Source organism: Rhodophyticola sp., assembly GCF_965284195.1.
Classification (GTDB): Bacteria; Pseudomonadota; Alphaproteobacteria; order Rhodobacterales; family Rhodobacteraceae; genus Rhodophyticola.
Window position 1 is genome coordinate 3,319,808 of the sequence record NZ_CBDIRM010000001.1, and the last position, 56,669, is coordinate 3,376,476.

General features: G+C 65.2%; 52 protein-coding genes and 1 riboswitch (2 of these 53 running past the window's edge). Of the genes, 19 read left to right on the forward strand and 33 right to left on the reverse strand.

The genetic code is table 11. The features are described 5' to 3' along the window. The 10 genes from ACQ651_RS16610 to ACQ651_RS16655 all read right to left on the reverse strand — a co-directional run. A protein-coding gene (locus tag ACQ651_RS16610; RefSeq protein ID WP_430449890.1) for an adenosylcobinamide amidohydrolase crosses the window boundary here: on the reverse strand, window positions 1-175 show its beginning. It extends 473 nt beyond the left edge of the window; only the first 175 of its 648 coding nucleotides appear in the window; the start codon lies at window positions 173-175; its stop codon lies beyond the left edge, outside the window. After that, window positions 172-930 carry an ABC transporter ATP-binding protein gene (locus ACQ651_RS16615; protein WP_430449891.1) on the reverse strand — a complete coding sequence of 253 codons (759 nt, stop codon included), beginning with the start codon at window positions 928-930 and terminating at the stop codon, window positions 172-174. The genes ACQ651_RS16610 and ACQ651_RS16615 overlap by 4 nt, the downstream gene beginning before the upstream one ends. Next, entirely contained in the window at window positions 927-1,916 is a 990-nt protein-coding gene (locus ACQ651_RS16620) for a FecCD family ABC transporter permease (protein ID WP_430449892.1), read from the reverse strand. The genes ACQ651_RS16615 and ACQ651_RS16620 overlap by 4 nt, the downstream gene beginning before the upstream one ends. Continuing rightward, on the reverse strand, window positions 1,913-2,686 hold the full coding sequence (locus ACQ651_RS16625; protein ID WP_430449893.1) for an ABC transporter substrate-binding protein: 774 nt from the start codon (window positions 2,684-2,686) through the stop codon (window positions 1,913-1,915). Before ACQ651_RS16625 ends, ACQ651_RS16620 begins: the two co-directional genes overlap by 4 nt. Before the next feature lie 49 nt (window positions 2,687-2,735). Next, complete coding sequence (locus tag ACQ651_RS16630) at window positions 2,736-4,574, reverse strand: TonB-dependent receptor plug domain-containing protein (protein ID WP_430449894.1); 1,839 nt, start codon at window positions 4,572-4,574, stop codon at window positions 2,736-2,738. A 137-nt stretch (window positions 4,575-4,711) separates the two neighbouring features. Further along, window positions 4,712-4,923, reverse strand: a riboswitch (cobalamin riboswitch). 63 nt (window positions 4,924-4,986) lie between these two features. Further along, window positions 4,987-5,904: a metal ABC transporter permease gene (locus ACQ651_RS16635; protein WP_430449895.1), complete on the reverse strand. Its 918-nt coding sequence runs from the start codon at window positions 5,902-5,904 to the stop codon at window positions 4,987-4,989. Further along, complete coding sequence (locus tag ACQ651_RS16640; RefSeq protein WP_430449896.1) at window positions 5,901-7,106, reverse strand: metal ABC transporter permease; 1,206 nt, start codon at window positions 7,104-7,106, stop codon at window positions 5,901-5,903. Before ACQ651_RS16640 ends, ACQ651_RS16635 begins: the two co-directional genes overlap by 4 nt. A 4-nt stretch (window positions 7,107-7,110) precedes the next feature. Then, on the reverse strand, window positions 7,111-7,917 hold the full coding sequence (locus tag ACQ651_RS16645) for a metal ABC transporter ATP-binding protein (protein ID WP_227286456.1): 807 nt from the start codon (window positions 7,915-7,917) through the stop codon (window positions 7,111-7,113). 9 nt (window positions 7,918-7,926) lie between these two features. Then, window positions 7,927-8,877 (reverse strand): metal ABC transporter solute-binding protein, Zn/Mn family, encoded by a 951-nt coding sequence (locus ACQ651_RS16650; protein ID WP_227286454.1) that lies wholly within the window; start codon window positions 8,875-8,877, stop codon window positions 7,927-7,929. Window positions 8,878-9,053: 176 nt separating this feature from the next. Further along, a complete protein-coding gene (locus ACQ651_RS16655; RefSeq protein WP_227286452.1) occupies window positions 9,054-9,488 on the reverse strand; it encodes a MarR family winged helix-turn-helix transcriptional regulator in 435 nt (144 codons plus the stop codon). 287 nt (window positions 9,489-9,775) lie between these two features. On the opposite strand from ACQ651_RS16655, the gene ACQ651_RS16660 reads away from it, so the two are divergent. The 4 genes from ACQ651_RS16660 to ACQ651_RS16675 all read left to right on the forward strand — a co-directional run bounded on the left by ACQ651_RS16660 (window position 9,776) and on the right by ACQ651_RS16675 (window position 14,374). Continuing rightward, window positions 9,776-10,930 (forward strand): phosphoserine transaminase, encoded by a 1,155-nt coding sequence (locus ACQ651_RS16660; protein ID WP_430449897.1) that lies wholly within the window; start codon window positions 9,776-9,778, stop codon window positions 10,928-10,930. Between the two features lie 42 nt (window positions 10,931-10,972). Then, entirely contained in the window at window positions 10,973-12,568 is a 1,596-nt protein-coding gene (serA, locus tag ACQ651_RS16665) for a phosphoglycerate dehydrogenase (protein ID WP_227286449.1), read from the forward strand. A gap of 102 nt (window positions 12,569-12,670) precedes the next feature. Next, a complete protein-coding gene (locus tag ACQ651_RS16670; protein WP_227286447.1) occupies window positions 12,671-13,105 on the forward strand; it encodes a MarR family winged helix-turn-helix transcriptional regulator in 435 nt (144 codons plus the stop codon). Window positions 13,106-13,198: 93 nt separating this feature from the next. Beyond that, window positions 13,199-14,374 carry an acetyl-CoA C-acyltransferase family protein gene (locus ACQ651_RS16675; protein WP_430449898.1) on the forward strand — a complete coding sequence of 392 codons (1,176 nt, stop codon included), beginning with the start codon at window positions 13,199-13,201 and terminating at the stop codon, window positions 14,372-14,374. A gap of 148 nt (window positions 14,375-14,522) precedes the next feature. On the opposite strand, the gene ACQ651_RS16680 is transcribed toward ACQ651_RS16675, so the two are convergent. The 3 genes from ACQ651_RS16680 to ACQ651_RS16690 all read right to left on the reverse strand — a co-directional run bounded on the left by ACQ651_RS16680 (window position 14,523) and on the right by ACQ651_RS16690 (window position 22,776). Further along, a complete protein-coding gene (locus ACQ651_RS16680) occupies window positions 14,523-14,972 on the reverse strand; it encodes a hypothetical protein (protein WP_430448011.1) in 450 nt (149 codons plus the stop codon). Window positions 14,973-15,303: 331 nt separating this feature from the next. Beyond that, window positions 15,304-17,352 carry a penicillin-binding protein 1C gene (gene pbpC, locus ACQ651_RS16685; RefSeq protein ID WP_430449899.1) on the reverse strand — a complete coding sequence of 683 codons (2,049 nt, stop codon included), beginning with the start codon at window positions 17,350-17,352 and terminating at the stop codon, window positions 15,304-15,306. Then, window positions 17,353-22,776 carry an alpha-2-macroglobulin family protein gene (locus ACQ651_RS16690; protein ID WP_430449900.1) on the reverse strand — a complete coding sequence of 1,808 codons (5,424 nt, stop codon included), beginning with the start codon at window positions 22,774-22,776 and terminating at the stop codon, window positions 17,353-17,355. Between the two features lie 148 nt (window positions 22,777-22,924). Between ACQ651_RS16690 and ACQ651_RS16695 the strand changes: the two genes are divergently transcribed. Beyond that, window positions 22,925-25,126: an ATP-binding protein gene (locus ACQ651_RS16695; protein WP_430449901.1), complete on the forward strand. Its 2,202-nt coding sequence runs from the start codon at window positions 22,925-22,927 to the stop codon at window positions 25,124-25,126. On the opposite strand, the gene ACQ651_RS16700 is transcribed toward ACQ651_RS16695, so the two are convergent. After that, window positions 25,123-26,130 carry an asparaginase gene (locus tag ACQ651_RS16700; protein ID WP_430449902.1) on the reverse strand — a complete coding sequence of 336 codons (1,008 nt, stop codon included), beginning with the start codon at window positions 26,128-26,130 and terminating at the stop codon, window positions 25,123-25,125. The genes ACQ651_RS16695 and ACQ651_RS16700 overlap by 4 nt on opposite strands. Window positions 26,131-26,301: 171 nt before the next feature. On the opposite strand from ACQ651_RS16700, the gene ACQ651_RS16705 reads away from it, so the two are divergent. Together ACQ651_RS16705 and rlmN are read left to right on the forward strand one after the other, a co-directional pair. Beyond that, window positions 26,302-26,832 carry an invasion associated locus B family protein gene (locus ACQ651_RS16705; RefSeq protein WP_430449903.1) on the forward strand — a complete coding sequence of 177 codons (531 nt, stop codon included), beginning with the start codon at window positions 26,302-26,304 and terminating at the stop codon, window positions 26,830-26,832. Window positions 26,833-26,910: 78 nt separating this feature from the next. After that, window positions 26,911-28,095 (forward strand): 23S rRNA (adenine(2503)-C(2))-methyltransferase RlmN, encoded by a 1,185-nt coding sequence (gene rlmN / locus ACQ651_RS16710; protein WP_430449904.1) that lies wholly within the window; start codon window positions 26,911-26,913, stop codon window positions 28,093-28,095. 79 nt (window positions 28,096-28,174) lie between these two features. On the opposite strand, the gene ACQ651_RS16715 is transcribed toward rlmN, so the two are convergent. Continuing rightward, entirely contained in the window at window positions 28,175-28,357 is a 183-nt protein-coding gene (locus ACQ651_RS16715; protein WP_121895975.1) for a hypothetical protein, read from the reverse strand. Between the two features lie 147 nt (window positions 28,358-28,504). Beyond that, window positions 28,505-29,092, reverse strand: coding sequence for a L,D-transpeptidase (locus ACQ651_RS16720; RefSeq protein ID WP_227286432.1), 588 nt, complete (start codon window positions 29,090-29,092; stop codon window positions 28,505-28,507). 180 nt (window positions 29,093-29,272) lie between these two features. Here ACQ651_RS16720 and ACQ651_RS16725 point away from each other — a divergent pair, with 180 nt between their 5' ends. Further along, the gene (locus ACQ651_RS16725) at window positions 29,273-29,821 is read left to right on the forward strand and encodes a CAP domain-containing protein (protein ID WP_121895977.1); all 549 of its coding nucleotides are present in this window, start codon (window positions 29,273-29,275) and stop codon (window positions 29,819-29,821) included. On the opposite strand, the gene ACQ651_RS16730 is transcribed toward ACQ651_RS16725, so the two are convergent. The 8 genes from ACQ651_RS16730 to paaI all read right to left on the reverse strand — a co-directional run bounded on the left by ACQ651_RS16730 (window position 29,818) and on the right by paaI (window position 36,235). Then, on the reverse strand, window positions 29,818-30,306 hold the full coding sequence (locus tag ACQ651_RS16730) for a L,D-transpeptidase family protein (RefSeq protein ID WP_227286431.1): 489 nt from the start codon (window positions 30,304-30,306) through the stop codon (window positions 29,818-29,820). The two genes, ACQ651_RS16725 and ACQ651_RS16730, sit on opposite strands and share 4 nt — an antisense overlap. Window positions 30,307-30,377: 71 nt before the next feature. After that, a complete protein-coding gene (locus tag ACQ651_RS16735; protein WP_430449905.1) occupies window positions 30,378-31,238 on the reverse strand; it encodes an SDR family oxidoreductase in 861 nt (286 codons plus the stop codon). Beyond that, complete coding sequence (queG, locus tag ACQ651_RS16740) at window positions 31,235-32,266, reverse strand: tRNA epoxyqueuosine(34) reductase QueG (RefSeq protein ID WP_430449906.1); 1,032 nt, start codon at window positions 32,264-32,266, stop codon at window positions 31,235-31,237. Before queG ends, ACQ651_RS16735 begins: the two co-directional genes overlap by 4 nt. Then, complete coding sequence (locus ACQ651_RS16745) at window positions 32,263-32,928, reverse strand: glutathione S-transferase family protein (RefSeq protein WP_227286425.1); 666 nt, start codon at window positions 32,926-32,928, stop codon at window positions 32,263-32,265. Before ACQ651_RS16745 ends, queG begins: the two co-directional genes overlap by 4 nt. 54 nt (window positions 32,929-32,982) lie before the next feature. Further along, complete coding sequence (gene mtgA, locus ACQ651_RS16750) at window positions 32,983-33,735, reverse strand: monofunctional biosynthetic peptidoglycan transglycosylase (RefSeq protein WP_430449907.1); 753 nt, start codon at window positions 33,733-33,735, stop codon at window positions 32,983-32,985. Window positions 33,736-33,913: 178 nt separating this feature from the next. Continuing rightward, a complete protein-coding gene (locus ACQ651_RS16755) occupies window positions 33,914-34,489 on the reverse strand; it encodes a TetR/AcrR family transcriptional regulator (RefSeq protein WP_430449908.1) in 576 nt (191 codons plus the stop codon). 4 nt (window positions 34,490-34,493) lie between these two features. Further along, complete coding sequence (gene paaK / locus ACQ651_RS16760; protein ID WP_430449909.1) at window positions 34,494-35,804, reverse strand: phenylacetate--CoA ligase PaaK; 1,311 nt, start codon at window positions 35,802-35,804, stop codon at window positions 34,494-34,496. Next, complete coding sequence (paaI, locus tag ACQ651_RS16765) at window positions 35,804-36,235, reverse strand: hydroxyphenylacetyl-CoA thioesterase PaaI (RefSeq protein WP_227286417.1); 432 nt, start codon at window positions 36,233-36,235, stop codon at window positions 35,804-35,806. Before paaI ends, paaK begins: the two co-directional genes overlap by 1 nt. A 78-nt stretch (window positions 36,236-36,313) precedes the next feature. On the opposite strand from paaI, the gene paaZ reads away from it, so the two are divergent. From paaZ to ACQ651_RS16805, 8 genes are all read left to right on the forward strand, one after another. Beyond that, window positions 36,314-38,341 (forward strand): phenylacetic acid degradation bifunctional protein PaaZ, encoded by a 2,028-nt coding sequence (gene paaZ / locus ACQ651_RS16770; RefSeq protein WP_430449910.1) that lies wholly within the window; start codon window positions 36,314-36,316, stop codon window positions 38,339-38,341. Between the two features lie 18 nt (window positions 38,342-38,359). After that, window positions 38,360-39,157 carry a PaaX family transcriptional regulator C-terminal domain-containing protein gene (locus tag ACQ651_RS16775; protein ID WP_430449911.1) on the forward strand — a complete coding sequence of 266 codons (798 nt, stop codon included), beginning with the start codon at window positions 38,360-38,362 and terminating at the stop codon, window positions 39,155-39,157. A 76-nt stretch (window positions 39,158-39,233) separates the two neighbouring features. After that, window positions 39,234-40,217, forward strand: coding sequence for a 1,2-phenylacetyl-CoA epoxidase subunit PaaA (gene paaA / locus ACQ651_RS16780; RefSeq protein ID WP_430449912.1), 984 nt, complete (start codon window positions 39,234-39,236; stop codon window positions 40,215-40,217). 75 nt (window positions 40,218-40,292) lie between these two features. After that, window positions 40,293-40,577, forward strand: a complete 285-nt coding sequence (gene paaB, locus ACQ651_RS16785) for a 1,2-phenylacetyl-CoA epoxidase subunit PaaB (protein ID WP_121896756.1) — start codon at window positions 40,293-40,295, stop codon at window positions 40,575-40,577. Then, a complete protein-coding gene (paaC, locus tag ACQ651_RS16790; RefSeq protein ID WP_430449913.1) occupies window positions 40,577-41,323 on the forward strand; it encodes a 1,2-phenylacetyl-CoA epoxidase subunit PaaC in 747 nt (248 codons plus the stop codon). Before paaB ends, paaC begins: the two co-directional genes overlap by 1 nt. Beyond that, a complete protein-coding gene (paaD, locus tag ACQ651_RS16795) occupies window positions 41,317-41,805 on the forward strand; it encodes a 1,2-phenylacetyl-CoA epoxidase subunit PaaD (RefSeq protein WP_227286409.1) in 489 nt (162 codons plus the stop codon). The genes paaC and paaD overlap by 7 nt, the downstream gene beginning before the upstream one ends. A 10-nt stretch (window positions 41,806-41,815) precedes the next feature. Then, a complete protein-coding gene (locus tag ACQ651_RS16800) occupies window positions 41,816-42,865 on the forward strand; it encodes a 2Fe-2S iron-sulfur cluster-binding protein (RefSeq protein WP_430449914.1) in 1,050 nt (349 codons plus the stop codon). Window positions 42,866-42,906: 41 nt separating this feature from the next. Then, window positions 42,907-43,716: a class I SAM-dependent DNA methyltransferase gene (locus ACQ651_RS16805; RefSeq protein WP_430449915.1), complete on the forward strand. Its 810-nt coding sequence runs from the start codon at window positions 42,907-42,909 to the stop codon at window positions 43,714-43,716. Here ACQ651_RS16805 and ACQ651_RS16810 read toward each other — a convergent pair. Continuing rightward, window positions 43,713-44,684, reverse strand: coding sequence for a DNA topoisomerase IB (locus tag ACQ651_RS16810; protein WP_430449916.1), 972 nt, complete (start codon window positions 44,682-44,684; stop codon window positions 43,713-43,715). The genes ACQ651_RS16805 and ACQ651_RS16810 overlap by 4 nt on opposite strands. Window positions 44,685-44,725: 41 nt before the next feature. Next, on the reverse strand, window positions 44,726-45,451 hold the full coding sequence (locus tag ACQ651_RS16815; protein ID WP_227286402.1) for a class II aldolase/adducin family protein: 726 nt from the start codon (window positions 45,449-45,451) through the stop codon (window positions 44,726-44,728). Window positions 45,452-45,702: 251 nt separating this feature from the next. Here ACQ651_RS16815 and ACQ651_RS16820 point away from each other — a divergent pair, with 251 nt between their 5' ends. Then, window positions 45,703-46,608, forward strand: a complete 906-nt coding sequence (locus tag ACQ651_RS16820; protein WP_121895995.1) for a LysR family transcriptional regulator — start codon at window positions 45,703-45,705, stop codon at window positions 46,606-46,608. Window positions 46,609-46,710: 102 nt separating this feature from the next. Here ACQ651_RS16820 and ACQ651_RS16825 read toward each other — a convergent pair whose 3' ends face one another. Genes ACQ651_RS16825 through ACQ651_RS16840 form a run of 4 tightly spaced genes read right to left on the reverse strand, consistent with a single transcriptional unit; the run spans window position 46,711 to window position 49,679 of the window. Beyond that, a complete protein-coding gene (locus ACQ651_RS16825; protein ID WP_375551077.1) occupies window positions 46,711-47,652 on the reverse strand; it encodes an OmpA family protein in 942 nt (313 codons plus the stop codon). Then, complete coding sequence (locus tag ACQ651_RS16830) at window positions 47,649-48,224, reverse strand: peroxidase-related enzyme (protein ID WP_430449917.1); 576 nt, start codon at window positions 48,222-48,224, stop codon at window positions 47,649-47,651. The genes ACQ651_RS16825 and ACQ651_RS16830 overlap by 4 nt, the downstream gene beginning before the upstream one ends. Next, on the reverse strand, window positions 48,211-48,954 hold the full coding sequence (locus ACQ651_RS16835) for a GNAT family N-acetyltransferase (protein ID WP_430449918.1): 744 nt from the start codon (window positions 48,952-48,954) through the stop codon (window positions 48,211-48,213). Before ACQ651_RS16835 ends, ACQ651_RS16830 begins: the two co-directional genes overlap by 14 nt. Then, the gene (locus ACQ651_RS16840) at window positions 48,951-49,679 is read right to left on the reverse strand and encodes a competence/damage-inducible protein A (RefSeq protein WP_430449919.1); all 729 of its coding nucleotides are present in this window, start codon (window positions 49,677-49,679) and stop codon (window positions 48,951-48,953) included. The genes ACQ651_RS16835 and ACQ651_RS16840 overlap by 4 nt, the downstream gene beginning before the upstream one ends. A 47-nt stretch (window positions 49,680-49,726) precedes the next feature. Between ACQ651_RS16840 and sfsA the strand changes: the two genes are divergently transcribed. Beyond that, complete coding sequence (gene sfsA / locus ACQ651_RS16845; RefSeq protein WP_430449920.1) at window positions 49,727-50,443, forward strand: DNA/RNA nuclease SfsA; 717 nt, start codon at window positions 49,727-49,729, stop codon at window positions 50,441-50,443. Window positions 50,444-50,512: 69 nt separating this feature from the next. Then, the gene (gene map, locus ACQ651_RS16850) at window positions 50,513-51,325 is read left to right on the forward strand and encodes a type I methionyl aminopeptidase (protein WP_430449921.1); all 813 of its coding nucleotides are present in this window, start codon (window positions 50,513-50,515) and stop codon (window positions 51,323-51,325) included. Between the two features lie 11 nt (window positions 51,326-51,336). On the opposite strand, the gene ACQ651_RS16855 is transcribed toward map, so the two are convergent. The 3 genes from ACQ651_RS16855 to secA all read right to left on the reverse strand — a co-directional run. Continuing rightward, complete coding sequence (locus ACQ651_RS16855; RefSeq protein WP_430449922.1) at window positions 51,337-52,899, reverse strand: phosphate ABC transporter substrate-binding/OmpA family protein; 1,563 nt, start codon at window positions 52,897-52,899, stop codon at window positions 51,337-51,339. 22 nt (window positions 52,900-52,921) lie between these two features. Beyond that, a complete protein-coding gene (locus tag ACQ651_RS16860) occupies window positions 52,922-53,962 on the reverse strand; it encodes a hypothetical protein (protein WP_430449923.1) in 1,041 nt (346 codons plus the stop codon). A 180-nt stretch (window positions 53,963-54,142) separates the two neighbouring features. After that, window positions 54,143-56,669, reverse strand: partial view of a preprotein translocase subunit SecA gene (gene secA, locus ACQ651_RS16865; protein WP_430449924.1) — the 3' portion only. 188 nt of this gene lie beyond the right edge of the window; only the last 2,527 of its 2,715 coding nucleotides appear in the window; the start codon falls outside the window, past its right edge; it ends in the stop codon at window positions 54,143-54,145.

Here is a 56,669-nt window from a genome sequence, read left to right on the forward strand (position 1 = left end):
GGGCGAGCCATGCCGCCGCGTCCAGACCTTCGGGCAGATCCGCGTCGCGCACCTCCCGCCAGATAACCTGCCGGGCAAGCACCAGTCCGGGCCTGTGGGGTGCCCAGCTCAACACGCGCATCTCCTGCGCCAGATCCGCGATCAGCCACGGGCGGGACAGGGTGACGCGGATCATCGGGTGATCTCCAACGGCTGGAAAATCAGGCCATGCTCGGTTTCCATGACATGGGCCGCTATCCCGAAAACGCTGTGCAGGTTTTCGGGCGTCAGCACGTCCCTGGGCGGCCCATCGGCAACGAGGCGACCCTTGTCGAGCAGCAAAAGCCGCGTGCAATGGCGTGCGGCAAGGCCCAGATCGTGAAGTGCGGCAAGTATCGTCTTTCCCTGATCCGCAAGGCACCGGAAAATCTGCATCGTGGCGATCTGAAAGGCGGGGTCGAGTCCGGCAATGGGCTCATCGGCCAGAATGATCGGCGTTTCCTGCGCCAGAACGCGGGCAATCAGAACCCGGGCCTGTTCGCCGCCCGACAGGTCGGTCGCCGCGCGGCTTTCGAACCCGTTCAGGGCCATGTCCGCAAGGGCGCGGGCCGTCGCGGCACGATCCTCGGCGCTGGGTTTCGCACCGCCCGCCAGATGCGGAACGCGGCCCAGCATGACAAGGGTCTCCACCGCGACGGGCCAGGCGATTTCCCGGTTCTGCGGCATCCAGGCGACTGTTCTGGCCCTTTGGCGGGCAGGAACCGAGGCGAGGCTGGAGGTGCCGGAATGGGGCTGGAGACCCAGAATTGCCCGCAACAGGGTCGTTTTTCCGGCCCCGTTGGGGCCGATCAGCCCGGTAATCTCCCCGGCCCGCAGGGACAGGCTCACCTGATCGACGACCGGACATTCGCCGCGAAGAACGGTGAGATCCGTGACGGCCAGCGCGGTCATGTCATCTGCCTCCGTGTCTTGTAGATCAGGTGCAGAAACAGCGGCGCGCCGATGATCGCCATCAACACGCCGAGTTTCAGATCACGGTCGGGCAGGATCAGGCGTACGGCAATATCGGCGGCCAGCACCATCGCCGCACCGCCAAGGGCCGAAGCCGGCAGAAGCGCACCGGGGCGCGCGCCGACAAACGGGCGCAGGATATGGGGCACGACAAGACCCACGAAACCGATGGCGCCCGCCACGGCAGTGGCCGCGCCGACGGAGGCGGCGACGCCCACCACCATGCGGAGGCGAAGCCGGCCCAGATTGATGCCCATCGAGGCGGCTGCATCCTGGCCGAGGGTCAGCGCATCAAGGCCGCGCCCGAGGCTCGCAAGAAGCGCCCAGCCAAGGGCCATGACCGGCAGGGCGATCAGGACATGGTCGAAGGACCGGTCCGAGAGCGAGCCGAGCATCCAGAACACGATCTCGCTTACCGCGAACGGATTGGGCGAAAGATTGAGCACCAGCGACAGAAAGGCCCCTGCCAGCGCGCTGATCGCGATGCCCGCGAGGATCAGTGTCAGCGATCCGCCGCGTGGTCCGGCAAGAAGGAGCAGCAGCAGAACAGAGACCAAAGCGCCGATCAGAGCCGAAACCGGAAGCGCGAGCGCGAAGCTGGCGGCGAAGCCCGTTTGCAGCGCGATGACGGCGCCAAGCGCTGCCGAGGAGGTGACGCCGATCAGCCCGGGTTCCGCCAGCGGGTTCCGCAGAAAGCCCTGAAGCGCGGCACCGGAAAGGCCGAGGCTGACCCCGACCATCACCGCCAGAAGCGCGCGGGGCAGGCGGATCTCCCGCATCACCAGCGTCACGGCCTCGCCGTCGCCACGTACCAGGGCGGAGATGCTGTCGCCGATGCCGAACCCCGCCGGCCCGATCAGAAGCGAGGCGCAGAACAGGGTCGCGACGATGGCCGACAGGATACCGAGGAGACGGGAAAGATTCATTCCACCTCCATCGCGCGGTGCGCCGCGCGCAGGTCGGCCAGCGCAGTCAGGACACGCGGGGTGCCGCAGACCCAATCGGGCCCGCTGATATGGCGATGCCCCGCCGAAACGAGCGCTTCCAGCGCCGGATGACGAAGGATTTCCTCGGATCGGGAGTTGCCCGGATAGGTGCCGGTGCTGATCACCAGGTCCGGCGCAGCCGTCACCAGAAGCTCAAGCGCCAGCCGGCCGCTGGTATTGCGGCCCATTTCTTCGGCGATATGCCGAAACCCGGCGGTCGTCAGAATGTCGTGGGACAGTGTGCCGGTGCCGAGCGAATATCCGTTGGGATAGTAGAACGCGGCGCGGGGCCAGGTCTGCGCGTGGCGGACCATGGCCAGACCCGTCTCGAACCGGGCGATTTCGGCCTGCGCCTCAGTCTCCCGCCCCAGAAGCGCGCCGACTTCGCCGAGACGCTCGGCCACCTCATCCAGCCCGGTCACGATGTCGATCTGGGCGACGTCGATCCCGAGACGGCGCAACATGGAAACGACGGCAGGGTCGGAATAGACGCCCGCAAGCACCAGATCCGGGTTCAGCAGATAGATCTCCTCGGCACCGCCGGAATTGGACGGATAGGCCGCGGCCTCGACATGCATCGGAGAGATCATCGGATCCGACGCGATATCGCTGACCGAAATCAACTGTCCCGGTGCGGCCAGCATCATTGCAAGCTGATCCGTGCAGAGGTTCATCGACACGACACGCTGCGGCGGTGCCGCATGCGACATGCTGGCGGCGACCGTCAGGGCCACCGCCAGAAGAGCGCCGGACAGGCGCCTAGAAACGGGACCGCAGGCCAAGATAGACCGCCCTGTCGCTGGTGCCATATCCGCGAATGGCCTGATATTGCTCGTCAAACAGGTTCTCCACGCGCAGATAGACATCCGTCGCCTCGTTCACCCGATATCCGATGCTGGCATTGGCGACCGCGTAGTTTTCCACCGGTGCCGGGTCGACGCGATCATGGACCATCTGAAGGGCGAAATCCGCGCTCCAGCCGGTGCCGAATGTGCCGCTGATCCCGAGCGTGGCGTCGTGATAGGGCACCCGGCGCAGGCGCGTATCGTCGGCGGCGCGCGCGTCGGTATAGGTGTAGTTCCCGAAGACAGAGAGGTTATCGGTCAGCTCGTATTGCCCCGACAGTTCGATCCCGCGGGTAACCGATGTGCCGGGTATCTGAACATAGGCATTCGGCACCGGGAAGACATAGTCGATCAGGTTGTCGATTTCGGTGTAGAAAAGAGTGGCCGTCACGCGGCCACGGCCAAAATCATGCTCCACGCCCAGATCGAAGCTCCGGCTTTCCTCGGGATCCAGATCGGGGTTCGACCCGAATGGCCCGAACAGCTCGTTGAGGGAGGGAGCGCGGAAACCGGTTGCGGCACTGACGCGGACCACCGTGCCCGCCGCCGGGCGCCAGGCCAGCGCGACCCGGCCCGTTACCGCCGATCCGAAAAGCGAGTGATCGTCATAGCGAAGCGCGGCCCCCAGATCGAGATCGGGGGTCAGAGGCATGTTCAGATCCGCATAAATCGCCGTCAGGTCGATATCGCCTGAGGACGAGGTGGAGAATGACGAGGGGCCGACGAAGAACTCCTCCCGCGTCCGGTCCGCGCCGAAGGTCAGTGTGCCATCGTTGCGCAGACCGATCGTGCCCTGATAGCCAAGACCGATGCGCTCGCCGATGAACGGCGTGTTGAAAGAGGCCGGGATATTGAACTGTGCCCGATCCGTTTTCGAGTAGGTCAGCGCGATCTGGTTATCGACGCCGAACGCGTCGAAGGTTGTGAAAAGCCGCGCGCCAAGGCGCTCCTCCTCTGCAAACCGGCCGGCATCGCCGCCTGCCCCACCGCCCGCGTCATATTCATAGGTGGCGGTCTGGAAAAACAGGCTGGCCCCGATGCTCACGCTGTCGGTCAGCTCATACTCCGCCTGAAGGGTTGCCGTGTTCGACTCGAAGCCGTCGGCTTCGGTATTGCCCTGATTTTCATCGGCGGCCGAAAATCCCTCGCTGCCGACATGGCCGTAGCTCAACGCAACCGAGCCGCGGTCGAAGCGGGTGCCGATCCCGATCAGCCCGCTATAGGTTTCGTAGCTGCCCGCCTCAAGCTCGACGGTCACTTCGGTGCCGTTCTCTTCGGGCGGGCTCAGCGTGGTGATGTTGATGACGCCGGCAATCGCCTCGGAGCCGTAGATGGCCGATTGCGACCCATAGAGCACTTCGATCCGGCTGATCCCGGCCGTGGTGATGGAGCCGAGATCGAACTGCGTCTGGGTCGAAGCCGGGTCGGTCATGTCGATCCCGTTGATCAGGACCGGTGTGTAGTAGTTGTTCAGACCACGCACGCGGATCGCGGTTTGCGTCCCCAGCGGCCCGTTGCGGGTGATCGAGATGCCGGGCAGGCGATCAAGCACATCCACAAGCGGGCGGTCACCTTCGGCTTGGAGATCGTCTTCGTCGATGACCTGCACGGAAACGCCGGTGCGGCTGGCCTCGAGGGCCGTCAGGCCGGCGGAGAAGATGATCTCGTTCAGCGTGAACACCGGCGCGTCCTGCGCCAGTGCGGATGTGGTTGTCAGAAGGGTCGCAGCGACGGCGCCCAGTGTCTTGTTCATGATATCCCCCTTTCCGGCCCGATCTGTCGGGTCTCGGTGGTGTCAAGGCTGTCATTGGAAGGGGGATGGCCCCGCCGCAGACGGTGAGAGTGCCACCACGACGGAAAGACCGTTGCCCATGACGCCCTCCGCGCCCGAACAGGGTGATCACCTCGGCAGGTCTCCTGACTTGCGGGTCGATGCTTGGCTGGACCTTCCCAACCCCATGAGGGGGCCAGTGGTTTTTATTCAGCCGCGCTCGCCGCTTACAGTTGCGGGGGCAGTCACGGAGTTGGGGTTTGACGCCCGCACCGTGTTCCCTTTTACCCGGACGACTCGCACCGCCCGGACCGAAGTAGACTGTGCTTACGCTGGGATGCGCCCCCGCTCAAGCCTGAATGCGACCTTTCGGATGCGGTGCGGCCGCGCGGGATCAGGCCATCATGCCGCGGCGGCGTGGCCCGAACAGCGCGGCAAGGGCAAGGATCACGCCCGAGACCGTGGCAATCATGCCCGCGGCGCTGACGGAATCGCTGCCGCCAAGCCAGAGCGGTCCGTAGCCTGCGAAAACATAGCCGAGGATCGCCGAGAGCGTGGCGAAAACCACGCTCCATCCCACCTGCCGGGCGAGATCGTCGGTCATCAGCCGGGCCGCCGCCGGCGGGCAGATGAACATCGCGATGACGATGATCGAGCCCACCGCATCGAAGGCGGCAACGGCGGCGATCGCGGCGATCATCACAAGGGCGATGCCCAGAAGATCGGTGCGCATGCCAAGGACCTGTGCAAAGCCTTCATCGAAGGTGGAGATCTTCAGCGGGCGCCAGAAAACCCAGGTGAAGGCGATGACAAGCGCCAGCACCAGCGCAAGGCGGGGAAGTTCCGGCGGCAGACCGGCCAGCGCCTGCGGGTCGAGCAGGGAGCGCCAGCCCGTCGCCTCAAGCCAGATCAGGCTTTCCAGATTGCCCATCAACGCATGCTCCACATCCAGATGCACCGAAGACGTGTCCGAGCGCTCCAGCAGCAGGACGCCGGCTGCGAACATCGCGGTGAAGACGACACCCATGGCCGCGCCGGTCTCGATGCGGCCCAGACGTCGGATCGCCTCGATCAGGACGACGGAGATCAGCGCCGCACCGGCCGCGCCCAGCATCATCGGCCAGGCGGTGACGGCACCGGTCAGCAGGAAGGCCACCACGATGCCGGGCAGGACGACGTGTGAGATCGCGTCGCCAATCAGCGCCTGCCGGCGCAGGACCAGAAAATTCCCCGGAAGCGCGCAGGCGATGGCGGCGAATATCCCGATCAGGATCGGCGTCAGCGACAAGGGAACGAACTCGGCGTCGGTCATGGGGCGATCTCCCGCGGGGCGGCAATCCGGGTATCCAGATCGCGCAACTGATCCTCGGTCAGGATGGTTTCCAGACCGGTCAACCCGTCGTAGCGGGCCGCCGTGGCCTCATGGGCCTGCAACCCGCGCAGGATCTCCCAGCGTTTTTCATCCAGCAGGGCCTTGGCGGCGCGGGCCTGCCCGTCGCCGGTGGCCACGCCGTCCGGACGGGCCAGACCCTCCCGTTGCAGAAGGCGCAGCGTGTAGCCTTCATAGATCGGCTGCCCCTGAGCCAGCGCCAGAAGGCCCTGCCGAAGATGCACGCGGCGCTGATACTGCCGATGGCGAAGGACCGAGGACAGAACGCCGCGCGCTGGCGAAAACAGAAGCGAAACCGCAAAGAAGGCGAAGGCCACAAGCACGATGATGGGCCCGGTCGGCAAGGCCGGCGCAGAGGCGGAAATGGCGGCCCCGATATAGCCCGATGCTCCGCCCAGAGCGCCCGCGATCAGCCAGACATGTTCGGTGCGTTCGGTCCAGAACCGCGCCGTCACCGGCGGGATGATCAGAAGCGCCACGATCAGGATCAGGCCGACGATCTTGAGGCCGACGACCGTCACCGCGAGGACAAGACCCATGGTGGCAAGGTCGATCCGCGGCACGTTCAGCCCGGAGGCTGCGGCAAAGTCGCTGTCGAAGGCGACAAGCGACATGGGACGGCGCAGCAAAAGCGTAAGCATCAGAACAAGCGCGCCGCCACCGGCGATCAGCACCGCGTCGGAGAAGAGCATGCCCGCGGTGGAGCCCAGAAGAAGCGAGTCGAGCCCGGCCTGCCGCCCGGCGCTCATCCCCTGAATGACGGTCAGCAGAACGATGCCGGCCCCGAAAAACACCGACAGGACCGCGCCGATCGCGGAATCCTCACTCAGCCGGGTGCCTCCGGTCAGCCATTGCACGCAAAGCAGCCCGATCCACGCCGACAGTGCCGACCCGATCAGAAGACCCGGCAGGCTGCGCCCGTCCATGCCCAGCCAGACCATGAAGATGAAGGCCAGACCGATACCGGGCAGGGTGGCGTGGCTGATCGCATCGGACACAAGGGCGCGTTTGCGCAGGAAGAGGAAGGTTCCGGTCGCGCCCGCCGATATGCCAAGCAGCATCGCGCCGATGGCGACCAGCGTGGCGTTGTAGCCAAGCTGGAGGGTCAAAGCCTCGAAAAGCATGATGTCAGCCTGCCTGACTGAGCCGGTCGATCTGTGCCGTTGCCAGCCGCCCGCCATAGGCCGCCTGAAGGCTTTCGGCGGTGAAGGCTTCGGCCACGGTGCCTTCGGCGACCGGGCGGACATTGATCAGGAAGGCGTGGTCGAAATACTGCTCGACCGTTGCCAGGTCATGATGCACGGCAACCACGGTCTTGCCGTCCGCCTTCAGGCTTTTCAGAACGGCGATAATGGCCTTTTCGGTGGCCGCGTCGACGCCGGCAAAGGGCTCGTCCAGCAGATAGAGATCGGCGCCCTGGGCCAGGGCGCGGGCCAGGAACACCCGCTGTTGCTGCCCGCCGGAAAGCTGCCCGATCTGCCGGTCTGCGAAATCCGCCATGCCGACCCGTCGCAGTGCGTCGGTCGCGGTTTTCCGGTGGCTGCTTCGGACCAGCCGCAGCAGGCCCAGCTCGCGGTAGAGCCCCATCAGAACCACGTCGAGTACGGTGGTCGGGAAATCCCAATCGACGCTGGCGCGCTGCGGCACATAGGCGATCCGCGCCCGCTGCGTGTCGAGCGGGCGGCCGAAAACCGTGGTCTGGCCGGACAGCGGGCGAATGATACCCAACGCGGCCTTCAACAGGGTCGATTTCCCCGCGCCGTTCGGCCCGATGATCGCGGTCATCGAGCCGGGCCGGATCGTCATGTCGACGGAAAAGATGGCCGGTTTCTCTCCGTAGGACACGGTCAGCCCCCGTATGGCAAGGGGGCTGGTCGCAATCTCGGCTGCCTCGGGACGAAGCCCGTTTTGGGTTGCCAGATTAAGTGCGGTCATATGGTCCTCTCACATGCCTGCGGATAGCAGGCCATTCATGCCCCGTTCGGGAGCGGTGCCGCCAAGGGCGCGGGCGATCACCGTTACATTGTGGTCGATCATGCCAAGATAGGTGCCTTCATAGCTGCCATCGGGCCCCATCGCGTCGGAATAGAGTTCGCCGCCGATGATCACCTCGTGGCCGCGGGCCGCGGCGCCTTCGATGAGCGCGCGCACATTGCGGTCGGAGACCGAGCTTTCCACGAACACTGCCCCGACATTCCGGTCGACCAGCAGGTCGACGAGATCGGAAATGCGGGCGAGCCCTGCTTCGGATTCGGTCGAGATGCCCTGAATTCCCATCACCTCGAATCCATGGGCGGCGCCGAAATAGTTGAAGGCGTCATGGGCCGTCAGCAAAACGCGAGCGGGTTCCGGCACGCTGGCAAGAACCCGATCCGCATAAGCCGACAGGGCGGCGAGATCTTCCATATGGGCCGCGGCATTGGCCGCGAAGAGATCGGCATTTTCCGGCTGCGCCTCGGTCAGGGCGTTTTGCACCTCGGTCACGACCAGCGCCCAAAGATCCGGGTCCATCCAGACATGGGGGTCGAAGCGGTCTGCATAATCGTCATGGGCAACAAGCACGTCGCGCGGCAGCCCGTCGGCGACGGCCACGACCAGACGTTCCTGACCGAGATCGGCAAAGAAGCTCTCCATCTGCGCTTCGAGGAACAGGCCGTGCCAAAGCACCAGATCGGCCCGTGTCATCGCGACGATGTCGCTGCGGGTCTGTCGGTAGGCATGAGGGTCCACGCCCGGGCCCATCAGCGCGCGCACCTCGACCGCGTCGCCGCCGACGACCCGCGCTGCATCGGCGATCATGCCGGTTGTCGCCACGACGTCCAGCCGATCCTGCGCCATGGCGGGGCCGGTCAGCGCCAGAGTGGTGGCCAATACAATGAGAAGATGTTTCAGCATCGATTCGGAATCCGCATGTTTGAAGGCCGTCAAACTTGATATTGAGACTGACTCGCAAAAAGTCAATGGTTTTGCGAGTCAGTCGCATTCCAAACCCGAAAATACTCCCGGTTGTCGGGGCAATGACAGGCAGGGTCATCTGTTCGGCGCAACGACGGGAAACGGGCGGGCGCGTCCTAGAGCTTGTCGAACAGCCGGGACACGGCCGATTTCAGCCGGGCGCGATCCGCTGGCGGCATATTGTCCAGAAGCTCCGCCTCGGCCATGCGGGCCGCGGCCTGCAGACGGTCGAACTCCCGCATTCCGGCCTCGCTCAACTGCACGATCAGCCGCCGACGGTCCGCCATATCCGGTTTCACCTCGATCAGCTCCAGTTCCTCCAGACGGCGCTGTGCCCGGCTGACGCGGGCCGCGTCCATCGCGGTCAGGATGCAAAGATCGTTCGACGAACAGGGCTGATTGCCGGGCAGCGCCATCACGATCCGCCATTCGGGCAATTGAAGCCCGCTATCGGCCATGATCGTCTGAAACAGCCGGGTAGACACCACGGACATCTGGAAGGGCAGAAAATCACTCAGATTGAAAATCTGAGCCTGTATTGAGTCTCTCACGGGTGGACTCTTCCTATACGTGTGCACGGTCGTCTGTTTCCCGTTTACCGTTAGCGATCCGGGTCAGGCAAGCCAATTCTCTCTACCCCCGGTTGTTCCGCGCCCTTTGCCGGCCGATGCGGGTCTTCACCGGCGCTCCCGGCCGCGACGCGCCGTCGCACGGGCTGTGGCCGTTTTGCGGCGGTTCGCGCGCGCTTTCCGACTTGTGCGGCGCGTGTTCCGGTCGTATCAGCGTCGGTGGGACACCCCTCCCCAACGAGGGGCGCATATCTGTGAGGATACCACCGATGGTTACGAACACCCCGGCCGCGCGGCCGGTCAATCCGCGTTTTTCGTCCGGGCCTTGCGCCAAACCCCCCACATGGTCGCTGGAGAAACTTGCGGATGCCACACTTGGCAGGTCGCATCGCGCCGATATCGGCAAGACCAAGCTGAAAGCAGCGATCGATGGCACGCGCGACCTGCTCGGCGTTCCGGCGGATTACAGGATCGGGATCGTGCCCGCCTCCGACACCGGCGCGTTCGAGCTGGCGATGTGGAACCTGCTGGGCGAACGCCCCGTTCACATGGTCGCGTGGGAAAGCTTTGGCGCGGGCTGGGTCACCGATGCGGTCAAGCAGCTGAAGATCGAGGCCGAGGTTCATACCGCGGATTATGGCCATATCGTCGATATGGCCGCATTAAACTACAATAACGATGTCTGTTTTACATGGAACGGCACCACATCCGGCGTGCGGGTGCCAACCGGGGATGTCATCCCCGCCGACCGGGCCGGCCTGACGCTCTGCGATGCGACCAGCGCCGCTTTCGCGCAGGATCTGCCCTGGGAGAAGCTGGATGCCACCACCTTCTCCTGGCAGAAGGTGATGGGCGGGGAGGCGGCCCATGGCATGCTGATCCTCAGCCCGCGGGCGGTGGAGCGGCTGGAGAGCTACGTGCCGGACTGGCCGCTGCCGAAGATCTTCCGGCTGACCAAGGGCGGCAAACTGATCGACGGCATCTTTTCGGGCGCCACGATCAACACGCCGTCGATGCTGGCCGTCGAAGACTATCTCTTTGCGCTGAACTGGGCGCGTGAAATCGGCGGGCTGCCGGCACTGATGGCGCGTGCCGATGCCAATGCGCAGGCGATCTTCGATTTTGTCGAGGCGACGCCGTGGATCGAAAATCTCGCGGTGGATCCCCGGACGCGGTCGAACACGTCCGTCTGTCTGAAATTCACCGACAGACGGATCACCGACGGGGCGGGTTTTGCCAAAGCCGTGGCCAGGCGGCTGGAGGCGGAAGGTATCGCTCTCGACATCGGGGCCTATCGCGATGCGCCTCCGGGTCTGCGGATCTGGTGCGGCGCGACGATTGAAACGTCGGATATCCGGGCGCTGCTGCCATGGCTCTCCTGGGCGTTCGATGCCGAGATCGCTGCCCGGTCCGAAGCTGCCTGATCCCCTTATTAGACCCTGTTTTTCGACAAAGGAGCGCCTGACATGGCCCCCAAAGTTCTGGTTTCCGACAAGCTGAGCGAAACCGCCGTCCAAATCTTCCGCGACCGCGGGATCGAGGTGACCTTCGATCCGAGCATCGGCAAGGACAAGGAGAAACTGCTTGCCGTGATCGGCGAATATGACGGGCTGGCGATCCGGTCCGCCACCAAGGTGACCGAAAAGATCATCGCCGCGGCAAGCAATCTGAAAGTGGTGGCGCGCGCGGGGATCGGGGTCGACAATGTCGATATTCCCGCAGCGTCCAAGAAGGGGATCATCGTGATGAATACCCCGTTCGGAAACTCCATCACCACCGCCGAACACGCCATTTCGATGATGATGGCCGTGGCGCGGCAAATCCCCGAGGCGAATGCTTCCACCCACGCAGGCAAATGGGAGAAGTCACGGTTCATGGGCGTGGAGCTGACCAACAAGACGCTGGGAGTGATCGGCGCGGGCAATATCGGCTCTATCGTGTGCGACAGAGCCTTGGGGCTGAAGATGAAGGTCGTCGCCTACGATCCGTTCCTCAGCGAGGAGCGGGCCCTGAAAATGGGTGTCGAAAAGGTGGAGCTTGACGCGTTGCTGGCGCGGGCGGATTTCATCACCCTGCATGTGCCGCTCACCGACAAGACCCGGAACATCCTCAGTGCCGCGAACATCGCCAAGCTGAAACCGGGTGTGCGGATCGTGAACTGCGCCCGCGGCGGTCTGGTGGATGAAGAGGCGCTGGCCGTGGCGCTGAAAGCCGGTCGCGTGGCCGGCGCCGCGTTCGACGTATTCGCGGTGGAGCCGGCGACCGACAGCCCGCTCTTCAACCTGCCCAATGTGGTTGTGACCCCGCATCTGGGCGCGGCCACCACCGAGGCGCAGGAGAACGTCGCCCTGCAGGTGGCCGAACAGATGTCCGACTATCTGCTGACCGGCGCCGTCTCAAACGCGCTCAACATGCCGTCCGTCACGGCGGAAGAGGCCGCGGTGATGGGCCCATGGGTGAGGCTTGCCGAAAATCTCGGCGAGTTTGTCGGCCAGTTGACCGACGAGGCGATCCAGCAGATCTCCATCACCTATAACGGGCTGGTCAAGGACATGAATGTCGACGCACTGAACTGTGCCGCGATTGCCGGGATCATGAAGGCCACGAACCCGGATGTGAACATGGTCAGCGCGCCGGTGATCGCCAAGGAACGGGGGGTGGAGATTTCCACCACCACGCAGGACAAGACCGGTGTCTTCGACGGCTACATCCGGTTGCAGATCAAGACGGCGGAACGTCAGCGGTCGATCGCGGGCACCGTCTTTTCCGATGGCAAGCCGCGTTTCATTCAGATCAAGGGCATCAATATCGATGCCGAAGTGGGCGCGCATATGCTTTACACGACCAATGCGGACATGCCGGGCATCATCGGGACATTGGGCCAGACCATGGGCGAGAACGGCGTGAACATCGCGAATTTCACCCTTGGGCGCTCCGGCGCGGGGCAGGATGCCATCGCGCTGCTCTATCTCGACGAACAGCCCCCTGCGGAGGTTCTGGACAAGCTGCGCGCGACGGGCATGTTCCAGCAGGTTCGCCCCTTGCGCTTCACCGCGGCATGATCTCACGGCCCCCCGGGACCCATATCGGGGCGGGGGGCAATCTCTTGAACCGGCGGGCAAACCGCGCCAGTCTGGCTTTGTCGCATTTGCAACGGGTTTCCCATGGCCGAGCAATTCATTCTCGATGACTTCCTGCCCTACAGGATGTCGGTTCTGGCGGGCCGGCTGAGCCGGGAGTATTCGCGCATCTACCAGGAGCGGTTCGGCCTGTCCCGCGCGGAGTGGCGCGTGGTGGCCCATCTCAGTCAGGAAAGCGCCGTGTCCGTGCGGGAAATCCATGCCCGCGTGGATATGGACAAATCCAAGGTAAGCCGGGCCGCGACGCGGCTGGAACAGGCGGGATACATTACCAAACGCACCAGCATTTCGGACCGGCGGCTGGTCGAGCTGGCGCTGACCGGAAAGGGGCATGCGATGATGGCAGAACTGGCCCCCCTTGCGCAGGCTTTTCAGGACGAGCTTCTGACCCGTCTTGGCGCCCATGCGGAAGATTTTCTGCGCGGCGCCGACCGGCTGCTGGAGACATCCGACGGCTGAGCGACATTTCAGCCGCTCTATGGCGCAACGCGCCGGTTTCCTCCGTCGCGGCTGACGGTTAGTTTGGCGTCAGGTCAGATGAGGAGAGATCACATGAACGACATTGTCATCCTGTCGGGTGCGCGCACCGCGATCGGCACGTTCGGCGGTTCCTTGGCCGGAACGCCGCCGATCGATCTGGGTGCGACGGTGGCCAGGGCCGCGCTGGAACGGGCGGGTGTCGAAGGGGGCCAGATCGGCCATGTCGCCTATGGCCATGTGATCAACACCGAACCGCGCGACATGTATCTGTCCCGCGTGGCGGCGATGGAGGCCGGAGTGCCCGATACCACGCCGGCGATGAACGTGAACCGGCTCTGCGGCTCCGGCGCGCAGGCGATTGTCTCTGTCGTGCAGTCCCTGCTGCTGGGGGATGCGGATTTCGGTCTGGCGGGCGGTGCCGAAAGCATGAGCCGATCGCCCTATATCCTGCCGCAGGCCCGCTGGGGACAGAAAATGGGCGATGCGGGCGCGTCGGACATGATGCTGGGCGCGCTCAATTGTCCGTTCGGTACCGGCCATATGGGTGTGACCGCCGAAAATGTGGCTGCGGAGCATGATATCAGCCGCGCCGCGCAGGATGCCTTTGCGCTGGAAAGCCAGACCCGCGCGGCAAAAGCCATCGAAGCCGGCTATTTCAGGGATCAGATCGTGCCGGTGCAGGTCCGGATCAAACGCGACATGGTCGATTTCGACACGGACGAGCATCCCAAGGCCACCACGCCCGAGGCGCTGGCGGGGCTGCGCACCGTGTTCCGGAAAGACGGCACCGTAACCGCGGGCAACGCCAGCGGCATCAATGACGGGGCCGGGGCGCTTGTTCTGGCCCGGGCCGAGGCCGCCGAGGCCGCCGGTCTGAAGCCCTGCGCGCGGATCCTTGGTTATGCGCATGCGGGCGTCCGGCCGGAGGTCATGGGCATCGGCCCGGTGCCTGCGGTGGAAAACCTTCTGGCCAGAACCGGATTGTCGGTCACGGATTTCGACGTGATCGAATCGAACGAGGCCTTTGCGGCGCAGGCGCTGGCGGTCAACAAGGGTCTTGGGCTGGACCCCGCCAGGGTGAACCCCAATGGCGGCGCGATTGCGCTGGGTCACCCGGTGGGCGCCACCGGTGCGATCATCGCGGTGAAGGCGCTTTACGAACTGGAACGGATCGGTGGCTCCAGGGCGCTGATCACCATGTGCATCGGTGGCGGGCAGGGCATCGCATTGGCCATCGAACGTCTCTGACGGATCCCCGGCCACACCTTTACGGCTTTGGCATGCGCAAACGGCCCCCGGGGTGGATACCCGCGGGGGCCGTTTCTCGGCGGTCGGGGTACGGCGGCGGGGGGAGGGAGAGGCCCCCGGCCGCGCGCGCCCGCTTCCGCCTTTGCGATCACTCGTTCTCGCTGTCGGTGAACCCCACCAGCGCGCGGGCGATGGCCACATGCTCGGGCTCCCCGAAGCTCTGGGTGGAGACCTGCTCGTCACCGCCGTTCAGCAGGAAGGCGACATGGCTGTGGTCGTCGTTTTCCAGCGCGTCGCGCAGCTGGATCAGTTCGGCCAAGGTGTAGTCGCCGGCATCGACGCCGAGGGAAGCGGCCAGCTGCGCATTCGCGAAGGCCGGGGCGGCGAAGCTCTGGGTGGAAATCGTCTCGGAGCCGCCGTTCAGCAGGAAGGCGACATGGCTGTGATCGTCGTTTTCCAGCGCGCTGCGCAGCTGGATCAGCTCGGCCACGGTGTAGTCGCCGGCGTCGACGCCGAGGGAAGCGGCCAGTTGGTCATTCGCGAAGGCCGGGGCGGCGAGCGACAGGGCGAGGGCGGTGGTGAGGGCGATGCGTGTCATTGAAATGGTCCTTTCAGGGATCTGGGTCATGTGTGTTTCGGTTTCTGTGCGGGGCGCTGTCTTGCGTCCGATGAGATGAAGTTATGGGGTGCGGCCCTGTGTTTCACCCCACAAACCCGTGAAAAACACATGATATCGGTGCGCAAACGCACAGACACATCTGCACCATCCGCCGGCCCGTCACGCGCCCTCGCGCCCTCGTGACCCGCCGCAACATCCCTCACGAAAACAGAGACTTGCCCTCGCAACCCCGTGACAATCGCAACGCTCGCAAGCCCCGCGCGTGCCCGGGGGGCAGCCAGACGCGAATCGGGCGGCCGATCAAACGGCGTCAGGGGGCGATTTCGATGAAGCCGCGTTCGGCCCGGCCCGTGGCATCGATCACCGTCAGTTCGGCAAACCCGGGCGCGGCCATGCCAAGATCGACCTGCCGGTCGAAGACACCGGTCGCCACGGGCCGCCCGTTCCAGAGCCATGTGAAGGGGGGCCGGCCCCGATCGACCCGCGCCAGAAGCGGCAGACCGGGCGTGGCCGCAAGGATTGCACCGTCGGGTGGAAAGACGATCACCGGAGCCTCCGCATCCCGTGCCCCGGCGGTTTCCGGCTGAAACCGGCGGAGCGGCGGCGGCAATTGCATATGCGGGACAGTCAGGGCTCCCAATGGCGGTGCTGCAAGCGGGGCCAGATCGAGACCAAGCCGGGCGAAGGCCTCGAACAGCAGTGGCGCCGCCAGATCGGCCCCGAAGGCACCGGGTACGGAGGCGCCGTCGGCCCGGCCCAGCCAGACACCGACCACATGGCGCCCGTCAAAGCCGAAGGCCCATGCATCGCGGTGGCCATAGCTTGTCCCGGTCTTGTAGGCCAACCCGTTGCGCGGCGCATTGGGCGGCGGCACCACGCCGGACAGGATATCGCTCAGATACCACGCGGCGGTAGATGACAGGACGCGGCTGCGTGTGCCTGCGTCATCGCTCTCGCGGATGCGCGGCGGCATCGTCTCTCCACCCCGGGCGATCATCGCATAAAGCCGCATCAGGTCTTCCATGCTTGTCCCGATCCCGCCCAGCCCGATGGCAAGGCCCGGCTCCCCCCGGGGCAGTTCGGCCCGCATCCCGATGCGGCGCATGCGGGTCAGCATCTCGGCCGGGCCGATCTGGTCCAGCAGGCTGACCACCGGGGTGTTGAGCGAGGCCTGCAGCGCGTGGCGCACGCTCAACTCGCCGCGAAAGACGTTGTCGAAGTTTTGCGGCGCGTAACTTCCGAAGCGGACCGGCCGATCATCGACCAGAGTTTCGGGGTGGATGAGGCCCGCTTCGAATCCCAGACCGTAGACAAGGGGTTTCAGGGCGGATCCCGGCGAGCGCAGTGCGCGGGTCATGTCGACAAAACCCCGGCGCATGTCGTCGGTGTAATCCGCGGCCCCGACCGTGGCGCGCATCTCCCCGGTCCGATGGTCCAGCACCATGATCGCGGCAGTCAGCCTGCGGTCGCGCCCCTCGACGGCTTGTGCGGCCAGAACCTCCATCTGCGCCTGCAGGCCGCGATCCAGTGTCAGCGCGTGGCGTGTCGCGGTCGGCCGGTCGGCCAGCACCCGGTCGGCCAGATGGGGTGCCAGCGCCGGAAAGCCGCGCCGTTCATCCGGAATGGGCGCCCGGCGGGCCCAGGCGATTTCGGCCTCAGCGACACCGCCGAAGCGGATTGCCCGGTCCAGCACCCGGTCACGCGCCAGCCGCGCGGCCTCCGGGAACCGGTCGGGCCGGCGGCTGCCGGGTGCCTGCGGAAGCGCGACAAGCAGGGCAGATTGGGCGGCCGTCAGCCGCCGCGGCTCGGTTCCGAACCATGTCAGGCTGGCGGCGCGGAGACCTTCGACATTGCCGCCATAGGGCGCCAGATGGAGATAGAGCGTCAGGATCTCCTCCTTGCTCAGCACCCGCTCCATTGCCAGCGCAACGCGTATCTGCCGCAGTTTCCCGCGCCACGCGCCCGTGCCGCTGTCTTCCAGCAGCCGCGCGACCTGCATCGTCAGCGTGGAGCCGCCCGAGACGATCTGCCCATGCCGCAGCGCCTGCCAGGCCGCCCGCGCAAAGGCGCGCGGATCCACGCCCGGATGGGTCCAGAACCGCCGATCCTCGTAGGTGATCAGCATATCGATGAAGCCCGGGTCCACTTCGGCCAAGCGGACGGGCAGGCGCCACCGCCCATCCTCGACCGTATAGGCGCGCAGAAGGTCGCCGTTCCGGTCCACGACCTCGACGCCCGTAACCGGAACCAGCGGCGGAAGCTCCGTCGCGTCGATCCAGGCGTTCAGCCGCACCACCCCGCCGCCAACAAAGACAAGCGTCAGCGCCAGGGCGATCAGCGGGCCACGCCAGCGCCGCATCTATTCGGTCACCACCAACCGGCCCGATACGGTCTGCGCGCGGTATTGCGGGCGGTACATATCCTCGACACTCGCGGCCGGATGATGGAATTCGCCGGGGGTGACCGCGCGAACGATATATCCCAGACGGAAGCTGCGATCGGTGCGCCAGTCGACGGCGGCCATGAAGCGATCCTGCCGGAATTCCGTGTGGGTCGCCACATCGTCCAGTTCGAACCCGTCGAGCGCGCGGATATCGCCACCGCGCAGAAGATTCGGGTTGTCGATCTCGAACCCGGCCGGAAGCGGGTCATTGATCATCAGACGCGCTTCGCGCCCGTCGAAGGGCGTAACCGTCAGCAGCGCCACCAACCGCGTGCCGACCGGAACCTGCGCCGGATCGGCAGGCTGGCCCTCCAGCGTCACGTAGCCCCGGCTGATGCGATAGCCGTTGCCGAAGGCCTCGGTCGCGCCGGCGGGCACACCGAACCGGGTCAGGGTCAGGGCCTCGGGCGTGGTGCCCGTATTGGTGATCCGGCGGTCGGTCGTGTCGCCGGCGCGCAGCACCTCCACCAGCGGGCCGGATATCGGTTGACCGTCGAGTTCAAGGCCCGTCACGGGATCCGCATCGATCAGCGCATGGGCGGCCAGAAGGCTCCACACCGCCTCCTGTGTCGATACCTGCCGGCCCGGTGGGGCCAGCGCCTGCGCCAGATCGGAGATGGGAACCGCATCGGACCCGGCCTGCACCGCCAGCGTCAGCAGCCCGGCCGCATCCCGCCGGTTGGTGCCGTAATCGCTGCGCCAGACCGTGGCTTCGGGGGCGTCCAGCCTGTCCTGCAGAATGGCGTATCCGGCGCGGAACATCGCATCGGCCCGCGGTTGGTCGCCATACATCGCCAGCGCGGCCCCCAACTGGCCAAGCGCAAGAGGGCTGCCGAACGCCGTCGCCTTGACATCGGCATAGTACCGCAGGTCGCCCATGGATGCCGTGCCCTCGCGGGCCAGTACCATCAGCGCATAGGCCAGATCTTCGCCGCCATTCTCGAAATCGGGATAGAAGGAGATCTCGTTGCGCAGATTGTCGAGGGCCCGACCGAAGGCCAGATCCGGCACCTGATATCCCTGCCCGCGGGCGCGGGACAGGAAATCGGTCACATAGGCGTCCAGCCACAGATCGCCGGAGTACGCGCCCCAAAGGCCGAAGCCGCCATTGCTGGCCTGATTGACCAGCACATCGCTGATGGCCGCGTTGATCCGGCGATCCAGATCCTCCGCCGTGGTCAGCTCCATGGTTTGGGCGACCGAGGACAGGTAGAGAAGCGGCATCGCCTGACTGGTGACCTGTTCGGTGCAGCCATAAGGGTAGCGGTCAAGCATCTGCAGCAGCCCCGGCGCATCGAACCGCGACAGTGGCCCGGCGGAAAGCGTGGCCCGGCCCGATCCGGGGCGGAAGCCGGTGAAGGCGGCGCTATCCAGTGTGAACGTGTCGCCGGGGTTCAGCGTGACGAGACTCGTTTCGGCGACCTCGGGGTCGTTGATCTGCACCGGCAGGGCCAGCGGCTTGGCAAGAACGGTCCCGTCCGGCAGTCTCAGCGAGACCGAGATTTCCTGCACTCCGGGTCTGTCGCCGGCCGTGATCGGAACCGAAAGGCGGCTGGTCTCTCCCGCGCCGAGATTGACGCTGAAGGGCATCAGCCCGACATCGACGCCCTGGGTGGAGGTCAGGCTCAGCCGCATCTCGCCGGTCGGGCCGGTGGCATGGGTGATCTCCAGCAGAAGCCGCGCCGTGTCGCCCGGTGACAGGAAGCGCGGCAGGCTGGCGGTGACCACCACCGGATCGCGGATCAGCACATCCGCTTCGGCCTGGCCGACACCGGTGCCGGACCACGCCACGGCCATCACGCGCACCGTGCCATTGAAGGAGGGTATGTCGAAGCTGGCGCGGGCCAGCCCGTCCGGCCCCACGGTGAGCGGGCCGGAGTGAAATGCCACCAGCGCCTCGGTCGGCGGCGGCGCCTGCATCCTCATGCCAGCGCTTTCGTCGCCACCCGGGCGCACACGCCCTTCGGCCCCGCTGCGGCTGTCGATCAGGCGGCCATAGACATCGCGAAGCGCCATGCCCAGCCTGTGCTGGCCGAAGTAATGGGCCTGCGGGTCCGGGCTGTCGAAGCCGGTCAGGTTCAGGATGCCCAGATCGACGGCGGCGATCGAGGCGTAAACCGTGTCGCCCGGCGCGGCGTTGCCGACGCGAAGCGCGACCTCCAGCGGGCCGCGCGGCATCGTCTCCGCCGGCGCCTCCAATGTCACATCCAGCGCACGGTCGCCCGGATCGATCGCGGCATGCGCCAGACCGAGCGCCCGGGCCGGGGTCTGGGCGTCGATATCGGCCACGGGCCGCAACAGGGTTGCCGAGACATAGGCGCCGCTGCCCCAGTCATCGGTGACCGGCAAGGCGATCGCCACCGGCTCATCGCCCAGTTCGACGATCTGCATGTCGATCAACCGGTTCGACATCACCCGGATCAGGGCGGTGCCTCCCTGCCGGGGGACAATCCGAAGCTGCGCGGTTTCCCCGGGGCTGTAGGTCTCCGCGTCCAGCGACATGTCCAGCACGTCCGGCGTGCCGCCGGCATCGGCGGGCGCATACCAGCCGGCATCGAACCCGACCGAGGTGATGCCATAGGCGCCGGATGCGGTCTCCACCCGCAACTCGAACGCGCCCCATTCGACGGCCTGACCGATCCGCACCGGATCGGAGCCAAGCGTGGCCTGGCCATTGGCGATCCGGGTGCGGGTCGTGACCGGCTCCCAGTTCCACGCGCCGTTCTGCGAGTACCACTGATAGCGCCGCTCGACACGGTTGAGGGTCCAGTCCACGGGTACTGCGCCATCGGCATTCACCGCGATCAGATCGAACTGCGCCTCCGCACCTTCGGCGAGCGTGCCGTCGAAAAGCGGCCTGATGCCGATGAGCGTGCCCTCGGGCTCCACCGCCCGGGTGATCTGGCGCTCGACCGGGCGGCCCGATCCTTCCGAGACGCGGACCGTGACGGTCAGGTCCCGCGGATGCGGCGGACCGGAGGTTGCCGGCAGATCGAGGGTCAGCGTGGCGCGCCCGTCATCGGCGGTGACAATGCCGCCGGGGATGTTCCCGAAGGCGGGCTGAGGCGGCTGGTCGTGACGCCCGAAACGATATCCGGGCCAGTCCTCCAGCGTTTCCCGCGGGCGCAGCACCAGCGTCCCTTCGACCGGGAGATCGCCGGCGGGGGCGCCAAACAGATAATCCGCCTCAAGGTCGAGCTGCGGTCTCTGACCAGGGCGGATCGGTCCCTCGGGCAGGTTCAGCGCCACGGCGATGCGCTCGGGCAGAAAATCCTCGACCAGCAGGGTCCGGCTCGCAAGCGGCGGCGCCTCGGGGTCCGCATGGACGGCCAGCCGCCACGTGCCGCGGGGGATGTTGGTGCCAAGCGGCAGCGTGAACACGAAGCCCCCTGCCCCGCTTTCGCGCAGCAGGGTCCGGGTGTATTCCACTCCATCCGCGCGGATCAGAATCGCGGTCAGCGGCAGGCCGGTGATCGCCTCGGCCCGGCCGTCGCGCGCCAGCGCCGTGGCGTGAATGACCTCGCCCGCGCGGTAGGCGCCGCGATCGGTGGTCAGAAACAGATCGATCGCACTGGCGGCCTCGCGCCCCTCCACCCCGCGATCGGAAAGATCGAACTCCGCGTCGCGCAGGGACAGAAAGGCATAATCATCCGTGTCGGTCACGGCCACCATGGCGGGCGCAGCCCCGGCGCGCCCAAGGACGAGCCCCGCATCGAACAGCGCGTAGCCCTCTGCGTCCGTCACGGCCTCGCCCAGCACGCGATTGGATTCCGAGATCAGGCTGACGGTCAGGCCCGGGCGGGCGGCGGCATCGGACAGCCCGCGCACGACGACATGGATACCATCGGCACCGCTCATGGTGGACAGCCCCAGATCGCTGACCAGAAACCACTGGGTGGCGGCCATCGTATCCCGCGCGGCCTGATTGGCGGCACGCGCCTCCAGCGCATAGATCCCCGGGCCCAGATCGGTCAGCACGTCGCCCATCGGCAGCCGGGTCGTGACATCGCGGTTCAGCTCCTGCGCCACCTCGCCGGTTCCGGTCCAGACCTCTTCGGCCAGTTCGGTGGTGAAGCGGTTGATCTCCCACTCGTTCAGGGGCCGCCCGAAATAGGTCTCCTGCAAGCTGCGGACAAGGTTGCGGTCCGACACGCGGAACAGCCGCAGCGTCACCTCGTCGGTATTGACGGCGACGACCGGGATTGCAGCGGCCTCGCTGCGCGGCAGGATATAGGCGCGACCGGGAAAGCGGACAGACGGGCTTCGATCCTGCACGTATTGCCGGATCGTGACCGGTGCCTGCAACACCTCACCAGAAGCCGCAGGCAGACCCGTGCGCAACGTGAACTCGTATCTCTGGCCATGGGTGACACCCGAGATGCAAAGCTGGCGATCCTCTCCCTCGACGCTCAGCCCTGAAACCGCGGATTGCAGGAAATCGCCATAGGCGACACCACCGGATTCGAGCTCTTCGGAGAAGATTACGCAGATCCGGGGCATCGCCGCCTCGTTGTCGACCCGGGTTTCCACCACGCGGAACCCGAAAAGCCTGACGGCCCTGTCGAGCGCACCCGACAGGTCAGCGCGCGGGGCCTGCGCCAGTGCCAGGCGCAGGGCCGGGATCGTGTCGCGCCCCCGCCCCTGCCGTTCCAGCGTCTGCGCGAGGATGTCGAGCGCATCGGCCAGAACCGGCCCGTCGGGCGCGCGCAGCGCCGCATTGGTCGCGGCGGCGAAGGCGCGGCTCTCCAGCTGGTACCGGGGCTGCCCGTTGATACCGCTGAGTGCGAGAAGATGGCGGGCATATTCAGCCCAGAGCGCGGGCGCATCGCTGCGGGTGAGTGCCGCCCCGGTCAGGCGGATCGCTCCTTCCAGGTCGCCGCGGGTCGCGGCGTCGCGGGCGGCATCGGCCAGTTGCTGCACACTCCAGGTGCCTGCCGGGTGCTCGCCGGCCAATCCCTCCGCCTGCCGGCGCGCGCTCGACAGATCGCCGGAGCGCAGGAATGACAGGGTTGCGATGCGGTCGTCCAGCCGTTCCAGAACGCCGGGATCGGTGGCGTAGACCTCTGCGGAGATGGCCCCATCGTAGGGGTTCTGGGCAAGAACACCGGATTTCGGGAAACAGGCGTCGGAGCGCTGGTTGAACGTGAAGGCCCGGCAATCGGGGTCCGCCAGACAGGCGGCGGAACAGGCTTCGAATGTCGTGTCGAAAAGGGGCCGCAAATCGCCGCCGGGAAAATCCACATCGCGGGTGATGGCGATGAACCGGTCCGGAATCGCATCCTGGGCAAATGCGGGCAGCGCAACGAGCAGCCAGGTCAGCAGCGCAAAAATCGGGCGCATGGCAGTCTCCTGAAAATGATCAAATAATGGGCCAATCGTGCCACGCTTTTCAGGGATCTGTCCACGATTTCCCGTGCCGCGTTAAACCAATGTTCAGACGGTTCGGGGAACATCGCGACAAAGTGATGTGTCGGGACATAGGGAAATCATGGGCAGCGCCGGTATCGATGACCGTTTGGCGCAGGAGCGCCGCTTGCGTCTGGCCGCCGAGCGGCTTCTGGTTCAGAAATCCGACGAGCTGTATTCCGCGAACAAGAAGCTTGCGGAACATACAAATGCGCTGAGTTATCAGGTCATTGAACAGCGGGAGGAAAATGCCGAGCTGATCGGGCAGACCACGCAGGTGAAGGCCCAGCTTGAGGTGGCCACCGAAAAGGCGGTGATGGCCGAGCGCCGGTTGTGGGACTCGCTGGAGGCTATCGATGACGGGTTCGCCATTTTCGACAGCGATTGGCGGATGATCGCCGCCAACCCCGCTTTCATCGCCGTGTTCGACAATATCGCCGATATCGGCCCGGGGGCCAGCTACGAGGCGGTGCTTCGCATCGCCGTGGAAGAAGGCATCGTCGATCTGGAAGGGGTCGGACCCGAAGACTGGATCGATGACATGATCGCCAGATGGGAAAGCGAGACGATTCCCGAAAAGACCCTGAAGCTCTGGAACGGCGCTTACATCCGCCTGCATGACGAACGCACCGGCGAAGGCGATGTGGTGTCGCTGGCAATCGACATCACCGAAACGGCCCGCCGGGAGCAGGAACTGCGCAAGGCCCGCGATCAGGCGGAGGCCGCGAACCGCGCCAAATCCGCCTTCCTTGCCAATATGAGCCATGAGATCCGCACCCCGATGAACGGCGTGGTCGGCATGGCCGATCTGCTGCGCGACACCGAGCTGACCAAGGAACAGCGCCTCTACATCGACACGATCAAGAGCTCGGGCGAGGCATTGCTGGTCATCATAAATGACGTGCTGGATTATTCGAAGATCGAGGCCGACAAGATCACGCTGCATCCCGAGCCTTTCGATCTGCAGGAAATGATCCACGAAATCTTCCGATTGTTGCGCCCGGGCATCCAGGGCCGCGATCTGACGCTCCGGGTCGATTACGACATGTTCATGCCCGAAAGGGTGGTGGCGGATCGGGGGCGCATCCGCCAGATCCTGACCAATCTGATCGGCAATGCTGTGAAGTTCACGCCTGAGGGCTATGTTCTTGTCCGCGTCGTGGGCGAAGGCCGGAATGACGGCCATGTCACCTTTCGGATGGTGGTGGAGGATACGGGCATCGGCATCCCCGCCGAGATGCAGGCCCATGTCTTCGGGCAGTTCAATCAGGTCGAGGATCAGGCAAACCGGAAATTCGAAGGCACCGGGCTTGGGCTGTCGATCACGCGCCGTCTGATCCGCATGATGGGGGGGGAGATGTGGCTGGAAAGCGAACCCGATGTCGGCTCCGCCTTCGGGTTCCGGTTGTGTCTGCCGGTGCCCGAGGATGAAGATGACAGGCCGGTGCCGCCCCTGCCCGCCGCATCGCGGGCATTGGCGATCTGGGAAGATGACGGCACCGATGCCGCCGGTCTGGCCGAGCGTCTGGGCCGCCTCGACGCGCGGGTCTCGGTCCTACGCGGGTCGGACAGGCCGCCCGCGGATCTGGCGTTGCTCATCCTGCTCACGGACCGGACGGAAGAACAGACCGGCGCGGCGATCCGGGAGCTGCGTCAGGGGGGCTATGCGGGGCCCATCGCCCTGGCCGGGCCGAACATCGCCGAAGCCCTGCAGTATCCGGCCATTCCGCTGGCCGCATCGCGGGCATCGCTGCGCGATGCCGTGATGGCCGCAGCCCTTGGGCGGGAGACGGAGACCCTTTCCACCGGCTCGGACGCGCAGACTGACCCGGCATCGCCCGCCCCCGCTGTACCGCCTCCGCAGCCGCGCGTTCTGCGCCTGCTGGCCGCCGAGGACAACAAGACCAACCAGTTGGTCTTTCGCAAGATGATCAAATCCCTCACGCTTGATCTGTGCATGGTCGGTAACGGGCGCGAGGCGCTGGATGCCTATGTCGCGCATCCGCCCGATCTGGTCTTCACCGACATTTCCATGCCCGAGATGGACGGGCTGGAGGCCGCCAGGGAAATCCGCGCGTTCGAAGCCCGCCACGACCTGCCCCGCGTGCCGATCGTTGCGATGACGGCCCACGCCATGGACGGAGACGAGAAACGCATTTTCGAGGCGGGGATCGATCACTATCTGACCAAGCCCCTCAAGAAGGATGCAATTCTGGACCGAATCGTCGCACTTGCACCCGCCGACCTGGATCTGGGCCCGGATGCGCCCGAAAGGGCGGGTTAAAGGCGCCAGCCGGCCAGACTGTCGCTGATCCGATAGGCGCCCGTTTCGATCCCGCAGCGATTGAGGATCGGGCCGTGGCGATACCGGATCGCGGCGGGGTGATCCGCTTCCAGAACGCCCGCACCGATCAGAAGCTGGGTGATCACGGCCTCGGCCCCGCGTGTCGTGCCGTCTTCGATCTTGACGGCGATCCCGAGTTTCTGCTCCGTCAGGATGCCGACAAACACCGCTTCGGCCCCGGTCTTGATCGACGCGCGCCCGTTCATCGCGCGCATCAGAATGGTACTGGCGCGACCTTCCCCCGCCACCAGATGCGGATATGCCGCCATGGCGCGCGTCAGCCGGAATTGTGCCTGGTCGCGCGCGCCGCCGTCGCCCGTGGCAGCGGCAAAGCCCGCCATGGCCCGCGCCAGCCCCGTCATCGTGCAGGCGAAATTCGGGGCCGAACACCCGTCTATCCCATGGCCGGGGCTGTCCTCCCCGGTGACCTCTTCGAATGCGGCTTTCACGGCGCGCTGAACCGGGTGGTCCGTGTCCACGTATTCCGGCCCTGCTCCCAGATGCCTGCCAAGGGTCAGAAAGCCGGAATGCTTTCCGGAGCAATTATTGTGACTCTGCCCCGGCTCCCTGTATCCACGGATCAATTCGTTGCGCGCATCCCGGTCATTCGGCATCTGTGGCCCGCAGCGAAGTGCCTCTTCGGACAAGCCGAGATCGGCAAGCCATGCCGCCACCATATCCGTGTGAACATGCGCCCCCTGATGAGATGCGCAGGCCAGGGCCAGTTGCGCATCGGTCAGGCCGTAGGCCTCGGCCGCACCGCTTTCGACAAGCGGCAGAGCCTGCACCATCTTGCAGGAGGACCGCGGCAGGATCACGGCGTCCGGGTCGCCCCAGGCGGCGACGATATCGCCGCCCGCGTCCCAGATCACCGCATGCCCCCGGTGCAGGCTCTCGCGGAAAGGGCCGCGCCAGACCTCGACCAGTGGCTCCGTATTCTTCATTCTTCCGTTCCCGTTCACATCCCGGCGAATTTCTGCCGCCGGGGCTTTCCCATGCCTTGAAAATCAGGTTAGTCTGCAGCAGCAGAAAGTGAAATGTCCGTTCCGCTTACCAGAGATAAAAAACCGCCGGATCGGGCCAGAGGCAGAGTAAGGCTGGAGGCAGTAGGGAAGATGAAACACTGGGTGTTGGGTGCGCTTGCCGCGACGGCGCTGTCCCTGTCGGCAAACGGGATATGGGCGCAGGATCAATCGTCGAACCGGGTGAATGCCGAGACGGACTGGAGCGTCTTCGTCGAAGACGATCCCACGCAATGCTGGGTCGTTTCGACGCCGCGCGAAACCGTCAACACGCGCGATGGCCGCGTGGTCGCCGTCCGGCGCGGTGAGATCCTGATGTTCGTTAGCTATTGGCCCGCCGAAGAGAAGCGCGGCGAGGTTTCCTTTACCGGCGGCTATCCGTTTGCACCGGGCTCCACCGTCACGATGGCGATCGGATCGACCACGTTCGAGTTGTTCACCGATGGTGAAATGGCCTGGGCCGCATCGGAACAGGATGACCAGCGCATCGTGACCGCGATGAAACGCGGGGCCGAGGCGATTCTGACGGCGCGGTCCGCCCGCGGGACGCAAACGCAGGATACGTTCTCGCTTCTGGGCTTCACGGCGGCGGTCGAAGATGCCGAGGCGCGCTGCGGCGGCTAGACCGGTCGGGCCTGTTGGGGTTTGCGTTGCGGCGCGCGGGGCAATATGTGATCCGCCTGACCCCAAAGGATTGAGCCGATGACCGCCAGCGCTCCCGTCACGCAGGACGTTCTGACCATCCCGCGCAAACTGCCCGACGGGCCCATAAATCTTGTGGGTCTGACGCGGGACCAGATGCGCGCGATCCTGATCGCCCACGGTACGCCCGAAAAACAGGCGCGGATGCGTATCGGCCAGATCTGGCAGTGGATCTATCAGAAGGGCATCCGCGAGTTCGACGCGATGACCAATCTCAGCAAGGCCTACCGGGCTGAGCTGGCCGAGACATTCGTGATCGCCCTGCCCGAGGTCGTCTCCCGTCAGGTTTCGGCCGACGGTACGCGCAAATACCTTGTCCGGATCGCCGGCGGTCATGAGGTGGAGGTTGTCTATATCCCGGAGGAGGATCGCGGCACCTTGTGCATCTCTTCTCAGGTGGGCTGCACGCTGACCTGTTCGTTCTGCCATACCGGCACGCAGAAGCTGGTCCGCAACCTGACGGCGGGCGAAATCGTGGGACAGGTCATGCTGGCGCGGGACGATCTGGGCGAATGGCCGGAACCGGGTGAGGGCTCGGATGCGCGGCCGCGCCTGCTGTCGAATGTCGTGCTGATGGGGATGGGCGAGCCACTTTACAACTTCGATGCCGTCCGCGACGCCATGAAGATCACGATGGACCCGGAAGGGATTTCGCTCAGCCGTCGCCGCATCACGCTCTCGACCTCCGGCGTCGTGCCGGAAATCGCGCGCACGGCCGAGGAGATCGGCTGCATGCTGGCCGTGAGCTTTCACGCGACGACGGACGAGGTGCGCGACAAGCTGGTTCCGATCAACAAGAAATGGCCGATTGCCGAGCTACTGGAGGCGTTGCGCGCCTATCCCAAGGCGTCGAACAGCGAACGGATCACCTTTGAATACGTGATGCTGAAGGGCGTGAATGACAGCGATCAGGATGCGCGCCGGCTGGTCGATCTGATCAGGGGGATACCGGCCAAGATCAACCTCATTCCGTTCAATGAATGGCCCGGCGCGCCCTATGAACGATCCGACTGGGAGCGAATCGAGAGATTTGCCGACATCGTCTACAAGGCGGGCTATGCCAGCCCGATCCGCACCCCCCGGGGCGAAGATATCATGGCGGCCTGCGGTCAGTTGAAATCGGCCACCGAACGGGCCCGGAAGTCGCGCGCCCAGATCGCGGCGGAAACGGGTCAGTCGGTTTAAGCTTACCGGATCGGGACCCCCAAAAGAAAAAGGCGGCCCGAGCGGACCGCCTTTTTACTGAATGCCGTAAGGCGTTCGATCAATCGGCCGCAACAGCAGCAGCGATCAGGATCAGTGCCAGGATCGGAACAAGGATGCCACCGGCAGAGGTCGAAGTGTCCTCAACGATAACAACGGGTTCCAGAACCGGTTCTGCCATGCCGCCTGCGAAAGCGGAGGTGGCAGCAACCGAAATAGCGGCGGCGAGAGCGAGTTTTTTCATTGTATCCTCCAAGATACGCCCCTTCGGCGCGGAATTGCGCAACTTTAGGGCACCCAAGACTGTACCTCGTGCCCCGGTTTAAGCAGCAATGACAGGCGATTGCAATGCCGCGGAAATGCCGGAAACGGCATCAAACCGGATTTGTCGTCAAATAAGCAACACTTGTGTGCCGCGCCGCGTCATCGCGAACAGCTCGGCAATGTGTTCGTTGTAAAGCCCGATACATCCGTTCGAAGACCGGCGCCCGATCTTGCGCGTATCATGGGTTCCGTGGATCCGGTAATAGGTCCAGCTCAGGTAAAGCGCATGGGTGCCGAGCGGATTGTCCGGCCCGGGCGGAACGTAGTCGGGCCATTCCGGATTACGCTGCTGCATCGCGGGTGTCGGGCGCCAGTCGGGGCCTTCGACCAGCCGCACCACCTCGGTGCGCCCGCGCCGGGTCAGGTCTTCGGTCATCGGCACGGATGTGGGGTAAAGCCGGTAGGTTCTCTGGTCCTCGCTCCAGTAGTGCAGCGCGCGGGAGGTGACATCGACCAGAATCGCTCCGTTTTGCGTATCGCTGAAATAGGGTCGCCAATCCAGCGTCCGGAAACTGGAGATATTGTGGCGCACCGTTTGCGAGATATCGCCCTCGAACTCCACGGTTTCGGTCCCGCTCTGGGCCAGGGCGGGCGCGGCCAGCCCGGCAGCGGCGCTGCCCAGAAACATGCGGCGGGACAGGGGGTGTTTGCTCATGGCAGGTCTCCTTCGGGCGTCACGCCCGATACGGTCACCGAAACTATGGCCGGCAAACTGCCACGGCAAATCAAACAATAGCGTGAGCGCGCGATATTCTGCCGGTTGTGTTTGATTGACCGCAGTCGCGCCTGTAAGGGTCAGGGGAAGAAACGGGGTTTTGAAACAGGTATTTCCGCAATGAAGAGACGGACTCTGCTGCTTTCCTCAGGCGCATTGGCGCTTTCGGCCTGCGTGTCGAACACGGCGCCGCGCCTCGGGCCGGACGGTCGCCCGCTGCCGACGATCTATCGAATCAACCCCGACGACACGGCGCGGATCCAGTTTCGTGTCCTTGACAGCGTGAATTCGCTTCGCGCGGCGGCGGGCGCACCGGCGTTGCGCCTGAATGCGGAGCTGAACGCCGCGGCGGCCACCCATTCCCGCGACATGTCGGTGCAGAACCGGCCCTGGCATTTCGGCTCGGACGGATCTTCGCCGATCGACCGGGCAAGGCGTGTGGGCTATCCGGGCACGGTTCTGGGCGAAAACATCTCGGAAACCTACGAGTCAGAGCTTGAAACCGTGGCCGCCTGGATGCAGCAGCCCGACACGCGCGACGTGATCACCGACCCTGGCGCGAGGGATCTGGGCTTTGCGTTCTTTCAGGAACCGAACGGCAAGATCTGGTGGACCATGGTCACCGGAGATGGCGGGACCTCGGGCCCTGCCAATGCGCCGACGGGTTAGGGGAAGATATCGATGATGGTGCCATCATTCACCATCGCGTAGATCTGCCGCATCTCGGCATTCGTCACGGCAATGCAGCCCCATGTCCAGTCATCCGCCCGCCGAAACGCTCTCGGCGTGCCATGAATGAAGATGTCACCGCCCGGTGAAAAGCCAAGCGCGGCGGCCTCCTCGCGGTCCTGTTCATTGGGATAGCTGATGCCGATGGACAGGTAGAATTCGCTGTTCGGGTTGCGCCGGTCGATGGTGTAGCGCCCCTCCGGTGTGCGCCCGTCACCCTCGATCTGCTTGTCGCCGACTGGGGCGAAGCCCAGCTCGAATTCGTAGCTCTGCAGAATGGTTTCGTTGTGGAACAGATACATCTGCCGCGTGCTTTTATGCACCTCGATCCGGGTCACTTCCGGCCCGTCATACTCGATGAAGCGTGAACAGGCGCTGGTACCCAGCACCAGCACACCCACCATTACCCAACTCAGAAACCGCATGCCCGTCGCCTCGATTTTTTCTCTCGATTATTGGTCTTCGCCATACAGCAAAACCGGCCCGCGCGGTATCTCTAATCGCCGTTCTCGGCGGCCAGCAGGGCCGCCAAACCGGCCCGATAGTCGGGATAGGTCAGCTTCACACCCAGCTCCGTCTTGATCCGCGCATTCGATACCCGCTTGCTTTCGGCGTAAAAACTGCGGGCCATGAGCGATAAATCGGCCTCCTCGATCGGCACATCGGGCGGCACGGGCAGGCCAAGAAGCCCGGCCGCGAAGGCGATCACATCTTCGGGAGGGGCCGGGTCATCGTCGCAGACATTGTAGATCGCGCCAGGATCGGGCCGGGTCATCGAGGCAAGCAGAACCTGCGCGATATCGTCCACATGGATCCTCGAAAACACCTGCCCCGGTTTGATGATCCGCCGTGCGGTGCCGCGACGAACCTTGGCAAACGGTCCGCGGCCGGGGCCGTAAATCCCCGCAAGCCGGAAGATATGCAGCGGCGCACCGGCCTGTTCGGCCAGTGCCTGCCATGTGGCCTCCGCCGCAACGCGCGCGCGGCCCCGTTCGGTCGTGGGGGTCAGGGGCGTGGTCTCATCCACCCATCCGCCCTGATGATCGCCGTAAACGCCAGTGGTGGAGAGATACCCGATCCAGCGTTTTTCGCCCGCGACGCCCGCGATCTCATCATGCAGTTCGGCCAGAACCGGGTCGCCGTCGGGGCCGGGCCCGACGGAGCTGAGAATATGGGTGGCCCGGCGCAGATCCTCCCGCAGGTCGTCGCCCGGGAACACCCGCGCGGCAATCCCGTCGCCGCGCAGGTCCTGAGCCTTTTCGGCGCTCCGCGTGGTGCCGATCACCTCGGCGCCGTCGGGCAACAGCCGTGTCAGGGCCTGTGCCGAATATCCATGCCCGAAGCTCACCAAGATCATCGCAAACGCTCCACTGCCCATCTGGCCGCATCCGCCACGGCCTCGTCTGGGTCATTCACAAGGCTCTGCGCGGCGGGTTCGAGCCGTTTCTCGCCGCTGTTCCCGATGGCGTAAAGAACATTTCGCACGAATCTGTCCCGTCCGATCCGCTTGATCGGAGATCCCGAAAAAAGCGCGCGGAATCCTGCATCATCCAGCCCGGCCAGATCTTCCAGACGGGGGGCGCGCAATTCGGTCCGCGCCGCGTAACGCAGCTCCGTCGCCTCGCGGGCGAACTTGTTCCACGGGCAGACCGCCAGACAATCATCGCAGCCATAGATGCGGTTGCCCATTTTGCCACGCAGCTCGTGATCGACCGGGCCTTTGTGTTCGATGGTCAGGTAAGAGATGCAGCGCCGCGCATCGAGCTGGAACGGCGCCGGAAACGCATCGGTCGGGCAGATATCCAGACAGGCGGTGCAGCTGCCGCAATGCTCCCCTTCGGGCGGATCGGGAGCAAATTCGACCGTTGTGAAAATCGCGCCCAGAAAGAACCAGTTGCCAAGATCGCGGCTCAGCAGGTTGGTATGCTTGCCCTGCCAGCCGAGGCCCGCAGCCTCCGCAAGGGGCTTTTCCATTACCGGGGCGGTGTCCACAAAGACCTTGATCGCCTCGCCCTGGCAACGCTCCAGAAGCCATCGCCCCACCCGCTTCAGCCGCCTCTTGACCAGATCGTGATAGTCCCGGTTCTGGGCATAGACGCTGATCGTCGCCCGATCGCGGCGGTTCAGGGCGTCAAGCGGATCATGGTCAGGGGTATACATCTCCGCCAGCATGATTACCGAACGTGCTTCGGGCCACAGCGCCGTGGGGTCGCCGCGCCAGCCCATCCGTTCCTCCAGCCAGCCCATCTGGCCATGCCGCCCTTCGGCGACATATCTGGCCAGACGGCCGGCGGCCTCGGGGATCGCGTCGGGCCGGCAGATCCCCAGCCTTGCGAAACCCGCCTCCCGGGCCTCGGCTTCCAGCGCCTGCCGTAGCGCGGTCAAAAGTCCAGATTGGCGTAATGCGGCGGCTGGATGAACCCCGGAACCTGATCGGCGAGGATCGACCGGAATGCAGGCCGCGATTTGATCTTGGCGTACCAGTCCTTGACGATCTCGGACCGGTTCCAGTCGACGTCGCTGATGTAATCGAGGCAGCTCAGATGCGCGGCCGCCGTGAAATCCGCAAGTGTCATCCGGTCTCCGGCGAGCCAGCGGCGATGATCCAGCAGCCAGGCCATGTAATCGAGGTGAAACTTGATCTGTTGCGCACCGGTCTTCACCGCCTTGCCGTCGGGATAGCCGCCCCGCATGATCTTCTTGTTCACCCGCTCGTAGACCAGGTTTGCCGTGACTTCGGAGTGGAACTTGTCGTCGAACCATCCGCAGAGCCGCCGCACCTCGGCCCGTGACTTGGCGTCTTTCGGCATCAGTTCGGGCTCGGGCACGGTTTCCTCGACATATTCGCAGATCGCCTGACTGTCGCTCAGCATCAGCCCGTCGATCTTCAGGACCGGAACCTTGCCCGCGGGATTGCGGCGCAGGAACTCGGTGGAGGGTTCCCAGTATCGTTCCTCCACCAGTTCCACATCGATCTTCTTTTCGGCCAGCACCAGCCGAACCTTGCGACAAAACGGGGAGAGGGCGAAATGGTAGAGGCGCGTCATGCTCGGCTCGTCATTCTTGTTATCGGTCTTCTTTGCCCTGCCGGAGCCATAAATTCAATTCGCAAAGCACGCATCGCGACCATCGGCGCGGATCGTCGCCGCTCCCTCAAGGATCTGTCCGGCGCGCCGGCGCGTCGCATCGCTGGGCTCCGAGGCGGATCTGGTCTGCGGGCTGGGCAGGATCGCGGCAAGCCGCGCGGCCTGCGTCTGGGTCAGGTCCGCGGCCGATACCCCGAAGTAATGCCGGGCGGCGGCTTCGGCACCGAACACACCCTCATCAAACTCCGCCACGTTCAGATAGACTTCCAGCACGCGCTGTTTGGGCCAGATCAGCTCGACCACGGGGGTGATCGCCGCCTCCAGCGCCTTTCGTACCCAGCTGCGGCTTTGCCACAGAAAAGTGTTTTTCACCGTCTGCTGGCTGATGGTGGAGGCACCGCGCGCCCCGCCATCGGCAATCGCGTCGCGGATCGCGGCCATGTCGAACCCCCAGTGGAGGCAGAAATTCGCATCCTCCGCGGCGACGACCGCGCGTTGCAGGTTCGGCGAGATCTCCTCCAGCGGAACCCAGTCGCGCGCCACACCGCCAAGCCGCCAGCTTTCGGAGATCATGTAGGGCGTTCGGGGAACCGGCACGACGGCGTAGATCGCAATCCACGCCACCGCCAGACCGGCCGCCAGAAACATCGCCCGCGAAATCCATCTCGCCACGCCCCGCACACGCCGCCGAACGGGGGAGGTGGCATTGCCTTTCGATCTCCGGCCGGAGCCGGATTTTCTTGTTCTGGATGTTGCCCGTTTCGCCATTCCGTCCCGTCGTTTGGGTCTTCTTGTGCTTTCAGATACCGCTGCCGGAGGAAAAACCAAATCCCCAAGATCGAAAAAGGCGCGGAATTCTGGCGCGGGGTGTCCGCGACCGCGGCAGATGTCCGGGCGTGGCGATACGACCCGAACGGGCGGAGCAGTACCTTGTTCCCGGCTAGTGTCAGAGGTTGCGCACGCCACCCAGAACCATGTCGGTGACCAGATCGCCATAGGCCTCGCGGCTGATCCCCTTGCCCGGCCGATGCCACATGTAGAACCAGTTGAGCATCCCGAACACGGTCATGGTGACGGCGCGCAGCTCCCCGGAAACGCCGATCGCCGCGATGACGTCGCTCATCCGGGTCACAAGGCGCCGTTGCAGGTCGATCAGCGGCGCTTTCATGTCCGTGGGCAGGGTGTCCAATGCGTCGATCTGAAGTTTGTGTTCCGCGTCCGCATCCCGGTAATTCACCAGAATGGCTTGGATCAGGGCGCGCAACTGGGCCTCGGGCGCGCCGGTATCGGGCACCCTGTCGACGGCTTTCACCAATGCGCCCAGATGGCCTTCCAGAATGTCGAAAAGCAGCGCCTCCTTGCTGTCGTAATAGTGGTAGATCAGCGCCTTGGACACACCGCAGGCGCTGGCCACCGACGCCATGGAGGCCCGGTCATACCCGTGTTCGGCAAAATGCTTCGCCGCGCCCTTGCGCAGGGCGGCGCGCTTTTCCGCGTGATCCCGGGCCAGTCCGCGCGGCATCGCGCTAGGCCTTTGGCCGGTTGTCGATGATGCGCACGGCCTTGCCCTGGCTGCGCGCCACGCCGCCCGACCCATGGGCGGTGATCGCAACCGTCACGCCGACACGCTCCTTGATCCGCCGTTTCAGGGTCTCCGCGGCCTTTTCGAGCGCTTCCGAGCCCATCGGCCCCTCCGCCGCCTCCACATGGACGCGCATTTCATCCATCCGGCCCTCGCGGCTCAGCTCGATCTGGAAATGCGGCGCAAGCCCGGCCACTTCCATCAACTGCTCCTCGATCTGGGTGGGAAAGATGTTGACGCCGCGCAGGATGATCATGTCGTCGGAGCGGCCGGTGATCTTCTCCATCCGCCGCATGCTGCGCGCGGTGCCGGGCAGAAGCCGGGTCAGATCGCGGGTCCGGTACCGGATGATGGGAAACGCCTCCTTCGTCAGCGAGGTGAAGACAAGTTCGCCCTGCTCACCATCCGCGACCGGCACCCCCGTTTCCGGATTGATCACCTCGGGATAGAAGTGATCCTCCCAGATATGCAGCCCATCCTTGGTCTCGACGCATTCATTGGCAACGCCGGGGCCCATCACCTCGGACAGACCGTAGATATCCACCGCATGCATGTCGAAGGCCTGTTCGATCTCCTCGCGCATCGCATTGGTCCAGGGCTCGGCCCCGAATATCCCCACCTTCAGCGGGCTCTTGCGCGGGTCCAGCCCCTGCTCGCGATAGGCGTCGAGAATGGACAGCGCATAGGACGGCGTGACCATGATGGTGGATGCGCCGAAATCCTCGATCAGCTTGACCTGCCGCGGGGTCATCCCGCCCGAGACGGGAACGACCGTGCAGCCCAGTTTCTCCGCCCCGTAATGGGCGCCGAGCCCGCCGGTGAAAAGCCCGTAACCATAGGAGATGTGCACCACATCGCCCGGCCGGGTGCCGCTCGCCCGCATCGAACGGGCGACGCAACTGGCCCATGTGTCGATGTCCCGCGCGGTGTAACCGACAACGGTGGGCTGCCCGGTGGTTCCCGAAGATGCATGGACCCGCGCCACCTGCTCGCGCGGCACGGCGAACATGCCGAACGGGTAATTGTCCCGCAGATCCTGTTTCACGGTGAAGGGAAACTTCGCCAGATCCGACAGGGATTTCAGATCGTCGGGATGTATGCCCGCATTGTCGAAACTGGTCCTGTAGAAGGGCACATTGGCATATGCATGGGCCAGCGACCATTTCATCCGCTTGAGTTGCAGCGCCGCGATCTCATCGCGGCTGGCGATCTCGATCGGGTCCAGATCCTCCCGCTTCGGCGTCAGGTCCAACATCAGGCCTCCTCCTTGAAATGGGTGCCGCTGATCGTGCGCGACGCGCCCCGAAACAGCGCCACCTGCCGCCCGTCTCCTCCGGTCACGACCACATCGGTGATGCCGTTCCGCCCCTGTCTGGAGATCTCCCGCGCCTCGGCAGTCAGGGTCTCTCCCGGCTGGCCCGGGCTCAGGTAGCTAATGGTGTTATGCTGCGCGACGGCGATCTGGTTGTGGCTGTTGCAGGCAAAGGCAAAGGCGCTGTCGGCCAGGCTGAAAATCACGCCGCCATGACAGATCCTGTGGCCGTTCAGATGCTCCGCACGTACAGTGCAGGTCATCTGCGCATAGCCGGGCGCGACCTCGACCAGATGCATGCCGACCCATTTCGAGGCGGCATCGCCCGCCCACATCGCTTCGGCGCTTCGCCGTGCGCGTTCTTCCGGTGTCATTGCCGTCCTCCCGTTCGCAAGCAGCTTGACGCAAACCCGACCAATCGGTCAAGACTGTTCGACAAGGGAGGACAGATCATGATCGAGCTTCAAAGCTTCGCCGCCGGTAAATGGGTCGCGCCTGACGGCAGCGCGCGGCAGATGTTCAGCGCCGTCACCGGCGACATGATCGCGCGCGGCGGCGCCGCCCTGGATACGGAGGCGATGATCCGGCATGCAGTGGCGGTTGGCGGCCCGGCCCTTCGCGCGATGGATTTCCATGCGCGGGCCCGGATGCTGAAGGCTCTGGCCCAGCATATCGACAGCCGGAAGGAAGAGCTTTACGCCCTCAACCCGCTGACCGGGGCGACCCGCGCGGATGGCTGGATCGATATCGACGGCGGCATCGGCACGATGTTCGTCTACGCCTCCAAAGGCCGCCGCGAGATGCCGGAGGGTCACATCCATATCGATGGCGAGACCGAGCAGCTTTCCCGAAACGGAACCTTCCTTGGCCAGCATGTGGCGGTCCCGCTGCGCGGTGTCGCGGTGCATATCAACGCCTTCAACTTCCCGGTCTGGGGCATGCTGGAAAAACTGGCGCCCGCCCTTCTGGCAGGTGTGCCCTGCATCGTGAAACCCGCGACGGCGACCAGTTATCTGACCGTAGCCTGCGTGCGGATCATGCTGAGTTCCGGTCTTCTGCCCGACGGGGCGCTGCAATTGATCATCGGCGGCACGGGCGATCTGCTGGACCGTCTGGGCCCGCAGGATGTGGTCAGCTTCACGGGCTCTGCGGATACCGCACTGATGCTGCGGTCGAACCCCCATCTGCTGAAACGGGGCACACGGTTCATTGCCGAACAGGACAGTCTCAACTGCTCCGTTCTGGGCCCCGATGTCACGCCGGACGCGCCCGAATTCGATCTCTTCATCAAGGAGGCCGCGCGCGAGATGACCACGAAGGCGGGTCAGAAATGTACCGCGATCCGGCGGATCATCGTGCCGCAGGCGCAGCTTGACGCGGTGGCCGATGCGCTGTCGGCGCGGCTGTCGGGCACCCGTATCGGCGACCCCGCCCTTGAAACGACGCGGATGGGCGCGCTGGCCGGTGCCAGCCAGAAGCAGGATGTGATCACAAATCTGCGCCGTATCGCCGAAGAGGCCGAACGGATCTGCGGCGACCCGGATCTGATGCAGGTGGACGGGGCCGATGCGCGGGCCGGGGCGTTCCTGCCACCGACCCTGTACCGCTGTTCAGACCCTGATTCAGCGCGGAACGTGCATGAGATCGAAGCCTTCGGCCCGGTCTCCACAGTGATGCCCTATCGCGATCTCGACCATGCCTGCGACCTTGCAAATCGCGGCGGCGGGTCGCTTGTGGCCTCTGTGATCACACATGATCCGCAGGTCGCCCGGGAGGTCGTGCTCCGATCCGGTGCCTGGCACGGCCGGATCTATATCAACGATCGCGACAGCATGGGGGAGGCGACGGGCCATGGCTCCCCCCTGCCGCACATGATCCATGGCGGCCCCGGCCGCGCGGGCGGCGGCGAAGAGCTGGGCGGGATCCGCGGCGTTCTGCATTACATGCAGCGGGTCGCGGTTCAGGGCTCCCCCGACATGCTGACCGCCGTGACCGGGCAATGGGTGCCGGGCAGCGCCGAAAAATCGCCGCGCGCGCATCCCTTCCAGCTGACCTTCGACGAGATCGAGATCGGTCACACGATCAACACGGCGCGACGGCAGGTCAGCCTTGAGGATATCGAGCATTTCGCGGCCTTCACCAGGGATACGTTCTACGCCCATATGGATGAGGCTGCCGCAGCGGCAAACCCGTTCTTCCCGGGTCGCGTGGCGCATGGCTATCTGCTGCTGAGTTTTGCGGCCGGGCTGTTCGTTCAGCCCGACCCGGGCCCGGTTCTGGCCAATACGGGGCTCAACAGCCTCAGCTTTCAGAAGCCCGTCAGCCCCGGCGACAGCTTGTGGGTCCGGCTGACCGCCCGACGCAAGACCCGGCGCACCGACACCTATGGCGAGGTGCGATGGCATGCGACGCTGTACAATCAGGACGACGAGCAGACCGCCGCATATGAGCTTTTGACGATGATGAGCTATTCCCGCTAAACCGGCGGGATGACCGATTTGCTGCGACCTCTTCTTGACGAATACCTGCACGATCAGGGGCGTCTGCGTGTCTGGTCGCTGATCGTGACCATTCTGGGCGACACTGTCGAGACCCGGCAGGAGACGATTTCGACCACCCGGCTGGGCGTCCTGCTGGATCGGCTGGGTGTGGGGCAGCCGGCGCAGAAAACCGCGTTGTCGCGTCTGGTGAAAGACGGCTGGGCCGAACGCAGCAAGGAAGGCCGGAACACGTTCTATGGCTTCACCGCCAAGGGCCGCGATGCCTTTGTCCCGGCCTCCCGGCTTGTCTATGCCGCGGCCCGGCAGGAGGAGCCGGTGCATTGGCTGATGGCGGTGTCCGACGATCCGCGCGGGCTGCCGGTCGCGCCCGGTGTCGGGCTCTGGCCGGTGGATTTCGCGCCGCGGGATCGCGGCTTCGCCGTTGCCGGGCGGATCGAATCGCTGCCCGAGGGGATCACTGCGATCTCCCCCGAACATCAGGCGGAAACCGACACACTGACAGCGCTTTTGCGGTATCTGGATGTCACATTCGCGCCGGAGACGGGCCTTGACGCGCTGGCCGCGCGGACGGTGCTGGTCCATCGCTGGCGGCGCTATGTCCTGCGCTATCCCGAGGTGCCCGCCCGACTGGCGCCGGAGGGCTGGGCGGGGTTGAAATTGCGGCAGAATATCGGGGCGACCTACTGGTCCCTGACCGGTCCGGCGGAAGAGTGGCTGCAGGCCGCGGGGCCGGGGTTCCGAAGGCTCAAAACACCGGGCCCGATGTACTGGGAGCGCTTCGGCTTTCAGAAATAGGTTACAAAAAAACGTTGATTCGCATTTTTTTGTAACCTATTTCTGCTGCACACCCTGCATCTGGGAGGAGAGGCTCGTGTATTCTCAAGGTCTGATCGGTGCCGACAGCACCACCGAAGAAACGCCGGAATTCCTGGCGCGATTCCAGGCGCGCATCGACGCGGAAGAAAAGATCGAACCAAATGATGCGATGCCCGAGGGATACAGGCGGACCCTGGTTCGCCAGATCGGCCAGCACGCCCATTCCGAGATCGTGGGGATGCTGCCGGAGGGCAACTGGATCACCCGCGCGCCGTCGCTGAAGCGCAAGGCCGCACTTCTGGCCAAGGTCCAGGACGAGGGCGGGCATGGCTTGTATCTTTATGCCGCCGCCGAGACGCTTGGGGTCAGCCGCGAGGAGATGACCGAAGAGCTGCATGCGGGCAAGGCCAAGTATTCCAGCATCTTCAATTATCCCACGCTGAGCTGGGCCGATATCGGCACGATCGGCTGGCTTGTGGATGGCGCGGCGATCATGAACCAGATCCCGCTTTGCCGGTGTTCCTTCGGGCCTTACGCCCGCGCGATGATCCGGGTCTGCAAGGAGGAATCCTTTCACCAGCGGCAGGGCTACGAGATCGTCATGACGCTTGCGCGCGGTACGCCCGCACAGCGCGAGATGGCTCAGGATGCGCTGAACCGCTGGTGGTGGCCGTCGCTGATGATGTTCGGCCCCCATGATGCCGACAGCGAGCATTCGGACCAGTCGATGGCGTGGAAGATCAAGCGGTTCTCCAATGACGAGCTGCGCCAGAAATTCATCGACGCCACCGTGCCGCAAGCGGAGTTTCTGGGCCTGTCCGTGCCGGATGAAGATCTGAAATGGAATGACGAAAAGAACGGCTACGATCACGGAGAGATCGACTGGTCGGAGTTCTGGCGCGTGGTCAAGGGGGGCGGTCAGATGAATGTGGACCGGATCCGCGACCGCAAGGCCGCGTGGGACAACGGCGCCTGGGTGCGGGAGGCCGCGCGGGCCCATGCCGCGAAATGGGCGACGCGGAAACAGGCCGCCGAATGAACGGAGAAGGGCGGGAAGGAGGGGCACGGCCCCTGCTCTCGCCGCCATATTTCTGAACCAAGGATGGAGTGGGCGATGACCGAGGCGACGCCGTTATGGGAAGTGTTCATCCGGCCCCGGAACGGGTTGGCGCATAAGCATTGCGGATCCCTGCATGCCGCGGACGAGGTGTTGGCGCTGAACGCCGCGCGCGATGTCTACACGCGGCGGGGCGAGGGTGTGAGCATCTGGGTGGTGCCTTCCGCCGCGATCACCGCCAGCGATCCCGATCAGGCGGCGGAGAATTTCGAACCGACGGCGGACAAGATCTATCGCCACCCGACCTTCTACGAGATCCCCGAAGATGTGGGGCATATGTGATGGCCCGGCTTGAGGCTGTTCTGGAACTGGCCGACGACCATCTGATTCTGGGGCATCGGATCTCGGAATGGTGCGGCCATGCGCCGATGCTGGAGGAGGATCTGGCGCTGCCGAACATGGCGCTGGATCTGATCGGCACGGCGCGTGTGCTCTACGATCATGCCGCGAAACTGGAAGGCAAGGGCCGGTCGGAAGACGATCTGGCGATGCTGCGGGTGGAGCGGGAGTATCGCAATTGTCTGCTGGTGGAGCGGCCCAACGGCGATTTCGCGCAGACCATGCTGCGGCAGCTCTATTTCGCGGCATTCATGGAGCCGTTCTGGAAGGCCGCTCTGGGGTCCTCCGATGATGTCATCCGCGGCGTTGCCGGCAAGGCCGTGAAGGAGATGGCCTATCATATCCGGCACGCGGGCGAATGGGTGATCCGCCTGGGCGACGGGACGGACGAGAGCGCGCGGCGGATGCAGGAGGCCGTCACGGAGTTGCACCGGTTCACCGGCGAGCTGTTTGAAAGCAGCCCGGCCGCGGCCGCCTGCGAGGCGGAGGGCGTTTTGCCGGTCCGCGCCGACATGCGCGGGGACTGGGACCGGGTGATCGCAATGGTCTTTGGCGAGGCTCTGCTGGAGCAGCCCGACATTCCGTTTCCGCAGACCGGTGGCCGCGCGGGTATTCACGGGGAGCAACTGGGCCATCTGCTGGCCGAGATGCAGTATCTTCAGCGGGCCTATCCGGGGGCTGAATGGTAGCGGTTCTGGACCAGAAACGCGCCTGGGCCGCCGCCGCCGCCGTGCCGGACCCGGAGGTGCCCTGCGTGACCGTCGAGGATCTCGGCATCCTGCGTCGGGTGGAGCTGGTGGACGGGGTCGCGGTGGCGCAGGTCACTCCGACCTATTCCGGCTGCCCCGCGACCATGGCCATCGAGATGGCGATCGAAGTGGCCCTTCGCGACGCCGGGTTCGACGTGCGGATCGAGCGGGTTCTGTCGCCGCCATGGACCACGGACTGGATCACCGAAGCCGGGCGCGAGAAACTGCGCGCCTACGGGATCGCGCCGCCGGTGGAGGCCGCGGGCTCGGTCCGGGCGCTGTTTGGCGAAGTGGCGGTGGCGTGCCCGCGCTGCGGCTCGGGAGATACCGAGAAGATCAGTGAGTTCGGATCGACGGCGTGCAAGGCGCAGTATCGGTGCCGGGCCTGCGCCGAACCGTTCGACTATTTCAAATGCATCTGAGGATTGCCTGATGTTTCATGAGCTGAAAGTGGCCGACCGGCGGGTCGAGACCGAGGATGCGGTGGCGATTTCCTTCGAGGTGCCGGACGAGATCGCGAAGCTTTTCGCCTATCGGCCCGGGCAGTATCTGACCCTGCGGGCGGAGGTCGGCGGGCAGGATCTGCGGCGCAGCTATTCCATTGCCTCCCTACCCGGCGAGCGCCTGACCGTGGGCGTGAAGAAGGTCGACGGCGGGGTGTTTTCCACCTTTGCGCAAGGGCTGGCGCCCGGCGACCGGATTCAGGTCATGCCACCGGAGGGACGCTTCACCGATCCGGGCTGCGACCGGCTGGTTCTGATCGCGGCGGGCTCCGGCATCACGCCGATGGTGTCGATTGCGGGCGCGGCGCTGGCGCGCGGTGCCGAGGTGACGCTGGTCTATGGCAACCGCCGGGCCGATACGATCATGTTTCGGGAGACGCTGGAGGCGCTGAAGGATCGCTATCTCGGGCGGTTCACCCTGATCCATGTGCTGAGCCGGGAGCCGCAGGATGTCGCGCTTCTCTCGGGTCGGGTCGATGGCGAGAAGATCACCCGGCTGGCCCGGTCCGGCGCGGTGGATCTGGCCGGTGCCGATGGCGTGTTCCTGTGCGGCCCGGGCGAGATGATCGACGCGGTCGAGGCGGCGGTGCTGGCCCTTGGCGTCGCGCCGGAGCGCATTCACCACGAACGCTTCTTCATGGCGGGCGAGGCCCCGCGCCTGCCGAAATCGGCGGCGGCCGAAGCGGCTGCGGCGGGCGGCGTCGAGGTCGAGGTGCTGCTTGACGGCGCGCGGCGCCGGTTCACCTATGCGGCCGGCGACGACACGGTCATCGCGGCGGCGGAACGTGCGGGGCTGGAACTGCCCTATTCCTGCCGGGGCGGCATGTGCTGCACCTGCCGCTGCAAGGTGGAGGAGGGCAGCGCCGAGATGGCGGTGAACTACTCGCTGGAACCCTGGGAGCTGGAGGCGGGGTTCACGCTGGCCTGTCAGTCCCGGCCCACCAGCAAGAAACTGGTGCTGGATTTCGACGCGGCATAAACCGGCTGTTCATGGCCGCGTTTTGCGCTAAAGACCGGCCCATGAAACTGAAAAATCTTGAACTGGAAGCCACCGCGCTGATGTCCGAAGTGATCTTCGGGCACGGGTTCGCGCATTACGGCTATTTCCCCGACGGCGTGCCGGAGGTTCTGTCCGCCGAAGCGATGGGCCGCGCGCAGCAGGCCTATTTCGAGAAGCTGGTGCAGGTCATTCCCGACGAGGTGACGTCAATCCTCGATGTCGGCTCCGGCACGGGCGCGAATGCCCGGGCGCTGATCGCGCGCGGCTTCGATGTCACCTGCGTGTCGCCCTCGGTCCAGATGAACGAAATGGCGCGGGCCAAGCTGCCGCCGGGCACCGGCGTGCACGATGCCCTGTTCGAGGCGTTCGAGAGTGATGCGCGGTTCGACATCTGCCTGTTCGCGGAGAGCTTTCACTATATCGATCTGGAGGCCGCGCTGGCGCAGGTGAACCGGTATGCCACGCGCGGCATGGTGATGTTCGATTACTTCCGGCGGCCCGGCTTCGCCCATGGAGACGGGACGCGGGGCACGCATCAGGCGTTTCTGGATGCGGTGGCTGCGCAGGGCGCTTTCCGGATCATCAGCGACGAGGACATGACCGATGCGATCACGCCGACCTTCGTGATCCACGAATCGATCAAGAACGACAAGGTCGCGCCCTTCATCACGCGCTTCCGGGCCGAGATCGGCCGCGAATACCCCTGGCGCGCCTGGCTGATGGAAAAGATGCTGGGCCGTGCGCTGGACAAGCTGAACCGTCGCACCGACCGGGCCGAGAAATTCGCGCGGGAGCATGAATACCGGCTTGTGGTGCTGGAACGGGTCTAGCCGATCAGCGCCAGCAGTGCCCGTTCCGCCTTGCGCAGGCGCGCAGGCGTCCGGGCCTGCGCCAGTCTGGCGCGATCCGTCTCGGAGCTGTCGGACAAGGCGATCACGTCGGGGTGGATGTAACTGTTCCGCGCGATTTTCGGCGTGTTGTGCAGCCGTTTCGCCGCCGCCTCGGCCATCGCGGTGATTGTCGGGTCTGGCTGGTGAAGCGCCACCTCCATGGCCGCGACCGACCCGTTCCATGTGCGGAAGGCCTTGGGTGTCAGCCCCTCCTCGCCCGTCAATTCGGCGATATGCCGGCTCAGCATCTCCGGGGTCACCGCGCGCGGGGTCTCTCCGTCAAGCCATGTGGCGACCGGGGCCCCGGGCAGATCGTCCAGCCGGCCAAGGGCGCGGGCCAGCCGCCTGTCGGTCAGCTCCGTGCGCACCTTTGCCCCCCCCTTGGCGGTGAAGGACAGCGACAGGGCATCCTTCCTGACGTTCAGATGGCGTGAGCGGAGAGTGGTTGCGCCGTAACTGCCGTTTTCCTCGGCATAATCCACATGTCCGGGGCGCAAGGACAACTGGTCGATCAGGCCCAGAACCGCGGCCAGCGCGAAATCGCGGCTGCCCGGTTCACCCTCCAGCCCCTCGCGGATTTTCTGGCGCAGCCGCGGCAGGGCGGCGCCGAACCGGGGCAGATCGTCGAATTTGCACTGCGCGCGGAACGCGGTCCAGTCCACATGATAGCGGTATTGCTTGCGCCCTGCCGCGTCGCGCCCCGTGGCCTGCAAATGGCCATTGATCCGCGGGCTGATCCAGACGGCGGAATAGGCGGGCGGAACCGCCAGCGCCTCGATCCGGGCGCGTTCGCGGCGGCTGGCGATGGTGGTGCCGTCCGGCGCGCGGTAGGAAAAGCCACGGCCCTGCCGCCGGCGCGTGATGCCGGGGCGGTCATCGGGATAATAGATCAGGCCATCGGGGGTCATGCAGGGGAAACCCTGCAAGCCGATACATGGTTCCCGCAGGGTCAGTCTGCGTAGTCGGGCTCCTCGGTATCCAGAATTGCCCTCAGTTCGGCCAGAAACGCCGCATCCGCATCCGCGCAGCCTTCCAACTCGCGCGCGGTCTTCTCCGCGATCTCCGGGGACAGCTCCCGCAGGGGGCGTCCGGTTTGCAGGGCAAGGATATAGGTGCGCGCCGCGCGTTCGAAGTAATACAGACGCGTGAAGGTCTCGGCCACGGTTTCGCCGATGATCAGGACGCCGTGATTGCCCATGATCATCGTTCTGACGGACGGGTCCTGAAACAGGCGGGCGCAACGGGTGCCTTCCTCCTCAAGCGCGAGACCGCCGTAGTTCTCATCCACCACCTGCCGATTGTAGAACATCGCGGAGTTCTGATCGACGGGCGGCAGGCGGCTGTCGGCCAGCGCCGCGAGCGCCGTGGCATAGGTGGAATGCACGTGCATCGCGCACCGGGCATGGGGCACATGGCGATGCAGACTGGCATGCAGGCCCCAGGCGGTCGGGTCCGGCGCGCCGCGGCCGCTGCAGCTTTCGGGATCATTGGCGTCGATCACCCAGAGGTCCGAGGCGCGCATCCGGCTGAAATGGCGTTTGGGGTTGATCAGGAAGCGGCTGCCATCCTCACTCACCGCAAGCGAGAAGTGATTGGCGATCGCTTCATGCATGTGTTCGCGCGCGGTCCAGCGGAAGGCGGCGGCGAGATCGCGTCGCGCGGTGGCGTGATTCATGTCATCCTCTCCCTCGAATGTGGCGAAGCCTAGATGCGATGGCGGGGAATGGGAAACAGGAAGCCGAAGGCGCCTTCGCCCGCAAAACCTATCCTTTTGGACAGGTATTCTACGATTTACGTAAAATTTGAGCTTTCGCGCCACCAACGGTCCCCCTTAATACCCGGCTTTGGCCTGCGCCTCTCCGCAATCGCGCCGCATTTTGATCCCATGGTGCCAGACAACAAGAACATGTGCTGATGGGTGACTGAATGGACCGTTTGACGGAGATGGAAGCGTTTGCCACCGTGGTGGATCAAGGCGGTTTCACGGATGCGGCGAGGAAGATGGGGATTTCGAAATCGGCCGTCTCCAAGCATGTGTCCAGCCTTGAAACCCGCCTCGGCGCGCGCCTGCTGAACCGGACGACCCGCCGGGTCAGCCCGACCGAAATCGGGCTTGCCTATTATGACCGTGCGCGGCGCGTGCTGAATGACGCGGGCGAGGCCGATGCGCTGGTGACCGCGATGCAATCGGCGCCGTCGGGGCTCTTGCGGGTTTCGGTCGCCACCGATTTCGGCGTGAACCACCTGTCGCCGGTTCTGGGGCAGTTTCTGCATTCCTATCCGGAAATCACGGTCAACATGATCCTGAACAACCGCTATGTCGAACTGATCTCCGAAGGGTTCGACATGGCGATCCGCGTGGGCGATCTGGAAGACAGCAGCCTGCGCGCCCGCAAGCTGACGGAAACATACAAGCGCATGATCGCGGCCCCCAGCTATTTCGAGGAGTTCGGCCGGCCCGAGAAGATCGACGATCTGAACGATCACAAGCTGCTGCATTACTCCAATCAGGCCAGCGGCAACGTCTGGAAGCTGACCGCGCCCTCGGGTGAAAAACGACAGGTCCGCACAGCCGGGTCGCTGACGGTGAATGACGGCCAGTCGCTTCTGAATGCCGCGATCGGCGGGCTTGGCATCGCTTATCTGCCCAGCTTCCTCTATGCCGATGCGATGCGTCAGGGCCTGCTGGTCGATGCCATCCCCGACCTTCCGATGGAGGTGCATGGCATCTACGCCGTCTATCCGCCGGGCCGCTACACCCAGCCCAAGGTCCGCGCCTTCATCGATTTCCTCGTAGAGCAGTTTCGGGACAAGGGTCCTGAGGACTGGTGAGCGTGACAAGCTTCCCCATGCGTGAGTATCGTGGGGTCGCTCTTGGGCCCGGTTGGCATGTGTCGACCGGGCCTTTTTTTGCCCCGCGCCGTCCGGTGCGCCCTATTCCGTGTTGGTCAGAACCACCTCGACCCGCCGGTTCAGCTCCCGCCCGTCATCGGTGCTGTTGGGGGCCCGGGGTGCGAGATATCCCACCCCTTCGGCACGCAGTCGCTCGGGCGCGATATCATAGGTCGAGATCAGGAAGCTGCGCACCGAACTGGCCCGCGCCCGGCTGAGTGCGATGTTGTTCTGCAATGCGCCTTCGGCATCGGTGTGGCCCACCAGAACAACCCGCTTTTCCGGATTGGCGATCAGGTAGTCGGCCAGGCTCGCAAGCGACAGATACATGTTGCCCGACAGCGTGGAGGCGCCCGTCTCGAATTGCAGATCGTCCAGCGTGGCGGTGCCGGTGCGCTCCAGAGTGGCGATCAGGGCCCCGGTGTCGGAAGGCAGGCCCGTCTCGTCCGGCGCGCGGCTTGAAAGGGTCACCTCCGGCCCTTCCTCCCCCGGCGGACCGACGCGGACCAGATGGATGTAGCCGTGGCCCCCCCCGCGGGAGACGATGAGCGCGATGGTGTCGTTTGCCTCGGCCGTCTGTCGCCGCGCGATCAGATAGGCGAAATCGCCCAGGTTGACATGCATCACCGGCTCCGGCGCCACGTCGATGCCGAAGCGGAAATCGAACCCGCCGCAATCGCGGTCGGTACAGGAAAACAGCACCTCGTAGCCGTCGGCCACCAATTGCGCGCGCAGTGGTGCCAGAAGCTGGACGGTGGTTCCGCCATAGGGCACCACCTGCCAGACCATGCGGGAAAATCCCCCTTCGGCATCGTAGCGCGCCATGCCCGCGGGCGTCCACGGGCCGGTCGGCATCTCGTAGCGGCCCATCGGCTCGGTCTCTTCCAGCGCCAGCCGCGCGGCCGCGGGCAATTGCAGGTCAAGCGCCGCCGCGGGTGTGGCCATGACGCCCGCCAGAAGGAGATGCGCCAGCCGCAGTCTCACCGATCCTGCCCGTGATATTCCGGATTGGGCCGCATATCGACGGCGGAGGCCATCCGGTTCGACATGTTGAAGAAGGAGGCGGTCGCCGCGATATCCCAGATATCGCGATCGCTGAACCCGACATCGCGCAGCGCCTGACGGTCGGCCTCCTCGATCCGGTAGCTGGCTTCGGTCATCATCACGGCAAAATCCAACATGGCCCTTTGGCGTGTGTCGAGCGGGGCCACGCGATAGTTCATGACCAGCGCTTCGCCCAGGGCCGGATTGCCCGACAGCGCCCGAACGGCGGCGCCATGGGCCACGAGACAGTAGAAACAGCGGTTCACCGCGGAAACGGCCACCGCGATCATCTCGCGCTCCAGCTTGCTCAGCCCGCTGTCGCCCAGCATCAGGTCGTTATACATCGTCGTGAATGCGTTCAGCTTGTCCACGTCGAAGGCATAGGCGGCCAGGACGTTGGGGATCATCCCGAGCTTTTCCTGGCAGATATCGAAGTATTTCTGCGTCGCCTCGGGCAAGGGCTCCATCGGCGGCAGGTTCAGGGCGGTGGCGTTGGGGTCAGGCTTGCTCATCGGTCTCTGTTTTTATTCTGTAATGATAGTGTCCCACAGGCTGAAACCCCATGGAAGTGTAGAGCGCATTGGCCGGCAAGTTTGCGCCCGTCACCAAAAGCGTGATGTGGGTCGCGCCGCGGGCTTTCGCCCAGAAGGCCATGGCCTGCATCATGTACCGGCCCATCCCCCTCCGGCGATGCTGGGCACGTGTCTCCAGCGCATGCACCATGGCGATCCGCCCGTCGAGCGCGACAAATCCGGTGCCGGCCGGGCGGTCGTCGATCCGCCCGAAAATCGTCGTCTTGGGAGTGGCGGCGCGATGCATGACGGCCAGCCGTTCCGGCCCGATCCCGCCCTGCGCCCAGATCTCCTCCTGCGCGGCCAGCGGCGGCCAGATCTCGAAGCAGGTGATCGGTGGGGGCGGGTCCGTCGCGATGACATCGACCGGGGCGGCATAAAGGGTGACGGGGTCCCTGAGGACGTAGGATTCTGTCTCTAAAAGGCGGTCCAGAGCCGTTTCGCCCTCCCGGATCATGAAGAGCGGCGGTTGCCCCATGTCGCGCATCGCAGTCGCCGCCTCGGCCAGATCGGCGGCGGTTGGCTCTCCGTCGCGGAGGGTCGCCGCAGAGGTCCGGCTGCCGCTGCCGCGCCCCTCCCGCAGGCGCCAGAGACCCAGGTCGAAGAGACGCGCGGCCGGCCATGTATGTTCGATCACGGGATAGAGATCGCGGGCGCGGGGCAGCGTCATTGCGCCTCGGGAAACAGGGCGGCCAGTTCGTGGATCACCGCATCGATGGCGGCGCCGTCGGGGCTGCGGACCACGATATTAGCCCCGTACACCCCGTCCTTGATGAACGGGTAAGAGCCGATCTCCACCTCCGGGTGGGCTGTTGCCAATTTGCCAAGCGGCCCGGCGATGTCGCCTTCGCCCCGCGCGATGCGCAGCGATTGGGACAACAAAGGCGCGCCGCCCGTCAGCGTCGGCAGGACCGAGGCGACCATCGTCTGGAACACGGTCGGCACACCGGCCATCACATGCACATTGTGCAGCGTGAACCCGGGCGCGGCAGAGACCGGATTGTCGATCAGGCTGGCGCCTTCGGGGATGCGCGCCATGCGCAGGCGCGCCTCGTTCAACGTGCTGCCCTGCCGGTCGTAATGCTCCTGCAGGATCGCGCGGGCATCGTCGCGGATGCCGATCGGCACCGCGAAGGCATCGGCCACGGCCTCCGCGGTGATATCGTCATGGGTGGGGCCGATCCCGCCCGAGGTGAACACGGTATCATACCCCGCGCTCAGAGCCTGTACCGCGCCCACGATCGCGTCGTGATCGTCCGGCACGATGCGCACCTCGCTCAGGCGGATGCCGTGTTTCGTAAGCTCCTGCGCCAGATAGTGCATATTCGCATCACGGGTCCGGCCGGACAGGATTTCATCGCCGATGACCAGCATCGCGGCGGTGGGGTTTGGCATGGGCCTGCTCCTTGCCTGCATTGCCTGCCGGGTATAGGGGCTTGGCGATGCGTTTTCAAACCCCTCTGATCCCCGCCACCCTGCTGCGGCGCTACAACCGGTTCCTGGCCGATATACGGCTGGAGGACGGGCAGGTGGTGACGGCCCATTGCCCCAATCCGGGCTCAATGATGGGGCTGAAGGAGCCGGGGCTGCGGATCTGGGTGGAACCCAATGACGATCCCCGAAAGAAGCTGAACTACGGCTGGCGGCTGGTGGAACTGCCCGGCGGTCACTGGGCCGGAATAGACACGAGCCTGCCGAACAGGGTCGTTCTGGAGGCGTTGCGCGCCGGCGCAATCCCGGAACTGGCTGCCTATGCGCAGATCACGCCCGAGGTGACATACGGGCAGAACAGCCGGGTCGATTTTCTGGCCTCGGGCCCGGGCCTGCCGAATGCCTATGTGGAGGTCAAGAACGTCACCCTGCGCCGACAGGGCGACTGGGCGGAGTTTCCCGACAGCGTGACCGCCCGTGGTGCCAAGCATCTGGCCGAACTGTCGCGCATGGCCGCCGACGGCCACCGGGCGGTGATGCTCTACCTGCTTCAGCGAAGCGATTGCGCCCGGCTGAAAATCGCGGGCGATCTGGACCCGGCCTATGCCGGAGCGTTCGACGCGGCCCGCGCCGCCGGGGTGGAGATGCTGTGCTATGGCACCAGGATCGGCCCCGACGCGGTTGAAATCGGCCATGCGGTGCCGGTCGACCCGGCCACGCAGATATGACCATGCCGCGTCTGGAAAATCGGCGTCTCATCGCATAAGTTTCGGCAAACACAGCTCCGGAGTGGTAGTTTGGACGATTTCCAGGGCCGTTTGACCAAGGACGGCATTCGCATTCATCAACCGCAGGATTTCGCCGGCATGCGCAAGGCCGGCGCGCTGGCGGCGCGTATCCTGGACGATATCGCGCCGATGGTGCAGCCCGGCGTGACCACCGGCGCGCTGGACGACCGGATTACCGCGATGGTCGGGGAGGCCGGGGCGACCTCGGCCACGATCGGGTATCGCGGGTACAAGCACGCAAGCTGCATCAGCGTGAACCATGTGGTGTGTCACGGGATCCCGGGCGCGAAAGTGCTGAAGGACGGCGATATCCTGAACATCGATGTGACCGTCATCGTCGACGGGTGGTACGGCGATACCAGCCGGATGTTCGTCGCCGGCCGGTTGAACCGCCGGGCCGAACGTCTGGTGCAGGTCACCCATGACGCGCTGTTCAAGGGGATCGAAGCGGTGAAGCCCGGCAACACCTTCGGCGATATCGGCCATGCCATCCAGTCCTATGTGGAGCAGCAGCGCATGTCGGTCGTGCGCGATTTCTGCGGCCACGGGCTGGGGCAGGTGTTCCATGCGCCGCCCAATGTGCTGCATTACGGGCGCCCCGGCACCGCCGCGGTGCTGGAGGAGGGCATGTTCTTCACCATCGAGCCCATGGTCAATCTGGGCCGCCCCGAAACCAAGGTGCTCGCCGATGACTGGACGGCGGTGACCCGCGACAAATCCCTGAGCGCGCAGTTCGAGCACTCGATCGGCGTGACGGCCGACGGTTGCGAGATTTTCACCCTGTCGCCCGGCGGGCTGTTTCACCCGACCTACGCCAGCTGAGCGCGCCCGCCCTATTCCAGCCAGACCTCGACCCGGCGGTTGACGGCACGGCCCCATTCGGTGTCATCGCAGGCCATCGGCATCGCCTCTCCAAACGCATCCACGCGCAGCTGCACCCGGTTCAGATCGGCGGCATTCGCGGCCTCCATGACGGCGCGGCGGGCGGTTTCCGCGCGCCCCCGGGCAAGGCGCAGATTGGTGGCGGCGTCGCCCGCGCCATCTGAAAACCCCACGAATACAAGGCGCTGACCATCGAACCGACCCTGCTCGATGGCGCGTGCAAGCCGCGAGACGGAACTGCGCGATTGCGGGTCAAGATCGGTGGTGCCGGGGGCGAAGCGAAAGGTGGGCGACAGGCGCTGGCTGTCGCTGATCCGGGCGCTCAGCCGTTGCAGATCTTCCAGCGTGATTTCCGGGCCCGCGGCGGCGATGGCGTTGGCCAGCCGGTCGCCCTGACCCGAAACCGGGGTGCGCAGGATCGACTGGTTCACGAAACCGGCCCGCCGGATCACCCGCTCCGCGGCTTGGCTTTCGAAGAAGGACAGGAACTCGCGCACAAGCCGCGGCATCCGGCGGGCGGGCGTATAGACGAAAAGCGGCGCTGTAAGTGGGTAATCCTCGGCCTTGAGGCTCGCCGCGCTGGCGGTCTGGCTGAAACCGCAGGGACCGCCAAGCGCCAGCGCGCGCGCATTGCCGAGACCGGCATAGGAGTTGATGCCGATCGCATAGGGGTCGCGCGTGACCGCGCCGGACAGATCCGCCTGGGTCGTGTGCCGGATGATGCCGGGGCCAAGGCCAAGCCCCGCGGGCAGCAGCACCCGGTTCGCGAACCCCTGGGCGAGGCCCGAATCGTCCCGCATCAGATGCAGCGAGATCGGCGCATCGCCGCCGCCAAGCACGGCCCAGTTGGTGATCTCTCCGGCGAAGACGCGGGCCAGATCGGACAGGGCGATGTCGCGCAAGGGGTTTTCGGGGGAGACCACCGCGACAAGGCCGTCGATGGCCAGAACGCGCGCCCGCTGCGACAGGCCAAGATCGCCCTGATCGGCCAGCCGCGCGGCGTCGCGCTCCACCGGGGAGGGTTCGCGAAGCGCCAGCGCCAGATCCGCGTCGCGGTTCAGAAGCGCCTCGAACCCGCTGTCGGTGGTGCCCGGGATCAGCGTGAACCGTGCCGCGGTCGTGCCATCGGCACTGCGCGTCAGCGTGAAGACGGAGCGGCCATCGGGCGCCAATGCGCGGGAAACGGTCATGCCGCGCGCGCGGGCGAACCCCTCGATCAGCGCCGGCATCAGCCGGTCGGCGATCACCGAGGCGCCGGCGAACCGTGCCTCGGCCACGAAGCCTTCCAGATCCGGGCATCCCGGCCCGGCACAGGAGACCCCCTCGGCGTTGACGGTGAGGGGCCCGTAGATCGTATCGACGCGGTAGAACTCCCCGTCGAAGCCGATCAGCGATCCGTCCAGCTCGATCGACCCGTCGAGAGAGCGCAGGGTGACATCCTGCGCAACCGCGGGGGACAGGCCCGTAATACCGAAAAAGGCGGCTCCGAAAGCCGCCCTCAGCCATGCATGCATCTGTGCCCTGTACCGGGTTGGATCAGTTCGACGCGACTCTCAGGTCCTGCAACAGATTTTGCAACACCAGATAGTCGCCAACCGCGTCGCAGGCGGGAAGTGTGAAGGTCAGCTCGGTCACCGCGACGGGCCCGGCGGGATCGGTCTGCACCGTTCTGGCGAGCGTGTCCTGGCCGCAATTGCGGCTGTTGATCGGCGCCTCGATCGAGATCCGCACCGATCCTTCGCGGGTCAGCGTATCCCGCGGGAAGGTATAGACCTGCGCCATCATCGGCGAGTCCACCGCATCGTTCCCAAGAAGCGTGACAAACCCGCCGACGCCGGTCTGCGCCCGGGCGACAGTGCCCGCGTTATCCGCCCAGATATGGCCGGGCTCGCCGTAATCGGCGCCGAATTCCAGCGCGTGCAGTTCCAGATCACGGGTGTCTTCCCAGGCGATGGCGACGCGATCATAGCCTTCCAGATCCCCGACGGTGACCAGCGCGCTCTCTTCTTCCTCCGCCAGACGGATCGTGAAGAAGGCGGGCGTTTCGAAGGCCGGGATATCGACCGTCAGCAGACCCATCTGATCGGTGGCCTCGGTCAGGGTCAGCCCCGAATGCTCGATCACCACCCGCGCGCCGGGGCGGCAGGGGGCCATGATATCCAGCGCGACCATCGCCGCAGGCGCGGCCTCGGCACTCACGCTCAGCCCGCAGGGCAGACCGAACTGGCTGGTGTCTGGGGTGGCCGGGGCGGCCATGGCCCTGTCGGGCGTTTCGGCCATCCGCTCGGACAGGTCACGACCGGGCTGCGACAGATCGGGCGGGGTCAGGGCAAGTTCGGGGGCCGCAGGCAGGGCCAGCGCGCCTGGCGCCTCCGGGGCCGTCAGGGCAGCGGGGGCGGGCAATGCGGCAGGTGTCGCCGTCGCCTCCGGCGCGACCGGCCGCGCCGCGGCGGTCCGATCGGCTGGCGGGGCGTCCGCCTGCATGCCGGGCAAAAGCCCCGCCTGAACGGCGAACAGGCCGCCGGATACGGTCATCAGCCCCACAGCGACCAGTCGGATGATTTGGCGTTTTGGCATACCGCCCTCCTTCGCGGGTGTTGCGGCGAAGACTGGGCGTGGATTGGGGCGATATTGCGGAGCGATTGGCCGGATTTCGTGGAAAATCCGGCCAGTGTGGCGCGATTGCCGCGGGTTGTTTCCGGTTTCGACCCAATCCTTATGGAATTGCGGCGAAAACGTGGCGCGGGGCCGTCCGTGTCAGGCCAGCCGCCCGTGGCAATGCTTGAATTTCTTGCCCGATCCGCAGGGGCAGGCATCGTTCCGGCCCGGGTTGCCCCAGGTGGAGGGGTCATCCTCCACGAACCCGTCGACCAGCGCGGCGGTCTCCCCCCCGTCCGGCGCGGCGGCGGCTGCGGTCGCCGCGGTTGCGGCCTTCTGCTGCGCCTGTTGCTGGGCCTGAAGCTGCTTGATCAGCTGTTCCTGCTGCTCCGGGGTCAGCGGCTGGATCTTCGACAGCCGCTCGGTCACATCCATCCGCAGACTGTCCAGCATGCTTTCGAAAAGCTGGAAGCTTTCGGTCTTGTATTCATTCAGCGGGTCGCGCTGGGCGTAGCCGCGAAAGCCCACGACAGAGCGCAGATGCTCAAGCGTCAGAAGATGCTCGCGCCATTTGCCGTCGATCGTCTGCAACAACACCTGTTTCTCGATATTGCGCATCTGTTCGGGGCCGAACTGCACGGCCTTTCCGGCCATGTATTCATCGGCCGCCACCTCAAGGCGCTCCCGGATCGTCTCGTCATCGACGCCTTCCTCATCGGCCCAGTCGGCCACCGGAACGTCGATGCCGAGTTTCTCGCGCACCTCTTTTTGCAGGCCTTCGGTATCCCACTGATCGGCGTAGGTTTTCGGCGGCATATGGATATGAACCAGATCGTCGATCACCTGATGGCGCATGTCCCGCGTGACCTCGGCGATATCCTCGGCGCCCATGATCTCCATGCGCTGCTCGAAAATCGCTTTTCGCTGATCATTCATGACATCGTCGAATTTCAGCAACTGCTTGCGGATGTCGAAGTTGCGCCCCTCCACCTTGGCCTGCGCCTTTTCGAGGCTCTTGTTGACCCAGGGGTGCACGATCGCCTCCCCCTCCTTCATCCCGAGGGTGGAGAGCATCTTGTCCAGCCGGTCGGAGCCGAAGATCCGCATCAGATCGTCTTCCAGCGACAGGAAGAAGGAGGAGCGCCCCGGATCGCCCTGCCGGCCCGAACGCCCGCGAAGCTGGTTGTCGATCCGGCGGCTTTCATGCCGTTCCGTGGCCAGCACATAAAGCCCGCCCGCAGCTTTTACCGCTTCCTCGTCGGCGGCATGTTCGGCCTCGATCCGCTCGCGGATCTCGTCGGGATGCGCGTCGGGATCGGCCGCCAGCGCCTCCATCACCTTGAACTCAACATTGCCGCCCAGTTTGATGTCGGTGCCGCGCCCGGCCATGTTGGTGGCGATGGTGATCGCACCCAGCTTGCCCGCATCGGCCACGATCTGCGCCTCCTGCTCGTGCTGGCGCGCGTTCAGCACGTTATGCGGCAGCCCGGCCTCTTTCAGCAGATCCGAGAGCATCTCGGATTTCTCGATCGATGTCGTGCCCACCAGAACCGGCTGCCCCTTTTCATGGGCCTCGCGGATCTGCGCGACGATGGCGGCGTATTTCTCGGCGCCCGTGCGATAGACCTGATCATCCTCGTCTTCGCGGGCGATGGGGCGGTTGGTGGGCACTTCGACCACACCCAGCCCGTAGATGGAGGAAAACTCCTCCGCCTCGGTAGCGGCGGTGCCGGTCATGCCCGACAGCTTGCCGTAAAGACGGAAATAGTTCTGGAACGTGACCGAGGCCATGGTGATGTTCTCGGGCTGGATCGCCACGCCTTCCTTGGCTTCGATGGCCTGATGCAGCCCGTCCGACAGGCGGCGGCCCGGCATCATCCGCCCGGTGAACTCGTCCACCAGCACCACCTCGCCGTTGCGGACGATGTAGTCCTTGTCCTTCTGGAAGGCCTTGTGCGCGCGCAGGGCGTTGGTCACGTGGTGGACGATGGTCGTGCTTTCGGGGTCGTAGAGGCTCTGCCCCTCGGGCAGGATCCCTTCGGCCAGCAGCCGCTCCTCCAGAAAATCGTTGCCTTCGTCGGTGAAGGTCACGCCGCGGGTCTTTTCGTCGAAGGTGTAATGATCCTCCGCGATCCCCGGGATCAGCGCGTTGATCGTGACATACAGCTCCGAACGGTCCTCCGACGGGCCCGAGATGATCAGCGGCGTCCGCGCCTCGTCGATGAGAATCGAATCCACCTCGTCCACGATCGCGAAATTGTGCCCGCGCTGCGCCATGTCGGCGAGGCTGGCGCGCATATTGTCGCGCAGGTAATCGAACCCAAGCTCGTTATTCGTCGCATAGGTGATGTCGGCGCCATAGGCGCTGCGCTTCTCGGTGTCGGGCTGGCGCGGATAGACGACACCGGTGGACAGGCCAAGCGCGGTGTAGACCTTGCCCATCCAGTCCGCGTCCCGCTTGGCGAGGTAGTCATTGACGGTGACGATATGCACGCCCTTGCCGGTGAGTGCGTTCAGATAGGCGGGGAAGGTAGCGACAAGCGTCTTGCCCTCACCCGTTTTCATCTCCGCGATATTGCCCTGATGCAGGAAGACACCGCCCATCAATTGCGTGTCGAACGCCCGCAAACCAAGGGCGCGACGCGCGGCTTCCCGGCAATTGGCGAAGGCTTCGGGCAGCAGGTCG

Coding starts and splice junctions, on each gene's coding strand:
- ACQ651_RS16745 (WP_227286425.1), bottom strand. CDS start 32,928: ATGACGCGCCTCTACCATTTCGCCCTCTCCCCGTTTTGTCGCAAGGTT.
- ACQ651_RS16695 (WP_430449901.1), top strand. CDS start 22,925: ATGGGCAGCGCCGGTATCGATGACCGTTTGGCGCAGGAGCGCCGCTTG.
- ACQ651_RS16705 (WP_430449903.1), top strand. CDS start 26,302: ATGAAACACTGGGTGTTGGGTGCGCTTGCCGCGACGGCGCTGTCCCTG.
- ACQ651_RS16660 (WP_430449897.1), top strand. CDS start 9,776: ATGGTTACGAACACCCCGGCCGCGCGGCCGGTCAATCCGCGTTTTTCG.
- sfsA (WP_430449920.1), top strand. CDS start 49,727: ATGCGTTTTCAAACCCCTCTGATCCCCGCCACCCTGCTGCGGCGCTAC.
- ACQ651_RS16670 (WP_227286447.1), top strand. CDS start 12,671: ATGGCCGAGCAATTCATTCTCGATGACTTCCTGCCCTACAGGATGTCG.
- ACQ651_RS16860 (WP_430449923.1), bottom strand. CDS start 53,962: ATGCCAAAACGCCAAATCATCCGACTGGTCGCTGTGGGGCTGATGACC.
- ACQ651_RS16700 (WP_430449902.1), bottom strand. CDS start 26,130: ATGAAGAATACGGAGCCACTGGTCGAGGTCTGGCGCGGCCCTTTCCGC.
- ACQ651_RS16690 (WP_430449900.1), bottom strand. CDS start 22,776: ATGCGCCCGATTTTTGCGCTGCTGACCTGGCTGCTCGTTGCGCTGCCC.
- paaK (WP_430449909.1), bottom strand. CDS start 35,804: ATGTTGGACCTGACGCCGAAGCGGGAGGATCTGGACCCGATCGAGATC.
- ACQ651_RS16620 (WP_430449892.1), bottom strand. CDS start 1,916: ATGAATCTTTCCCGTCTCCTCGGTATCCTGTCGGCCATCGTCGCGACC.
- serA (WP_227286449.1), top strand. CDS start 10,973: ATGGCCCCCAAAGTTCTGGTTTCCGACAAGCTGAGCGAAACCGCCGTC.
- ACQ651_RS16840 (WP_430449919.1), bottom strand. CDS start 49,679: ATGCCAAACCCCACCGCCGCGATGCTGGTCATCGGCGATGAAATCCTG.
- ACQ651_RS16615 (WP_430449891.1), bottom strand. CDS start 930: ATGACCGCGCTGGCCGTCACGGATCTCACCGTTCTTCGCGGCGAATGT.
- ACQ651_RS16725 (WP_121895977.1), top strand. CDS start 29,273: ATGAAGAGACGGACTCTGCTGCTTTCCTCAGGCGCATTGGCGCTTTCG.
- ACQ651_RS16675 (WP_430449898.1), top strand. CDS start 13,199: ATGAACGACATTGTCATCCTGTCGGGTGCGCGCACCGCGATCGGCACG.
- ACQ651_RS16720 (WP_227286432.1), bottom strand. CDS start 29,092: ATGAGCAAACACCCCCTGTCCCGCCGCATGTTTCTGGGCAGCGCCGCT.
- ACQ651_RS16800 (WP_430449914.1), top strand. CDS start 41,816: ATGTTTCATGAGCTGAAAGTGGCCGACCGGCGGGTCGAGACCGAGGAT.
- ACQ651_RS16835 (WP_430449918.1), bottom strand. CDS start 48,954: ATGACGCTGCCCCGCGCCCGCGATCTCTATCCCGTGATCGAACATACA.
- ACQ651_RS16830 (WP_430449917.1), bottom strand. CDS start 48,224: ATGAGCAAGCCTGACCCCAACGCCACCGCCCTGAACCTGCCGCCGATG.
- ACQ651_RS16815 (WP_227286402.1), bottom strand. CDS start 45,451: ATGAATCACGCCACCGCGCGACGCGATCTCGCCGCCGCCTTCCGCTGG.
- paaD (WP_227286409.1), top strand. CDS start 41,317: ATGGTAGCGGTTCTGGACCAGAAACGCGCCTGGGCCGCCGCCGCCGCC.
- ACQ651_RS16680 (WP_430448011.1), bottom strand. CDS start 14,972: ATGACACGCATCGCCCTCACCACCGCCCTCGCCCTGTCGCTCGCCGCC.
- pbpC (WP_430449899.1), bottom strand. CDS start 17,352: ATGCGGCGCTGGCGTGGCCCGCTGATCGCCCTGGCGCTGACGCTTGTC.
- ACQ651_RS16650 (WP_227286454.1), bottom strand. CDS start 8,877: ATGCTGAAACATCTTCTCATTGTATTGGCCACCACTCTGGCGCTGACC.
- paaI (WP_227286417.1), bottom strand. CDS start 36,235: ATGACACCGGAAGAACGCGCACGGCGAAGCGCCGAAGCGATGTGGGCG.
- ACQ651_RS16635 (WP_430449895.1), bottom strand. CDS start 5,904: ATGACCGACGCCGAGTTCGTTCCCTTGTCGCTGACGCCGATCCTGATC.
- ACQ651_RS16755 (WP_430449908.1), bottom strand. CDS start 34,489: ATGCCGCGCGGACTGGCCCGGGATCACGCGGAAAAGCGCGCCGCCCTG.
- ACQ651_RS16730 (WP_227286431.1), bottom strand. CDS start 30,306: ATGCGGTTTCTGAGTTGGGTAATGGTGGGTGTGCTGGTGCTGGGTACC.
- paaB (WP_121896756.1), top strand. CDS start 40,293: ATGACCGAGGCGACGCCGTTATGGGAAGTGTTCATCCGGCCCCGGAAC.
- ACQ651_RS16805 (WP_430449915.1), top strand. CDS start 42,907: ATGAAACTGAAAAATCTTGAACTGGAAGCCACCGCGCTGATGTCCGAA.
- paaC (WP_430449913.1), top strand. CDS start 40,577: ATGGCCCGGCTTGAGGCTGTTCTGGAACTGGCCGACGACCATCTGATT.
- ACQ651_RS16630 (WP_430449894.1), bottom strand. CDS start 4,574: ATGAACAAGACACTGGGCGCCGTCGCTGCGACCCTTCTGACAACCACA.
- ACQ651_RS16640 (WP_430449896.1), bottom strand. CDS start 7,106: ATGCTTTTCGAGGCTTTGACCCTCCAGCTTGGCTACAACGCCACGCTG.
- paaZ (WP_430449910.1), top strand. CDS start 36,314: ATGATCGAGCTTCAAAGCTTCGCCGCCGGTAAATGGGTCGCGCCTGAC.
- ACQ651_RS16625 (WP_430449893.1), bottom strand. CDS start 2,686: ATGTCGCATGCGGCACCGCCGCAGCGTGTCGTGTCGATGAACCTCTGC.
- rlmN (WP_430449904.1), top strand. CDS start 26,911: ATGACCGCCAGCGCTCCCGTCACGCAGGACGTTCTGACCATCCCGCGC.
- ACQ651_RS16715 (WP_121895975.1), bottom strand. CDS start 28,357: ATGAAAAAACTCGCTCTCGCCGCCGCTATTTCGGTTGCTGCCACCTCC.
- ACQ651_RS16810 (WP_430449916.1), bottom strand. CDS start 44,684: ATGACCCCCGATGGCCTGATCTATTATCCCGATGACCGCCCCGGCATC.
- mtgA (WP_430449907.1), bottom strand. CDS start 33,735: ATGGCGAAACGGGCAACATCCAGAACAAGAAAATCCGGCTCCGGCCGG.
- ACQ651_RS16735 (WP_430449905.1), bottom strand. CDS start 31,238: ATGATCTTGGTGAGCTTCGGGCATGGATATTCGGCACAGGCCCTGACA.
- ACQ651_RS16855 (WP_430449922.1), bottom strand. CDS start 52,899: ATGCATGCATGGCTGAGGGCGGCTTTCGGAGCCGCCTTTTTCGGTATT.
- ACQ651_RS16645 (WP_227286456.1), bottom strand. CDS start 7,917: ATGACCGCACTTAATCTGGCAACCCAAAACGGGCTTCGTCCCGAGGCA.
- ACQ651_RS16820 (WP_121895995.1), top strand. CDS start 45,703: ATGGACCGTTTGACGGAGATGGAAGCGTTTGCCACCGTGGTGGATCAA.